The 56,513-nt window shown below is 62.5% G+C and carries 55 protein-coding genes and 1 tRNA gene (1 of these 56 cut by a window edge); 20 read left to right on the top strand and 36 right to left on the bottom strand.

Features of this window, described 5'->3' with window-relative positions; genetic code table 11:
• Positions 1-231: 231 nt before the first annotated feature.
• A complete protein-coding gene (locus AABE10_RS22260; protein ID WP_342935409.1) occupies positions 232-2,088 on the bottom strand; it encodes a phosphoenolpyruvate carboxykinase (GTP) in 1,857 nt (618 codons plus the stop codon).
• 349 nt (positions 2,089-2,437) lie between these two features.
• Here AABE10_RS22260 and AABE10_RS22255 point away from each other — a divergent pair, with 349 nt between their 5' ends.
• A complete protein-coding gene (locus tag AABE10_RS22255) occupies positions 2,438-3,451 on the top strand; it encodes a D-2-hydroxyacid dehydrogenase family protein (RefSeq protein WP_342935408.1) in 1,014 nt (337 codons plus the stop codon).
• A gap of 45 nt (positions 3,452-3,496) precedes the next feature.
• Here the strand turns inward: AABE10_RS22255 and AABE10_RS22250 are convergent, their stop codons facing one another.
• Both AABE10_RS22250 and AABE10_RS22245 read right to left on the bottom strand, forming a co-directional pair.
• Positions 3,497-4,363, bottom strand: coding sequence for a patatin-like phospholipase family protein (locus AABE10_RS22250; RefSeq protein ID WP_342935407.1), 867 nt, complete (start codon positions 4,361-4,363; stop codon positions 3,497-3,499).
• Between the two features lie 84 nt (positions 4,364-4,447).
• Complete coding sequence (locus tag AABE10_RS22245) at positions 4,448-4,852, bottom strand: PaaI family thioesterase (RefSeq protein WP_342935406.1); 405 nt, start codon at positions 4,850-4,852, stop codon at positions 4,448-4,450.
• A gap of 213 nt (positions 4,853-5,065) precedes the next feature.
• Here AABE10_RS22245 and AABE10_RS22240 point away from each other — a divergent pair.
• A tRNA-Lys gene (locus AABE10_RS22240) sits at positions 5,066-5,141 on the top strand.
• A 99-nt stretch (positions 5,142-5,240) separates the two neighbouring features.
• On the opposite strand, the gene AABE10_RS22235 is transcribed toward AABE10_RS22240, so the two are convergent.
• The 10 genes from AABE10_RS22235 to AABE10_RS22190 all read right to left on the bottom strand — a co-directional run bounded on the left by AABE10_RS22235 (position 5,241) and on the right by AABE10_RS22190 (position 14,118).
• Positions 5,241-5,510, bottom strand: a complete 270-nt coding sequence (locus tag AABE10_RS22235; RefSeq protein WP_342935405.1) for a DUF4148 domain-containing protein — start codon at positions 5,508-5,510, stop codon at positions 5,241-5,243.
• Positions 5,511-5,702: 192 nt separating this feature from the next.
• Positions 5,703-6,536 (bottom strand): anti-sigma factor, encoded by an 834-nt coding sequence (locus AABE10_RS22230; RefSeq protein ID WP_342935404.1) that lies wholly within the window; start codon positions 6,534-6,536, stop codon positions 5,703-5,705.
• Positions 6,533-7,051: an RNA polymerase sigma factor gene (locus tag AABE10_RS22225; protein WP_342935403.1), complete on the bottom strand. Its 519-nt coding sequence runs from the start codon at positions 7,049-7,051 to the stop codon at positions 6,533-6,535. Before AABE10_RS22225 ends, AABE10_RS22230 begins: the two co-directional genes overlap by 4 nt.
• Before the next feature lie 156 nt (positions 7,052-7,207).
• Positions 7,208-7,945: an anti-sigma factor gene (locus AABE10_RS22220; protein ID WP_342935402.1), complete on the bottom strand. Its 738-nt coding sequence runs from the start codon at positions 7,943-7,945 to the stop codon at positions 7,208-7,210.
• Positions 7,946-8,132: 187 nt separating this feature from the next.
• Positions 8,133-8,924 (bottom strand): ABC transporter substrate-binding protein, encoded by a 792-nt coding sequence (locus AABE10_RS22215; protein WP_342935401.1) that lies wholly within the window; start codon positions 8,922-8,924, stop codon positions 8,133-8,135.
• A 23-nt stretch (positions 8,925-8,947) separates the two neighbouring features.
• Positions 8,948-9,790 carry a carbon-nitrogen hydrolase family protein gene (locus tag AABE10_RS22210; RefSeq protein WP_342935400.1) on the bottom strand — a complete coding sequence of 281 codons (843 nt, stop codon included), beginning with the start codon at positions 9,788-9,790 and terminating at the stop codon, positions 8,948-8,950.
• 19 nt (positions 9,791-9,809) lie between these two features.
• Positions 9,810-10,964 carry a pyridoxal phosphate-dependent aminotransferase gene (locus AABE10_RS22205; protein WP_342935399.1) on the bottom strand — a complete coding sequence of 385 codons (1,155 nt, stop codon included), beginning with the start codon at positions 10,962-10,964 and terminating at the stop codon, positions 9,810-9,812.
• Between the two features lie 321 nt (positions 10,965-11,285).
• Positions 11,286-12,677, bottom strand: a complete 1,392-nt coding sequence (gene dbpA, locus AABE10_RS22200) for an ATP-dependent RNA helicase DbpA (protein WP_342935398.1) — start codon at positions 12,675-12,677, stop codon at positions 11,286-11,288.
• A 15-nt stretch (positions 12,678-12,692) separates the two neighbouring features.
• Entirely contained in the window at positions 12,693-12,878 is a 186-nt protein-coding gene (locus AABE10_RS22195) for a hypothetical protein (RefSeq protein WP_087732256.1), read from the bottom strand.
• A 223-nt stretch (positions 12,879-13,101) separates the two neighbouring features.
• On the bottom strand, positions 13,102-14,118 hold the full coding sequence (locus AABE10_RS22190) for a helix-turn-helix domain-containing protein (RefSeq protein ID WP_342935606.1): 1,017 nt from the start codon (positions 14,116-14,118) through the stop codon (positions 13,102-13,104).
• A gap of 355 nt (positions 14,119-14,473) precedes the next feature.
• Between AABE10_RS22190 and adh the strand changes: the two genes are divergently transcribed.
• Both adh and AABE10_RS22180 read left to right on the top strand, forming a co-directional pair.
• Entirely contained in the window at positions 14,474-15,994 is a 1,521-nt protein-coding gene (adh, locus tag AABE10_RS22185; RefSeq protein ID WP_342935397.1) for an aldehyde dehydrogenase, read from the top strand.
• Between the two features lie 87 nt (positions 15,995-16,081).
• Positions 16,082-16,477: a DUF779 domain-containing protein gene (locus tag AABE10_RS22180; protein WP_342935396.1), complete on the top strand. Its 396-nt coding sequence runs from the start codon at positions 16,082-16,084 to the stop codon at positions 16,475-16,477.
• Between the two features lie 61 nt (positions 16,478-16,538).
• On the opposite strand, the gene eutC is transcribed toward AABE10_RS22180, so the two are convergent.
• The 3 genes from eutC to eat form a co-directional block, all read right to left on the bottom strand.
• Positions 16,539-17,330, bottom strand: a complete 792-nt coding sequence (gene eutC / locus AABE10_RS22175; protein ID WP_342935395.1) for an ethanolamine ammonia-lyase subunit EutC — start codon at positions 17,328-17,330, stop codon at positions 16,539-16,541.
• Positions 17,327-18,721, bottom strand: a complete 1,395-nt coding sequence (locus AABE10_RS22170) for an ethanolamine ammonia-lyase subunit EutB (protein WP_342935394.1) — start codon at positions 18,719-18,721, stop codon at positions 17,327-17,329. The genes eutC and AABE10_RS22170 overlap by 4 nt, the downstream gene beginning before the upstream one ends.
• A gap of 81 nt (positions 18,722-18,802) precedes the next feature.
• On the bottom strand, positions 18,803-20,206 hold the full coding sequence (gene eat, locus AABE10_RS22165) for an ethanolamine permease (protein WP_342935393.1): 1,404 nt from the start codon (positions 20,204-20,206) through the stop codon (positions 18,803-18,805).
• Positions 20,207-20,594: 388 nt separating this feature from the next.
• Here eat and AABE10_RS22160 point away from each other — a divergent pair, with 388 nt between their 5' ends.
• Positions 20,595-21,149, top strand: a complete 555-nt coding sequence (locus AABE10_RS22160) for a GyrI-like domain-containing protein (protein ID WP_342935392.1) — start codon at positions 20,595-20,597, stop codon at positions 21,147-21,149.
• Positions 21,150-21,542: 393 nt separating this feature from the next.
• Here AABE10_RS22160 and gyrB read toward each other — a convergent pair whose 3' ends face one another.
• From gyrB to dnaA, 3 genes are all read right to left on the bottom strand, one after another.
• The gene (gyrB, locus tag AABE10_RS22155) at positions 21,543-24,014 is read right to left on the bottom strand and encodes a DNA topoisomerase (ATP-hydrolyzing) subunit B (RefSeq protein ID WP_342935391.1); all 2,472 of its coding nucleotides are present in this window, start codon (positions 24,012-24,014) and stop codon (positions 21,543-21,545) included.
• 113 nt (positions 24,015-24,127) lie between these two features.
• Positions 24,128-25,231, bottom strand: a complete 1,104-nt coding sequence (dnaN, locus tag AABE10_RS22150) for a DNA polymerase III subunit beta (protein ID WP_342935390.1) — start codon at positions 25,229-25,231, stop codon at positions 24,128-24,130.
• Between the two features lie 254 nt (positions 25,232-25,485).
• On the bottom strand, positions 25,486-27,042 hold the full coding sequence (gene dnaA, locus AABE10_RS22145; RefSeq protein WP_342935389.1) for a chromosomal replication initiator protein DnaA: 1,557 nt from the start codon (positions 27,040-27,042) through the stop codon (positions 25,486-25,488).
• 385 nt (positions 27,043-27,427) lie between these two features.
• Between dnaA and rpmH the strand changes: the two genes are divergently transcribed.
• The 4 genes from rpmH to yidC all read left to right on the top strand — a co-directional run bounded on the left by rpmH (position 27,428) and on the right by yidC (position 30,076).
• Positions 27,428-27,562 (top strand): 50S ribosomal protein L34, encoded by a 135-nt coding sequence (gene rpmH / locus AABE10_RS22140; RefSeq protein ID WP_004198824.1) that lies wholly within the window; start codon positions 27,428-27,430, stop codon positions 27,560-27,562.
• Between the two features lie 26 nt (positions 27,563-27,588).
• Positions 27,589-28,089 (top strand): ribonuclease P protein component, encoded by a 501-nt coding sequence (gene rnpA, locus AABE10_RS22135; protein ID WP_428983371.1) that lies wholly within the window; start codon positions 27,589-27,591, stop codon positions 28,087-28,089.
• Positions 28,090-28,162: 73 nt separating this feature from the next.
• A complete protein-coding gene (gene yidD / locus AABE10_RS22130; RefSeq protein ID WP_090873624.1) occupies positions 28,163-28,393 on the top strand; it encodes a membrane protein insertion efficiency factor YidD in 231 nt (76 codons plus the stop codon).
• 30 nt (positions 28,394-28,423) lie between these two features.
• Positions 28,424-30,076, top strand: a complete 1,653-nt coding sequence (yidC, locus tag AABE10_RS22125) for a membrane protein insertase YidC (protein ID WP_342935387.1) — start codon at positions 28,424-28,426, stop codon at positions 30,074-30,076.
• Between the two features lie 102 nt (positions 30,077-30,178).
• Here the strand turns inward: yidC and AABE10_RS22120 are convergent, their stop codons facing one another.
• The gene (locus AABE10_RS22120; RefSeq protein WP_342935386.1) at positions 30,179-30,601 is read right to left on the bottom strand and encodes a transcriptional regulator; all 423 of its coding nucleotides are present in this window, start codon (positions 30,599-30,601) and stop codon (positions 30,179-30,181) included.
• Positions 30,602-30,957: 356 nt separating this feature from the next.
• On the opposite strand from AABE10_RS22120, the gene mnmE reads away from it, so the two are divergent.
• Both mnmE and AABE10_RS22110 read left to right on the top strand, forming a co-directional pair.
• Entirely contained in the window at positions 30,958-32,358 is a 1,401-nt protein-coding gene (gene mnmE / locus AABE10_RS22115; RefSeq protein WP_342935385.1) for a tRNA uridine-5-carboxymethylaminomethyl(34) synthesis GTPase MnmE, read from the top strand.
• Positions 32,359-32,497: 139 nt separating this feature from the next.
• Positions 32,498-33,724, top strand: a complete 1,227-nt coding sequence (locus tag AABE10_RS22110; protein WP_342935384.1) for a tyrosine-type recombinase/integrase — start codon at positions 32,498-32,500, stop codon at positions 33,722-33,724.
• Between the two features lie 240 nt (positions 33,725-33,964).
• On the opposite strand, the gene AABE10_RS22105 is transcribed toward AABE10_RS22110, so the two are convergent.
• The 3 genes from AABE10_RS22105 to AABE10_RS22095 form a co-directional block, all read right to left on the bottom strand.
• Positions 33,965-34,258: a hypothetical protein gene (locus AABE10_RS22105; RefSeq protein WP_342935383.1), complete on the bottom strand. Its 294-nt coding sequence runs from the start codon at positions 34,256-34,258 to the stop codon at positions 33,965-33,967.
• A gap of 469 nt (positions 34,259-34,727) precedes the next feature.
• Positions 34,728-34,895 carry a hypothetical protein gene (locus tag AABE10_RS22100; protein WP_162849289.1) on the bottom strand — a complete coding sequence of 56 codons (168 nt, stop codon included), beginning with the start codon at positions 34,893-34,895 and terminating at the stop codon, positions 34,728-34,730.
• Between the two features lie 148 nt (positions 34,896-35,043).
• Positions 35,044-35,670 carry a LysE family translocator gene (locus AABE10_RS22095; protein WP_342935382.1) on the bottom strand — a complete coding sequence of 209 codons (627 nt, stop codon included), beginning with the start codon at positions 35,668-35,670 and terminating at the stop codon, positions 35,044-35,046.
• A gap of 495 nt (positions 35,671-36,165) precedes the next feature.
• On the opposite strand from AABE10_RS22095, the gene sap1 reads away from it, so the two are divergent.
• Positions 36,166-36,507, top strand: a complete 342-nt coding sequence (gene sap1 / locus AABE10_RS22090; RefSeq protein WP_342935381.1) for a surface attachment protein Sap1 — start codon at positions 36,166-36,168, stop codon at positions 36,505-36,507.
• A gap of 532 nt (positions 36,508-37,039) precedes the next feature.
• The gene (locus tag AABE10_RS22085) at positions 37,040-37,618 is read left to right on the top strand and encodes a YaeQ family protein (RefSeq protein WP_342935380.1); all 579 of its coding nucleotides are present in this window, start codon (positions 37,040-37,042) and stop codon (positions 37,616-37,618) included.
• A 42-nt stretch (positions 37,619-37,660) separates the two neighbouring features.
• Here AABE10_RS22085 and AABE10_RS22080 read toward each other — a convergent pair whose 3' ends face one another.
• On the bottom strand, positions 37,661-38,074 hold the full coding sequence (locus AABE10_RS22080) for a VOC family protein (RefSeq protein WP_342935379.1): 414 nt from the start codon (positions 38,072-38,074) through the stop codon (positions 37,661-37,663).
• A gap of 398 nt (positions 38,075-38,472) precedes the next feature.
• Between AABE10_RS22080 and ada the strand changes: the two genes are divergently transcribed.
• The 4 genes from ada to AABE10_RS22060 all read left to right on the top strand — a co-directional run bounded on the left by ada (position 38,473) and on the right by AABE10_RS22060 (position 43,267).
• A complete protein-coding gene (gene ada, locus AABE10_RS22075; RefSeq protein WP_342935378.1) occupies positions 38,473-39,618 on the top strand; it encodes a bifunctional DNA-binding transcriptional regulator/O6-methylguanine-DNA methyltransferase Ada in 1,146 nt (381 codons plus the stop codon).
• A complete protein-coding gene (locus AABE10_RS22070; RefSeq protein WP_342935377.1) occupies positions 39,615-40,556 on the top strand; it encodes a DNA-3-methyladenine glycosylase in 942 nt (313 codons plus the stop codon). The genes ada and AABE10_RS22070 overlap by 4 nt, the downstream gene beginning before the upstream one ends.
• Before the next feature lie 377 nt (positions 40,557-40,933).
• Positions 40,934-42,547 (top strand): glutamate--cysteine ligase, encoded by a 1,614-nt coding sequence (gene gshA, locus AABE10_RS22065; RefSeq protein WP_342935376.1) that lies wholly within the window; start codon positions 40,934-40,936, stop codon positions 42,545-42,547.
• Between the two features lie 243 nt (positions 42,548-42,790).
• Positions 42,791-43,267 (top strand): hypothetical protein, encoded by a 477-nt coding sequence (locus AABE10_RS22060; protein WP_342935375.1) that lies wholly within the window; start codon positions 42,791-42,793, stop codon positions 43,265-43,267.
• 20 nt (positions 43,268-43,287) lie between these two features.
• Here AABE10_RS22060 and AABE10_RS22055 read toward each other — a convergent pair whose 3' ends face one another.
• Positions 43,288-44,931, bottom strand: a complete 1,644-nt coding sequence (locus AABE10_RS22055) for a DHA2 family efflux MFS transporter permease subunit (RefSeq protein WP_342935374.1) — start codon at positions 44,929-44,931, stop codon at positions 43,288-43,290.
• 138 nt (positions 44,932-45,069) lie between these two features.
• Entirely contained in the window at positions 45,070-45,606 is a 537-nt protein-coding gene (locus tag AABE10_RS22050; RefSeq protein WP_342935373.1) for a MarR family transcriptional regulator, read from the bottom strand.
• 275 nt (positions 45,607-45,881) lie between these two features.
• Here AABE10_RS22050 and AABE10_RS22045 point away from each other — a divergent pair, with 275 nt between their 5' ends.
• Together AABE10_RS22045 and AABE10_RS22040 are read left to right on the top strand one after the other, a co-directional pair.
• Complete coding sequence (locus tag AABE10_RS22045) at positions 45,882-46,256, top strand: hypothetical protein (RefSeq protein WP_342935372.1); 375 nt, start codon at positions 45,882-45,884, stop codon at positions 46,254-46,256.
• 273 nt (positions 46,257-46,529) lie between these two features.
• Positions 46,530-48,140: an efflux transporter outer membrane subunit gene (locus AABE10_RS22040; protein WP_342935371.1), complete on the top strand. Its 1,611-nt coding sequence runs from the start codon at positions 46,530-46,532 to the stop codon at positions 48,138-48,140.
• Positions 48,141-48,258: 118 nt separating this feature from the next.
• Here AABE10_RS22040 and AABE10_RS22035 read toward each other — a convergent pair whose 3' ends face one another.
• The 8 genes from AABE10_RS22035 to gspG are packed head-to-tail and all read right to left on the bottom strand — an operon-like array spanning position 48,259 to position 54,320.
• On the bottom strand, positions 48,259-49,038 hold the full coding sequence (locus tag AABE10_RS22035) for a type II secretion system protein N (RefSeq protein WP_342935370.1): 780 nt from the start codon (positions 49,036-49,038) through the stop codon (positions 48,259-48,261).
• A 22-nt stretch (positions 49,039-49,060) separates the two neighbouring features.
• Complete coding sequence (locus AABE10_RS22030; RefSeq protein WP_342935369.1) at positions 49,061-49,564, bottom strand: type II secretion system protein M; 504 nt, start codon at positions 49,562-49,564, stop codon at positions 49,061-49,063.
• Positions 49,561-50,958: a type II secretion system protein GspL gene (gene gspL, locus AABE10_RS22025; RefSeq protein WP_342935368.1), complete on the bottom strand. Its 1,398-nt coding sequence runs from the start codon at positions 50,956-50,958 to the stop codon at positions 49,561-49,563. The genes AABE10_RS22030 and gspL overlap by 4 nt, the downstream gene beginning before the upstream one ends.
• Before the next feature lie 28 nt (positions 50,959-50,986).
• Positions 50,987-52,102, bottom strand: a complete 1,116-nt coding sequence (gspK, locus tag AABE10_RS22020) for a type II secretion system minor pseudopilin GspK (protein ID WP_342935367.1) — start codon at positions 52,100-52,102, stop codon at positions 50,987-50,989.
• A 1-nt stretch (position 52,103) separates the two neighbouring features.
• Positions 52,104-52,808 (bottom strand): PulJ/GspJ family protein, encoded by a 705-nt coding sequence (locus AABE10_RS22015; protein WP_342935366.1) that lies wholly within the window; start codon positions 52,806-52,808, stop codon positions 52,104-52,106.
• Entirely contained in the window at positions 52,786-53,208 is a 423-nt protein-coding gene (gene gspI / locus AABE10_RS22010; RefSeq protein WP_342935365.1) for a type II secretion system minor pseudopilin GspI, read from the bottom strand. The genes AABE10_RS22015 and gspI overlap by 23 nt, the downstream gene beginning before the upstream one ends.
• Complete coding sequence (locus AABE10_RS22005) at positions 53,208-53,798, bottom strand: GspH/FimT family pseudopilin (RefSeq protein WP_428983370.1); 591 nt, start codon at positions 53,796-53,798, stop codon at positions 53,208-53,210. Before AABE10_RS22005 ends, gspI begins: the two co-directional genes overlap by 1 nt.
• A gap of 45 nt (positions 53,799-53,843) precedes the next feature.
• Positions 53,844-54,320 carry a type II secretion system major pseudopilin GspG gene (gene gspG, locus AABE10_RS22000; protein WP_342935363.1) on the bottom strand — a complete coding sequence of 159 codons (477 nt, stop codon included), beginning with the start codon at positions 54,318-54,320 and terminating at the stop codon, positions 53,844-53,846.
• A gap of 166 nt (positions 54,321-54,486) precedes the next feature.
• On the opposite strand from gspG, the gene AABE10_RS21995 reads away from it, so the two are divergent.
• Positions 54,487-54,897, top strand: coding sequence for a type II secretion system protein N (locus AABE10_RS21995; protein WP_342935362.1), 411 nt, complete (start codon positions 54,487-54,489; stop codon positions 54,895-54,897).
• A gap of 47 nt (positions 54,898-54,944) precedes the next feature.
• Here the strand turns inward: AABE10_RS21995 and gspF are convergent, their stop codons facing one another.
• Together gspF and gspE are read right to left on the bottom strand one after the other, a co-directional pair.
• Positions 54,945-56,162: a type II secretion system inner membrane protein GspF gene (gene gspF / locus AABE10_RS21990; protein ID WP_342935361.1), complete on the bottom strand. Its 1,218-nt coding sequence runs from the start codon at positions 56,160-56,162 to the stop codon at positions 54,945-54,947.
• Between the two features lie 4 nt (positions 56,163-56,166).
• Positions 56,167-56,513: the 3' portion of a type II secretion system ATPase GspE gene (gene gspE, locus AABE10_RS21985; RefSeq protein ID WP_342935360.1), read on the bottom strand. It continues 1,195 nt past the right edge of the window; the window shows 347 of its 1,542 coding nt (coding positions 1,196-1,542); the start codon falls outside the window, past its right edge; the stop codon is at positions 56,167-56,169.

The raw sequence follows: 56,513 nt of genomic DNA, 5'->3' as shown, positions 1-56,513 counted from the left end.
TTTTATAAAAATTCGAGTCAATATCTTCGGGGACGGAATAGCGAGTAGTCGATTGTTCCTTTTCGAGAAACAATTTGCTGCGTTGCGTCGAAAACATCCAGGAAGCGTAAATAGCGAAAGCGCCCCGTCGGCGGCGCCGATCACGTTGAAAGCATCGTCGCGGTGTCCGACAAGGCCATGAAAAAGCCGCCCGAAGGCGGCTTGGCCGAATGTCAGTGAGCACTCACATGGCTACCCGACGAACTTTTTCTCCAGCGCGCTTCGCGTATCTTGCAGTGCGGCAGGCAGCCCGTGCTTCAGCTTGTCGAACAGTTCGGCGTGCAGTTCCAGTTCCTTGCGCCACGCCGCGTCATCGACGGAAATCACCTTTTCGAACTGCTGGCGGGTGAAATTCAGTCCGCTCCAGTCGATGTCCTCGTAGCGCGGCGAAATGCCGAACGCATGCTCCTCGCCCTGCGCCTTGTCTTCGATCCGGCCCACCATCCAGCGCAATACGCGCATGTTCTCGCCGAAGCCGGGCCACACGAACTTGCCGTCGTCGCCCTTGCGGAACCAGTTGACGCAGAAAATCTTCGGCGTGCGCACGCTCATCTGCTCGAGTTTTGCGCCCGTTCTCAGCCAGTGGTCGAAGTAATCGCTCATGTTGTAGCCGCAGAACGGCAGCATCGCGAACGGATCGCGCCGCACGACGCCCTGCTGGCCAGCCGCCGCAGCCGTCGTTTCGGAGCCCATCGTCGCGGCCATGTAGACGCCTTCCACCCAGTCGCGCGCTTCCGTGACGAGCGGCACCGTCGTCGAGCGGCGTCCGCCGAAGATGAACGCGTCGATCGCCACGCCCTCGGGGTTTTCCCAATCGGCGTCGATCGAAGGGCATTGCGAAGCCGACGCTGTAAAGCGCGCATTCGGATGCGCGGCCTTGCGGCCCGTTTCCTTCGCGATCGCCGGCGTCCAGTCCTTGCCCTGCCAGTCGATCAGGTGCGCTGGCGGTTCGTCAGTCATACCTTCCCACCAGACGTCGCCGTCATCGGTCAGCGCGACGTTCGTGAAGATCACGTTTTCCTTCAGCGTCGCCATTGCGTTGAAGTTCGTCTTCTCGCTCGTGCCCGGCGCGACACCGAAATAGCCGGCTTCCGGATTGATCGCGTAGAGACGCCCGTCCTTGCCCGGCTTGATCCACGCAATATCGTCGCCGATCGTCGTAATCTTCCAGCCGTTCATCCCTTCCGGCGGAATCAGCATCGCGAAATTGGTCTTGCCGCACGCCGACGGGAACGCGGCCGCGACGTGATGCTTCTTGCCTTCCGGCGACGTCACGCCGAGCACCAGCATGTGTTCCGCGAGCCAGCCCTGGTCGCGGCCCATCGTCGACGCGATGCGCAGCGCGAAGCACTTCTTGCCCAGCAGCGCGTTGCCGCCGTAGCCGGAGCCGTAGCTCCAGATTTCTCGCGCTTCCGGGAAATGAACGATGTACTTCGTGTCGTTGCAGGGCCAGGGCACGTCCTTCTGGCCGGCCGCGAGCGGCGCGCCGACGGAATGCACGCACGGCACGAATTCGCCGTCCGCGCCGAGCACGTCGTACACCTTGCGGCCCATGCGCGTCATGATCCGCATGTTCGTGACGACGTACGGGCTGTCCGTCAGTTCGACGCCGATGTGCGCGATCGGCGAACCGAGCGGACCCATCGAAAACGGCACGACATACATCGTGCGGCCGCGCATTGCACCGTCGAACAGGCCGTCGAGCGTCGTGCGCATTTCGGCGGGCTCGATCCAGTTGTTGGTCGGACCGGCGTCCTCGCGACGCTGCGAGCAGATGAACGTCCGGTCCTCGACACGCGCGACGTCGGATGGAGCGGAGCATGCGAGGTAGGAATTCGGCCGTTTGGCCGGGTTGAGCTTGATGAGGGTGCCGGCTGCGACCATCTGCGCAGACAGGCGGTCATATTCCTCCTGCGAACCGTCGCACCAGACAATCCGCTCCGGCTTCGCCAGCGCCGCGATGCGCTGCACCCATTCGATCAGTCTTTGGTGTTTGACCCAGGCGGGCGCTTCGACGGTTGGTTGGCCTGCAAATGCGGGATGATTCATCGAGCTGTCTCCGTTTTGGTAGAAGAAGAAAAACGGTGCTAGCCCAGCGACGCTGCAAGCGAGAGGCGGCAATCCGCGCACGAGATTTTTCTGTGCGCGATCGTGCAGGTCGTAAGGGCCTTTACAGCCTGTCGCAGGCACGTGAAACCGTGTGTAAAGCGGCTTGCGTGGACATGCAACAAACTGTTAAAAACTGGGGAACTTGCCCTACCGTCGTAGCTCCGTCATAGCGGGTCTTTGTACGGTACGGCATTCAATATAAGCATCATGTGGTCCAGGTCACATGATGGGACACCCAAACAGACACTCCGTTCCGCACCTGCGTGGTGCGCCGCAAAACACATACGCCATGAAGATTGCCATCCTTGACGACTATCAAGACGCCGTCCGCAAGCTCGACTGCTTTCAACTGCTCGCCGACCACGAGGTCAAGGTCTTCAACAATACCGTGCGCGGACTGGGTCAGCTCGCCAGTCGCCTGTCAGAAGTCGACGCGCTGGTCCTCATTCGCGAACGTACCCGCATCAGCTCGCAGCTGCTCGACAAACTTCCGCATCTGCGCATGATCAGCCAGACGGGGAAGGCCGGAAGCCACATCGACATGGCAGCCTGTACGGAACGCGGGATTGCCGTGCTCGAAGGCGTCGGGTCGCCGATCGCGCCCGCCGAGCTGACGTGGGCCCTCATCATGGCCGCGCAGAGACGGATTCCGCAATACGTGGCAAACCTTAAACAGGGGGCGTGGCAACAATCGGGCCTGAAAACGTCGGCGCTGCCGCCGAACTTCGGTCTGGGTCAAGTGTTGCGCGGACAGACGCTCGGCATCTGGGGTTATGGCAAGATCGGCCGGCTCGTCGCCGGATACGGCAAGGCGTTCGGGATGAATGTGCTGATCTGGGGCCGCGAGCATACGCGCGAAGCGGCAGTCGCCGATGGCTACACGGTCGCGGAAAGCCGTGAAGCGCTGTTCGAGCAGAGCGACGTGCTGTCGCTGCATTTGCGTCTGCACGACGACACGCGCGGCATCGTCAAACAGGACGATCTGTTGCGCATGAAACCGACTGCGCTCTTCGTCAACACGAGCCGTGCCGAGCTGCTGGAAGAAAACGCGCTGATCGGCGCGCTGTCGCACAACCGGCCGGGCATGGTTGCGATTGACGTCTACGAAAGCGAGCCGATCCTGCAAGGCTACAGCCTGCTGCGGATGGAAAACGTGATTTGCTCGCCGCATATCGGCTACGTCGAAAAGGAAAGCTACGAGCTGTACTTCAGCGCGGCGTTCGGGAACATTCTCGCGTTCGATCAAGGCGACACGTCGAGCGTCGCGAATCCGGAAGCGCTGCAGGGCGGCCGCCGGAAGTAAGTTGCGCGCGGCCCGTTTGCGGGCCGCGGCACTGATGCGCACGCGTCAGTCGTGCGCGGCGGCGTCGAGCAGTTCCGGAATCCATTGTAGAAAATGCTCACCGTCTGCGCGGCCGAGATTGTAGGCGTGCTGCATCTGTGACGGACTCGTGTAGTCCCAGCTCGAAATCGGCACCTTGCATGACGGCTGGACATACAGCCGCTGCTGCGCGCCGTGCGGCACGACGAACATCCGCGGACGCGGATAAATGCGCGTCACCATCACCAGCACGTTGCCCGGCGTCGGATCGAGTGCGCCGACGGGCACATTGTCGACCATCCCGCCGTCCAGCACGGGCCGCCCGTTGCGGCGCAGGACGGGCGTGAACGGCGGCGTGCAAGACGACTGAAGAATCAGGTCCGCGAGTTCGTCGACGCTCGCGCAATCCTGGGCGCGCACGAATTCCGGCTGGAAGCCGAGCGACTGACCGAGTGTCGGATGCAAGGTCTTGCGGATGTATTTCTCGATGTTGTACGCGATCAGTCCGGCGGCAACTGCGCTGCGCGCGCCCAGCCAGCGCGGCACATGCGACACGCCGATGCGTATTTCAGGCGCCTTCGCCAGTTGCGAAAACTTCTCGCCGTAGATGTCGAGCAGCGCCTGACGGTAGATCCGATAGTGCGGAAACACCGACTCGCCGCGCAGCAGATTGCCCCAATAGGCGTTCTTCGTGTTGTCGCGCAGCGCGTTTTCGTAATAGCGCATCACCCAGTCGGCGTCGCGCGTGTAAAGCATGCATGCGGTGGCCGCGCCCGCCGAGATGCCCGTGATCACGCGCGGTCTGATGTCGAGTTCCGGCTGGACGATGTCCCAGAAGCCTGCTTGCCACCAGCAGCGGTTGCCGCCGCCAGCGAATACGACCTGATCGAACATCCGTTGATTTCCTTCCATTGCCGAGACGCGTCGGCGCCGTCGGCGGGCGAGCTGTCGCTATCGAATGGTTTCAGTCGAGTGGTTTCAGTCGAGCAGCGCGTAAGTGGTGGTGGCATGGACGGCCATTTTGCCGGTCTCGTCGAACAGCTCGACTTCGCCGAACACAAGATTGCGGCCCATACGAAGCACGCGCGCCGTGATGACCACATCGCCTTTGCGGACGGCGCGCATGAAGCTGATGTTCAGCGAGACGGTCGTCATCGGCTTGAATCCGCCGAGGGCTGCCGAAATGGCCACGACCATCGCCGTATCGGCGGCGGCCATAAAGACCTGTCCGCAGATCACGCCGCCGCTGTGCCGGAGCTCGCCCGAAAACGGCAGCGTCAGCGTGGCGCTTTCGTCGTCCACTTTCACTGGGGTCATCGACAACGCCCGCACCCACGGCGCGAGCACTCGATCGAGCAACGCCCGGACTTCGTTTTCGTCCATCATGATTTCCCGTTCGGGCCACGCGGAACGCCGCGTGGCATGGTGTCGCGACATGATACCGGGACGAACGCCCGTGCGCTTCAATGGTGCGGTCGGTGGCTTTCGCGCGATCCGCTCGCTTCCGGCGAGCGTGAGACCGCGTATCCGTTTTAAGAAATTTGCGAGATAAACTTGCCAACCTAAAAAAACTCCTGCATAATCTCGCTTCTGTTGGGGGCGTTAGCTCAGTTGGTAGAGCAGCGGACTCTTAATCCGTAGGTCGAGTGTTCGAGTCACTCACGCCCCACCAAAGAATCTGAAAGGCCGGTCTAGCGAAAGCTGACCGGCCTTTTGCTTTTACAGCAGTATTCCAACCGCGTTTCCAACCGCTCCCCCGAACAACTTCAGTTCAATTCCCAGGTACCGCCGCATCCGAAGCCGCCTTCGCCATCCGGTTCGCGCTTTCGGCCTTCGCCATCGCCTGCTTCTTCAGATACTCGACTGTTCCTTGAAACGCCGGACTCACATCCGGATACGAAGCGTCCGTGACGAAGTTCAGCCCGTTCTGCTGCGCCTCGATCAATTCCTGATACACCTGCGCGCGCGTCTTGCCTTGCGCAAACACATTCGCCGAACCAAGGGCTGCGACGGATACGGCCAACATTGCGAGCATCTTCATTGCCAACTCCTTTGAAAAACGTGCGGTACGCACAGTGACAAACCACGCGTCACCGCGATCTATTCCCGTCGATCAAAAAGAATTGCCAACCATAACGCGCTCATTAGACTACTTATGGATAGCTAACTATCCGAGCAAAACAAAAACGGCTGCATTCAGCGATGCAGCCGTCAACGAAAAGCAGCCAAGCAATCAACCCGGTGTCGCGCCCGTCAATTGCGCATAGACGTCGTGCGCGATCTGCAGCATCACCTTGCGATCGATGCCACCCGACACCGCATATCCGAAATCGCCGTCGACCCAATAGAACACATTCACCGGCCCTTCCTGATACAGCTTGAACGCAGTCGTATTCGCACTCGCCTTGCGATGAGAAATGCAAAGCGTCACGCGCTCGCCTTTGGCGTTGTGATACATGAACTGCGCAACGGGGCCATCGTCGCCCGGCAATACGCGGCCGCCGGCGAGCTGGAATCCGCTCTTGGTGAGCATCGGCGGATGCACATCGGTATCCAGCTTGTTCGCGAGGTACTGGACGAAATCTTCTTCGTGACCTTCGCCGATATTCGTCGGACGATCGACGGCAGGCATATACACGACATGCGCCAACGCCGCCTTTTGCGCGAAGACTTCGGAAACATCGGCGCTAACTGGCCGCGTATGCGACGCCCCCTGCGAGGAACCCGCCGACGGCGCGAGCATGTCCTTGCCCATGTTCGTGCCGAAGCCAATGCCGATGCCCAACACAAGCGCCGCCGCCATTCCCGCGAATTGCGGCCAGTTCGCCGCGCTGATCCAGCGATGCTTCTCATGCACGCGCAAACGCGCAGGCACCGGCTCGTTCAGCACGCGGTCATAGCGCTCATGGAACATGTTGTTCAGCGAGAAGTAATCGCTGACGCGCGCGGCCAGTGCGGGATTCATTTCGAGCGCACGCTCCACTTCTTCACGGCGCTCATCGGACAGCGTGCCGTCCACATACGCGTGAATATCTTCTTCGCCGATTGGCGTCTGTTGATCGCTCATCGCACCACCTTCAGTTTTGCGCCGGGCTGAGCGCCCGCCATCAACGCACGCAAACGCTCGCGCCCGCGCGAAAGCCTCGACATCACCGTACCGACGGGGATGTCGAGCGCAATCGCCACTTCGGCGTAACTCATTTCCTCGAGCCCGACCAGCAACACGACTTCGCGCTGATCCGCAGGCAGCCGCTGCAACGCGTAATCGAGGTCGCGCACTTCGAGCGAGCGCGTCTGCTCGCCTGACACCGCGAATTCGCTCTCGACAATGCTCTCGTCATCGACGGAAACATGCACTGCGCGCGTCGACGACTTACGCACCTGATTGATGAACACGTTATGCATGATCGTGAAAAGCCACGCACGCAAATCCGTTCCGGCCTGGAACATTTTCGTGCGCGTCAGCGCGCGTTCGAGCGTGTCCTGCACGAGATCGTCCGCGAGATCGCGATTGCTGATCAGCGCCCTTGCATAACGGCGCAATCGCGGCACGTGATCCATCAACTCGTTACGGATGTCCATTTCCTCTACCCATCACGTATCGCTCGGCACGCATTCCGCCGCGCGCGTCGCCTCTTGATGCAGAGAACACAACCTGCTTCATTTTATTCCGCGCAGTTTTCAATGGCCTCACGCGCGCGTGCAAATCGACAAACCGTGCGTTTGCTCAGCACGTTGTTAACGCATCGTCAGCGCATCGGCGGCACGCATCAATCCGTGCGTCGTCGCGCGTCCTGCCAGCACATAGCGCTTGCCGTCGACGGTCCACATCAGAAGCCGCACATCGCCGACGCGTTGCGCGAACCAATGCGGCTTGTCGGCTGCGAACGGCGCCGGCGACGAAGCGAGGACGACGGCATCGCCATCCGCATTCCGGTAATCGAGTATGTCGATGCGGGCAAATGCGTTCGGCCGACGCGTCCTCGCATCGACGAGTTTGAGGCCAAGCGGCGCAAGATCTGCGGCATGCGGATCCTTGTGCACCGTCACCGCTGCACTCGCGTTTCGCTGACCCGACGCGCGCATCAGCGCCATCACGGCCGTCGCATCGAGCATTTCCGTCGATACGCGCGACGCAAAAAACCACCCGCTCGCCAACGACACGAGCAGCCCGATGCCGAGCAACGCCACGCCAATGCGCCGGAAAAAGAACCTGCGCGCCGCCGAACGGAAGTCGGCAGCCCTCGCGCGGTCGGCGTGCTGCGCGCGAATGCGCTGCGCAAACGCGCCCTCAAAGACGTCCCGCATCTGCATGTTCAGATGCCGGTAGAACGCGATCCGCTCGGCCTCGCGCGGCCGCGAGCCGAGGTATTTGCGCACGCGCGCCGCCCGCTCCGGCGGCAGACTGCCATCGGCGAACGCCTGCATGTCCGCTTCCGTGAGCGGCGTGTCGGTCGGCGAATGAGTGCGGGACATAGCGGTTCAGTCGTACAAAATGAGGCTCCTGTTGCGCTAACAGGACCATCGCGGACTTTATTCCAACCGCTTCCAACGATTCATTCGTCGGACGTTACGCAAAAAGAAACGCGCCGCATGACAAAGGCCATGCGGCGCGTGGCGTAGAACAATGCCGCAGAAAAATGCGGTGGAAAGCCGAAACAGCTTACTTCGCCGAAACGTCGATATTGCCGAAGTACTTCTGCGCGAGCGTCTTGACCGTGCCGTCCGCCTGCACCTTCGCGATTGCCGCGTTCAACTGGTTGCGCAGCGCGGTGTCGCCCTTACGGATGCCGAACGCGATGCCGCTTCCGAGAATCTTGTCGTCACGCACCGCCTGGCCGACGAATGCGAAGTCCTTGCCGTCGGGACGCGACAGAAAGCCCGTTTGCCCGGCGGGCGCAAGCACGAGCGTTGCATCGAGACGTCCCGCGACGAGATCCGTGTATACCTGGTTCTGGTCCTGATACGGCACGACCGTCACGCCGGCGCCTTCCCAGTGCGCCTTCGCATACGTTTCCTGAATCGACGCCTGCAACACGCCGACGCGCTTGCCCTTCAACGATTCGGGCGTCGGCAGCAGGCCGCTGTCCTTGCGCGCGATCAGTTGCGTCGGCACGCGGTAGATCACGTTGGTGAAGTCGATGGCCTGGCGGCGCTTTTCCGTCGCGTTCATCGCCGAGTTGATCGCGTCGAACTTGCGGCCTTGCAGCGCCGGAATCAAACCATCGAACGACGTTTCGACCCAGCTGCATTTCAGGTTCGCTGTCTTGCAGACCGCGTTGCCGATGTCGATATCGAAGCCCTGCAATTCGCCATTCGAACCCTTCGATTCGAACGGCGGATATTGCGCTTCGAGCCCATAACGCAGCGTCGTCGCATCGGCGGCCATCGCAGACGCCGTCGCAACCGACGCAAACGCGCACGCCAGCATCAGCAGATTCTTCACAAGCTTCATCGTTGATCTCCTTCCCTTTATGTTCAATGCACGTCAGACGGCGTAGCGATGCGCCGATGCGTGAGCACCGGCAGACGGTTGCGCGCTTCGTCGAGCGCGGTCTGGGTCAGCGTCGCGAGAGCGAGGCCGGGTTCGTCGTCGTGACGCGCGAGCACTTCGCCCCACGGCCCGACGATCATACTGTGGCCAAAAGTCCGCCACCCGTTCGAGTGCGTGCCGCACTGACCGGACGCGAGCACGAAAGCCTGATTTTCGACGGCCCGCGCGCGCAGCAGCAACTCCCAATGCGCGAGCCCCGTCGTGTGCGTGAAGGCAGCGGGCACGGCGATCACATCGGCATTGGGCTCTGCGCGATACAGCTCGGGAAAGCGCAAGTCATAACACACCGACAGACGCAGCGCGCCGAATGGCCCCTGAACAGTGCCGATGCTATCGCCGCCGACCATCGTATCGCCTTCCGCGTGCCGCTCGGCGCCCTGGTTGAAGCTGAACAGATGAATCTTGTCGTAGCGTGCCGCGCACTGCCCCGACGGATCGAACACGAGCGACGTGTTGTACGCATGCGTGCCGACCTCGGGACCCTGCGACGGCCGGACCGGCACCGTGCCGCCGATCAGCCACGCATTCGTCTCGCGCGCCAGTTCCGCTAGCGCATGTTGAATCGGACCATCGGCGAATGCTTCGGCGAGCGCGACGCGCTGCATTTCGTCATCGCCGATCCAGCAGAAGTATTCGGGCAAGCAGATCAGCGTTGCGCCTTCGCGTGCTGCCTCGTGTACCCAACGGCGCGCTTCGCCGAGATTCTGCTGGACGTCCGCGCTGCTGTTCATCTGCACGACGGCTGCCTTGATCGATTCCTGAATCATCGCTTGTTGCCCCTCGTCCTCAGATCGAGCGCAGACGGCGCGCGCCTTCAATCAGCGTGTCGTCGTCCTTCGAAAAACTCAGGCGAATGAGGCCGCCATCCGTGCCGTCCGTGTAGAACGCTGACAACGGAATGGTCGCGACCTTCGCATCGCGGATCAGGCGCAGCACGAAGTCGCTATCCTTTTCATCCGAGAAGCCGCGAAAACGCGCGAGCATGAAGAAGCTGCCTTCGCTCGGCAACAGTTCGAAGCGCGAGTCGCGTAGTTCGCGCGTCAACAGATCGCGCTTGTGCTGATAGAACTCGGAGAGGCCCAGATAGCTCTGCGGATTCGCGAGCGCTTCGACGAACGCATATTGCATCGGCGTATCGGCGGAAAACACCATGAACTGATGGACCTTGCGAATCTCGTCCATCAGCGCGGCGGGCGCGAGGCAATAGCCGACGCGCCAGCCCGTCACGTGATACGACTTGCCGAACGACGACACGATCACGCTGCGCTCCGCGAGCTCGCGATGACGCGCCATGCTGTGATGCTTCGCGCCATCGAACACGACGTGCTCATACACTTCGTCGGAAAGAATCACGATGTCCGTGTTGCGCGTGACGGCCTTCAGGCGTTCGATGTCGGCATCGCTGAAAATCGTCGCCGTCGGATTGTGCGGCGTGTTGACGATGATCATTCGCGTCCTCGGCGTGATGGCGGCGGACACTTCGTCCCAGTTCACGCGAAAGTCGCTCGACGAGAGCTTGATCGCGATCGGCGTTGCGCCTTGCAGACGCACAATGGGCGCATAGCTGTCGAACGACGGCTCGAAGTAGATCACTTCGTCACCGGGATGCACGAGCGCGCTGATCGTCGAGTACAGCCCCTCGCTCGCGCTTGCGATCACAGTCACTTCCGTCGACGGATCGTAATGGACGCCGTACAGCGTCTCCACTTTCGCCGAGAGCGCGGCGCGCAATGCGCCGATGCCCGCCATCGGCGCGTACTGGTTGTGACCAGCGCGCATCGCCTTGGTCACGCCATCGACCAGCGCTTCGTCGGGCGCGAAATTCGGCGCGCCTTGCGACAGGTTCAGCGCATTATGTTCGGCGGCCAGTTGACCGATCACCGTGAAGATCGTCGTGCCGACGTCCGGCAACTTCGAGCGGGCTTGCAAAGCGCTCTGCATGAGATTCCTCCTCCTCGCTGCAAATCGGCGGGCCGTGCGCGATGCGTCGGTCCCGTCCAGTTTGAACGATTAGGCAACAGCGCGCGCCAGAGAACAATCGAAAGTTTGTCATGCGCGGCATGCGTTTCGCTCATGCGGAGAATGCTGCGGCGCGATGCGCGAAAGCACGAAAGCACGCGAAGGTGCTTGCGTCGATGGGACAAAACGGAATGCGGATCACGGCAGGGTAATCCCGCAGGTATGAAGAGACGTGATGCGAGGGCGGGGTTTGCAGCAGCTTTATGCAGGAAAGGCAGCGCGCGCCACGCGCTGCCGTCACGTTCATTCGTCCATCAGGCGCACTTTCACTTTCTTGCCTTTGACCTTGCCCGCGCTCAGTTTGCGCAGCGCGTCACGCGCGATACCGCGATCGACGGCGACGTAAGTCGAAAACTCCGTCACGTTGATCTTGCCGATCTGCGAACCGTTGAAGCCCGCTTCGCCCGTCAGTGCGCCGAGCACGTCGCCGGGGCGGATCTTTTCCTTGCGGCCGCCGAGTATCTGCAGCGTCTCCATCGGCGGCAACAGCGGCTCGTCGCTTGCCGGCTTCAGTTCCGAAAGCGGATGCCATTCGACGTCGCGCCCTTGCGCCTCTTCGATGCCGCCCACGCGCCCCATTTCGTTCATGCTCGCGAGGCTCAGCGCCCAGCCGTCCTGATCGGCGCGCCCCGTGCGGCCGATGCGATGCACGTGCACTTCCGGATCGGGCGTCACGTCGACGTTGATCACCGCTTCAAGCTGCGCGATGTCGAGGCCGCGCGCGGCGACGTCGGTTGCGACGAGCACGGAACAACTGCGATTCGCGAACTGGATCAGCACCTGATCGCGCTCGCGCTGCTCGAGCTCGCCATGCAGCGCGAGCGCGTGAAAGCCTTGCGCGCGCAGCACGTCGAGCAGATCGCGGCACTGGTTCTTCGTGTTGCAGAACGCGATCGTACTCACAGGCCGGTAGTGATTCAGCAGCAGACCGACGGCATGCAGACGCTCATCCTCCGTCACTTCGTAGAAGCGCTGGCGAATCTTGCTGTCGTCGTGACGCTCTTCGAGCTTCACTTCCTTCGGGTTGCGCAGAAACTGCTGGCTCAGTTTCGCGATGCCCTCGGGGTATGTCGCGGAGAACAGCAGCGTCTGCCGCTCCTTCGGGCATTGACGCGCGACCTTCGCGATGTCATCGAAGAAGCCCATGTCGAGCATGCGGTCCGCTTCGTCGAGCACGAGCGTATTGAGCGCGTCGAGCGCAAGGTTGCCGCGCTCCAGGTGGTCCATGATGCGCCCCGGCGTGCCGACGATGATGTGGGCGCCGTGTTCGAGGCTCGCCGTCTGCGGACGCATCGGCGTGCCGCCGCACAGCGTCAGCACCTTGATGTTTTCTTCGGCGCGCGCGAGTCGGCGGATTTCCTGCGTGACCTGATCGGCGAGTTCGCGCGTCGGGCACAGCACCAGCGCCTGCACCGCGTAGCGGCGCGCATCGAGCCGCGCGAGCAACGCGAGCGAGAACGCCGCCGTCTTGCCGCTGCCCGTCTTCGCCTGCGCGATCAGATCGCCGCCGGCGAGCGCGATCGGCAGGCTCGCGGCCTGGATCGGCGTCATCTCGACATAGCCGAGTTGCGTGAGATTCGCGAGCGCTGCCTGCGAGAGCGGCAGTTCGCTGAAGGGACGTGCATTGTCTGTCATGTCGTTATGCCGGCTTCAGTTATACGGGCGGCCTTCGATCTGTTCGTAGACGATCGTGCCGTCGTCGGCGTCGAAACGCTCGACATAGTTGCGGGCGCCGCACATCGGGCAGCGAAACAGCAGACCCTGCCCTTCGTTCTTGATGACGACGTCGGACTGTTCCCACTGCGCGCCGCAGCTCTGGTTGATGCAAGTAAACACGTTGATTCTCCAGCTTGATCGGTTGAGCGCGTTCCGTCGCACGCGAAGAACGCGAATGCACGCAAGGCGCTGATCGATCGGTCCACGCAATTCGGCATGGAACGGATACAGCGCAGCCTGCGATGTCGTCGATGAGGATGCTTGATCGGGCCGCGAAGGAAATTCGCGCATTCCGCAATTTTAACGGAAGCGCGCAGACGAGCCCTGTGCGCGTTCGATGCGCCTAGTGAGTCAGTTGCGCGTTCGCGGGCGCATGGACCGTTTTGAGGGTATCGGAAGGAAGCAAGCCGAACAGCTTACGATAGTCGGTCGCGAACTGGCTCAGATGCCAGAAGCCCCACGCAGCCGCGACGTCCTGCACTGTGCGCTCGCCAGGCGCGGCATCGCACAGATCGCGGCGCGCGCCGTTCAGGCGAATCGCGCGCAGATAGTTCGCGGGCGCGAGACCCAGCACGTCCTGAAAGCAGTACTGCAACGTGCGGCGGCTGACGTGCAAATGCTCGCACAACTCGGGCACGCTGACGGGGCGCTCGCGATTCGCGAGCACATAGTCGCGCGCGGACGAGACGATCCATTGTCTGCGCGGACGCGCGGGGACCGCGGGAAGCGCTGCGGGTTCGACGGACGTGGCCGCGCACAGATCGAACAGCGAAGACAGCACCGACGTTTGCAGGTTGGATCGGGCGGGCGCCGAAAGCGCGGCGCTCGCCGTATCGTCGAGTGCGCTGCGCAACAACGCACAGAATTGCCCCTTGTTTTTCGCATCGATTGGAAGGACGCCTGTATGCGTAGCCTGATCGATCATGTCCGCGTGTTCGACGGCCGCCGCATGTCGATGCAGCACATCTCGGCACACGACGACGCCGAAGATCGCGTAGCCGCCCGGCGTCAGCAGTTCGAATTCGACGCCGCCGCGTTGAAACGCAAGCGCGTCGTCACCGATTGCGTGCGAGTCGATGCGGCCCGTGTTCGCGGGATCGGCGGGAATGCCGAACCAGTATGCGTCCTCCGGCACTTCACAGGTCTGCCGCAACGTCTGGCTCGTCGTCTCGCAGAACACGTGCATCGTGTCGAGATGCAAGCCCGTCAGCTTTCCGACGAAGCGCCCTGCCGTGAGCTGATCGTAAGTCTGCGTCCAGCCGCGAAGGTTGCGCGCCTGTTCGTCGGCGTCGTGCGCGACGCTCGTTTCGACGCGGCACATGGCCGCGCGCGAGAACGGAGGGGAAAGGTCGGTTGTCATATGGGCGTCGATGATGGACATGCACCTGCATGTGACATTGAACAAACAGGCGCACATCGACGCAAGTGCCATGCCGAAAGCACCTTCGGCCACTTTCCATTTCAACGCACGCGCGCTGTTCATTCGGTGAACACTCGCTGGTCCAGCTGCTCACGGATGCAACGCCCGCGCTGAGCAATCTCGCGCGCGTCGCGTGACATGCATCGCGACAGTGCTGCGTGCACCGGCATCGGCTGCATACGCGCGCTCGTTGGCACACTTCTGGCGATATGGACCCGCGGCAGCAGAAGACCGCTCAGCCGGGTGACAGCCCAAACGAATACATCGACTATCCGATCATGTGAGGAGCACGCAGATGAATCACGCAGAGATGAAGTTTCTGACCACCGAATTTCCGTACAAGAAGCAATACGAGAATTTCATCGGCGGGGAGTGGGTGAAGCCGGCGGGCGGCGAGTACTTCGATAACGTCTCGCCGATTACGGGCGAGCCGTTCACGTCGATTCCGCGTTCACGCGAAGCCGACATCGAACTCGCGCTGGACGCCGCGCATCGTGCTAAAGCGGCTTGGGGCAAGACCTCGACCACGGAGCGCGCGAACATCCTCAACAGAATCGCCGATCGTCTGGAAGCGCACCTGCAACGTCTCGCCGTCGCCGAGACGATCGACAACGGCAAGCCGCTGCGCGAAACGATGGCCGCCGACATTCCTCTCGCAATCGATCACTTCCGCTATTTCGCCGGCGCGGTCCGCGCGCAGGAAGGCGGCATTTCGGAGATCGATCACGACACCGTCGCCTATCACTTTCATGAGCCCCTCGGCGTGGTCGGCCAGATCATTCCGTGGAATTTCCCGATCCTGATGGCTACGTGGAAACTCGCGCCCGCGCTCGCGGCAGGCAATTGCGTCGTGCTGAAACCGGCCGAGCAAACGCCTGCGTCGATACTCGTGCTCGTTGAACTGATTCAGGATCTGTTGCCTGCGGGCGTGCTGAACGTGGTCAACGGCTTCGGCCTCGAAGCGGGCAAGCCGCTCGCGTCGAGCAAGCGCATCGCAAAGATCGCGTTCACGGGCGAAACGACGACGGGCCGCCTGATCATGCAGTACGCGAGCCAGAACATCATCCCCGTGACGCTGGAACTGGGCGGCAAGAGCCCGAACATCTTCTTCGCCGACGTGCTCGACAAGGACGACAGCTTCTTCGACAAGGCACTCGAAGGCTTCGCGATGTTCGCGTTGAATCAGGGTGAAGTGTGCACGTGCCCATCGCGCGTGCTGATCGAAGAATCGATTTACGACCGCTTCATGGAACGCGCGTTGAAGCGCGTCGCCGCCATTCAGCAGGGGCATCCGCTCGACGCGAAGACGATGATCGGCGCGCAGGCATCGAAGGAACAGCTTGAAAAGATCCTGTCGTATATCGATCTCGGCAAGCAGGAAGGCGCGCAATGCCTGATCGGCGGCGAGCAGAACAAGCTCGACGGCGAACTCGCGAAAGGCTACTACGTGAAGCCGACGGTATTCCGCGGTCACAATAAGATGCGCATTTTCCAGGAAGAAATCTTCGGGCCTGTCGTCTCCGTGACGACGTTCAAGAACGAAGAAGAAGCACTCGAAATCGCCAACGATACGCTCTATGGCCTCGGCGCGGGCGTCTGGACGCGCGACGGCTCGCGCGCGTATCGCTTCGGCCGCGAGATTCAGGCGGGCCGCGTGTGGACCAACTGCTATCACGCGTATCCGGCGCACGCCGCGTTTGGCGGCTACAAGCAGTCCGGCATCGGGCGCGAGAATCACAAGATGATGCTGGACCATTACCAGCAAACGAAGAACTTGCTCGTCAGCTATAGCGACAAGCCGTTAGGCTTCTTCTGAGCGTCGTGCTCCTGTTGGGCGAATCGCGCGATGCGGTTCGCCCGCTTTTTCAGCGGATCAAATGGATCAAATGAAAGAGGAAGCGCGATGAACGAAGAAGGCGTTGCGCGCGTCGTGGCAACCGATGCGGCCATCAAACTGATCCAGCAGTTGAGCGCCGAACACGGGCCGGTCATTTTTCATCAATCGGGCGGATGCTGCGACGGCAGCGCGCCGATGTGTTTTCCGTCGAACGAGTTCATGGTCGGCGCATCGGATGTATGGCTCGGCACGATTGCTGGTGTGCCGTTCTATATGAGCGAATCGCAATTCGAGTACTGGCAGCACACGCAGTTGATCATCGATGTCGTGCCGGGCAACGGCGGCATGTTTTCATTGGAGCGGCCGACAGGGCTGCGATTCCTGACGCGCTCGCGTCTTTTCGATGACGAAGAAAACGCATGGCTCGACAAGCATCCCGTGAGCCGCGCCGATGCGCTCTGACGTGCCTTGGCGAAGTTAACGCAGTAAGCGCCCGGCCGTGATATGACGGCTGGGCGCTTTGCTATTTTCTCGAAGCGTCCGCGATCGCCGATGCCGCTTCGGCCGTTTGAAGCAGCGCATCGCTATCGTCCTTCAGACCGACACCCGTCAGCCCCAAACGGCGCGCATGCGTCAGCAGATAGTGCAGCTTATGGGCGGCGGCTTCGTAGGTGAGCCCTTCCGGTCGCACGTTCGAAATGCAGTTGCGTTGCGCGTCGCTGCAACCGACTTTCGGCGCATACGTCAGATAGATGCCCAAGCTGTCCGGCGAACTGAGCCCAGGCCGCTCGCCGATCAGCATCACGACGAGCCTGGTCTTCAGCAACCCGCCGATCTCATCGCCCAACGCGACGCGCGATTGACGCGCGACCACAACAGGGCCGATCTTCCAGTCAGTCAGTCGCTTCGTGATGGCCTGCAACAGAGGCATCGACTGCTTTGAAGCCGCAAACGCGGATAGTCCATCGGCGATGACGAAAATCACTTCGGGCGGATCGTCGCTCGCGGCGTTATTCAAGAGATCGCGGCTCTCGCCCGAAAGACGCCGCCCCATATCCGGACGCCGCAAATAGTGCTCGCGATCCGGCGCAGCGCTATGCACGTCGAGAGACGTGAAGCCCTGGGCGCGCAACTGTTCGTGCAACGCGTCGGCGTCGAGCGGATGGTGAACGGCGTCGCGCGCCTGCGCGTGCGAAAGATTGAACGCCAGCAACGGTGCGGTCGGCAGAGAGTTGCCCGCGCGGCCCAACGCAATGCGCGCGTTTGTGAAGGCACGCAGCGCCTGCCACGCGTTCTTTTCGATCGGATCGCTCATGCGATGCCCATCCATTCGCTCGCGCCTTCGAGCAACGGCTGACGCGCCGGCGCATTGAGCAAGGCACCGCGCGCATCGGTGATCTGCATCGACTCCAGCCACTCTTCGAACTCTGGCGCACGGCGCAAACCCAGTACCTCGCGCACATACAGCGCATCGTGAAACGACGTGCTCTGGTAATTGAGCATTACATCGTCCGCGCCGGGAATGCCCATGATGAAGTTGATGCCCGCGACGCCGAGCAGCGTCAACAGATTGTCCATGTCGTCCTGATCGGCTTCCGCGTGATTCGTGTAGCAGATATCGCAGCCCATCGGCACGCCGAGCAGCTTGCCGCAGAAGTGATCTTCGAGACCAGCGCGCATGATCTGCTTGCCGTCGTACAGATACTCGGGGCCGATAAAGCCCACTACCGTATTCGTCAGAAACGGATTGAACTGGCGTGCGACGGCATACGCGCGCACTTCGCATGTCTGCTGATCGACGCCATGATGCGCATTCGCGGACAGCGCGCTGCCCTGCCCCGTTTCGAAGTACATCACGTTGTCGCCGACGGTGCCGCGCTTGAGCGACAGCGCCGCTTCATACGCCTCCTGCAACAGCGCGAGCGAAATGCCGAAGCTCGCATTCGCTTTCTCGGTGCCGGCGATCGACTGGAACACGAGATCGACAGGCGCGCCTTTTTCAATTGCCGAAATCGTATTGGTCACGTGCGTGAGCACGCACGATTGCGTCGGCACCTGATAGCGCGTGCGGAAATCGTCGATCATCACGAGCAGATTCGTGATCGCCGACAAACTGTCCGATGCGGGATTGATGCCGATCATCGCGTCTCCGCAACCGTACATCAGGCCATCGATCATCGATGCGGCGATGCCTTTCACGTCATCCGTCGGATGATTCGGTTGCAGGCGCACCGACATATGGCCCGTCAAGCCGACTGTGTTGCGAAAGCGCGTGACCACAGGCCGTTTGCGCGCCGCCAGGATCAGATCCTGATTGCGCATCAGCTTCGACACGGCCGCAACCATTTCGGGCGTGAGGCCTTTCGTGATACGCGTGAGCGCAGCGGTATCCGTTGAAGTGGACAACAGCCAGTTGCGAAACTCGCCCACGGTCAGATGCGCAATCTCCGCGAATGCTTCGGGCGAATGCGTATCGATGACGAGGCGCGTGACTTCGTCGCTCTCGTATGGAATCAACGCTTCGTTGAGGAACGTGCGTAACGGCACGTCAGCGAGCGCCATCTTCGCCGCGACGCGCTCCTCCTCGCTCGCCGCCGCGATGCCGGCGAGCTGATCGCCGGAACGCAACGGGCTCGCCTTCGCCATCAGCGTCTTCAGATCGGCAAAGCGATACGTGCGGTTGCCGATTGTCTCCGTGTAGCTCATATCGTGTACTCCGTCGCTTCAGCTACTGCGCGGCCTGTTGCGTGTACGTCAGCGTGTCGGTCGCAGTCGATACGCACGCGTTCATTCTTCGAGCAGTGCATCAGCCGGCGCGATTTCTCGTTGCTGACGCGTCATCAGGAAATAGCCGTAACCGAGCGCGACGAACGCAGCGAACACGAGCGCGACGAGCAGATTGAAGTAAATCATCGTCGCGAGCGAAATGACGGCTGCCACCAGCGCGAACGCCGGGAAATACGGAAACAGCGGCGCGCGGAACGGACGCTCCATGTCAGGCTCGGTGCGGCGCAACCTGAACAGCGCGAGCATGCTGACGATGTACATCACGATAGCGCCAAACACCGACATCGTCACGATATTCGCCGTGAGCGTCTGCCCGCCGAACTGGATCAGCTCGTCGCTGTAGATCGCCGCAATGCCGATCACGCCGCCCGCCAGGATCGCGCGATGCGGAGTTTTGAAACGCGGATGCACTTTGGACAGCCATTCCGGCAGATAGCCCGCGCGCGCGAGCGCGAAGATCTGTCGCGAGTAGCCGAGAATGATGCCGTGAAACGACGCGACGAGGCCGAACAGTCCGAGCCAGACGAGCATGTGCATCCAGCCGCTGTTCTCGCCGACGATGTATTTCATCGCTTGCGGCAGCGGGTCGTTGATGTTCGCGAGCTTCGACCAGTCGCCCGCCGCGCCCGCGAATACCATCACGCCGACCGCGAGCACGACGAGCGTCAGAATGCCCGTGACGTAGGCGATGGGAATCGAGCGCTTTGGGTTCTTCGCTTCCTCGGCGGCCATCGCGACGCCTTCGATCGCGAGGAAGAACCAGATCGCGAACGGAATCGCGGCAAACATGCCGTGGAACGAGCCCATGCTGAAGGTATTGGAGCCGGCCCAGCCGCCTTTCGTGAAGTTCGCCCATTGAAAGCCCGGCGAGACGACGCCCATGAACACCAGCAGTTCGAAAATCGCGAGCAGCGTCACGCACAGTTCGAACGCCGCCGCGATCTGCACGCCGACGATGTTCAACGCCATGAACACGAGATACGCGCCCATCGCCGCGTGCTTCGGCTCGAGCCCGGGAAACTGGACATGCAGATACGCGCCGATCGCGAGGGCGATTGCGGGTGGTGCGAACACGAATTCGACGAGCGTCGCGGCGCCCGCTATGTAACCGCCCGTGGGCCCGAACGCGTGGCGCGCGTAGGCGAACGGGCCGCCCGCGTGCGGAATCGACGTCGTCAGCTCGGTGAAACTGAAGATGAACGTCGTGTACATCGCGGCGATGAAAAACGCGGTGATCACGAAGCCAAGCGTGCCCGCGCTCGCCCAGCCATAGCTCCAGCCGAAATATTCGCCGGAGATCACAAGACCGACAGCGATGCCCCAAAGCTGCCAGGTGCCGAGTGTCTGCTTCAACTCGTGATGCGTGACAATGCCTTTGTGCTGGGTTGACGACTCTGCTTTCATCGGAGGCTCCCTTTTCGAAGTTGCCAGTTGATGGACCCGCGTCGTTGGCGTTCGCAGCGGGCCTGTTACCGGCGGCATCTGGCGATGGTAGGAAGCCATAAATCGAGGTGTTATCGAAAATCGGCAAAGATGGCTGCCGTTGAGTGCGCGCATGCGGGCTGCGTTAAGTCGTCGCTGAATAACGCGTGGTCTTGTGGGGTCGGCACGCCGTCTGTGCCGAGGATGTGGAAAATCGCTGCATGCTGTCGTGAACTTTGCCGCGCCTTCTTCTACGATTGATTGCCATGAGCAACCTCGATCATCGTGCGCGACATGCCGCGCGGCGTGGTAGGAGTTTGCAGTCGTTCTCGCGGGCGATTAGCGCCGTCTTATGCACGCCGTCTTTTGCATGCCGCCCGCGCAGTATCGGAATGCCGGGACGCTTCGCCAGTTCCGGCCGTCTCTTGCGGATTCAGGAGGTAATCAAATGACGATGAGAGATGTGGTGATTCGGGATATCGCGGGCTTCGATGTGCTGACTATCGATCACGTCGGGCCGTATATGCAGATCGGCAAGGCGTTCGAAACGCTGCTAGGTTGGCTGGCATCGCGCGGACTGCTGTCTGGCGAGATGCGGATGATCGGGATCTTCTACGACGATCCGACTGCCGTCGCCGAAAATGAATTGCGGTCGAAGGCCGGCGTGTGGCTGCCTCGCGCCGTCGATGTTTCAGGCGGCGGACCTGTCAGCGTCACGTCGATTGCCGGCGGGAAGTACGCCGTGTTGCGGCACAAAGGGCCTTACGAGGATATGGCGGCGGCTTATCAGTGGCTCTATGGCGAGTGGCTGGTGAACTCGGAACACGAGGCCGCGGACGCGCCTGTGTTCGAAGAGTATTTGAACAATCCGAAAGAAACCGCGCCGGCAAACCTGCTGACGGACATCTGTTTGCCGCTGGTTTAGGAATGGTTCGTGCTGTGTTGCATCGCGTCTGAAGTCGGATGCGTCGAGGGAGGCGAAATGCCACGGTATCGGGATCTGAGCGGCCGATCGGGCGTGGTCGCCTATGAAACCTGTCCGGACGCTATTGTTGTGGGATTCAGGGACGGCAAGATTTATCTGTATAACTACGCGACCCCGGGGCAGCAAGACGTCGAGAAAATGAAACGTCTTGCTGCCCGCGGTCGCGGGCTGTCGACGTACATTTCGCAAGTGGTTCGCGATCGCTATGCGAAAAGGTTGCGGTGAATTCTAAGCGCATAAAAAAAACTCCAACCGTTGTCGGTCGGAGTTTTGGGAAGCTAGCACGCGACGTTGTGATGTTCGCGACGGGCGGCGCGGCGGCGGCCGGAAAACTCAAACGTCAATATTCCCCGCCCGCAACGCATTGCTTTCGATAAACGCCCGACGCGGCTCCACCTCATCGCCCATCAGCGTCGTAAAGATCCCATCCGCCGCAATTGCGTCTTCGATTTGCACGCGCAACAGACGTCGCACGTTAGGATCCATCGTCGTTTCCCAGAGCTGTTCGGGATTCATCTCACCGAGTCCCTTGTAGCGCTGCTTCGACACGTTCCGTTCGGCATCTGCGATCAGCCACTTCATCGCGCTCTTGAAGTCGCCCACGGCCATGCTGCGCTCGCCGCGCTTGATGACTGCGCCCTCGCCGATCAACCCCTTGAACGTGTTCGCGGTATTGACCAGTTGCTGATAGTCGGCCGTCAGCTGGAATTCTTCGTCGATGACAGTGACCTTCACATTGCCATGATGACGGCGCTCGACGCGCAGCGAACGCAGTTCGCGCACCGGGTCGTACATCGCGATCACGTTGATCTCCGGCTTCAGCGGATCGTCGCGCAATTTGGCTTCGAGCGCGCGCGCCGAAGCTTCCGTCGATTCCTCGTTCGACAGATCGATCGTCGCGCCATCCATCACCGCCTCGAGCGCAGCTTCGTCGTAAAGCCTGCTCAGACGATCTACGACAGCCTGCGCCAGCAGATAAGAACGCGCCAGTTCGCCCAACGCATCGCCCGCAATCGGCGTCGCGCCTTCGGCCGCTATCAGTTCAGAACCGTTCAGAGCCAGACGCAGCATATGCGCGTTCAACTCCGCGGTGTCCTTAAGATAACGCTCGTCCTTGCCCGCCTTCACCTTGTACAGCGGCGGCTGCGCGATGTAGATGTAGCCGCGCTCGATCATCTCCGGCATCTGACGATAGAAGAACGTCAGCAGCAGCGTACGGATGTGCGCGCCGTCGACGTCGGCATCGGTCATGATGATGATGCGGTGATAACGCAGCTTGTCGAGATTGTAGTCGTCCTTGCCGATGCCGCAACCGAGCGCGGTAATCAGCGTAACGATCTGCTCCGACGACAGCAGCTTGTCGTAACGCGCCTTCTCGACGTTCAGCACCTTGCCGCGCAACGGCAGAATGGCTTGGAATTTTCTGTCGCGGCCCTGCTTTGCCGAACCGCCCGCCGAGTCACCCTCGACGATATAAATCTCAGACTTGGCAGGATCTTTCTCTTGGCAGTCTGCGAGCTTGCCCGGCAGACCGACGCCGTCCAGCACGCCCTTGCGCCGCGTCATCTCGCGCGCCTTGCGTGCGGCGTCGCGAGCGCGTGCCGCATCGACGATCTTGCCGCAGATGATCTTCGCGTCGATCGGCGTTTCCAGCAGGAATTCTTCGAGCGCCTTCGCGACCACTTCTTCCACGGGCGCGCGCACTTCCGACGAGACGAGCTTGTCCTTCGTCTGCGAACTGAACTTCGGCTCGGGCACCTTCACCGACAGCACGCACGACAGCCCTTCGCGCATGTCGTCGCCGGACGTCTCGACCTTCGCCTTCTTCGCGATTTCGTGATCGGCGATGTACTTGTTGATCACGCGCGTCATCGCCGCGCGCAGGCCCGTCAGGTGCGTGCCGCCGTCGCGCTGCGGAATGTTGTTCGTGAAGCACAGCACGTTTTCGTTGTAGCTGTCGTTCCACTGCATCGCCACTTCGACGCCCACGCCGTCCTTCTCGCCGACGATATGGAAAATCGTCGGATGCAGCACGGTCTTCGTCTTGTTGATGAACTCGACGAAGCCCTTCACGCCGCCGACGAACGCGAAATCGTCTTCCTTGCCCGAGCGCTGATCGGTGAGACGAATCCGCACGCCGTTGTTCAGGAACGAGAGCTCGCGGATACGCTTCGCCAGAATGTCGTAGTGGTATTCAACGTTGCCGAAGATCTTCTCATCGGCCATGAAGTGCACTTCGGTGCCGCGGTTTTCCGTGTCGCCGACAACGGGAATCGGCGACAGACGCTCGCCATCCACTTCTTCGATCACACGGTTCTGCGGCACGCCACGGTGGAATTCCATGAAGTGCTTCTTGCCGTCGCGGCGCACGGTGAGGCGCAGCCACGACGACAGCGCGTTCACGCACGACACGCCCACGCCGTGCAGGCCGCCCGACACCTTGTAGCTGTTCTGGTCGAACTTGCCGCCCGCGTGCAGCTCGGTCATCACGATTTCGGCCGCGCTCCGCTTCGGATCGTGCTTGTCGTCGCGCTTGATGCCCGTCGGGATGCCGCGGCCGTTGTCGGTCACGGAAATCGAGTTGTCGGCGTGGATGATGACCTGGATGTCGTCGCAATGACCGGCGAGCGCTTCGTCGATCGAATTGTCGAGCACCTCGAACACGAGGTGATGCAGACCGGTCCCGTCCGACGTATCGCCGATATACATACCCGGCCGCTTGCGCACGGCCTCCAGACCTTCGAGGATCTGAATGGAAGAGGCGCCGTAGCTGTTATCGGGTTGCGAATTGTTCAGTTCAGTCATGGATTTCTTCCGGTTCTGCGTTACTGCTTCGTTGCTGCTCGAGGCTTTTCAAAACACCATAAAAACACCAAAGGGGCGCTGCGCCCCTTGGTGTGTTCTTCGTGTTGGACGGGTCAGATGCGCATCGGCATCACCACGTATTTGAACTGGTCGTTCTCGGGAATCGTGATCAGCGCGCTCGAGCTGGCGTCGCCGAGGCTCACTTCCAGCATATCGACCTTCAGGTTCGCGAGCACGTCGAGCAGATACGTGACGTTGAAACCGATGTCGATGCTGTCGCCCTGGTAGGCGATTTCGAGTTCTTCCTGCGCTTCTTCCTGGTCCGCGTTGGTGGACATGATCTTGAGCTGGCCCGGCTCGACGATGCAGCGCACGCCCTTGAACTTGTCCGAGGTCAGAATGGCCGCTCGCTGCAGCGAGCGCTGCAGTTCTTCGCGGCCGATCACGAACGTGTTCTTGTGCGACTTCGGAATCACGCGCTGGAAGTCCGGGAACTTGCCTTCGACCAGCTTCGACACTAGCTCGACGCCGCCGAACGTGAACTTGACCTGCGTCGGCGCAATATCGATCTTGAGTACGTCGTCGATGTCTTCCAGCAAGCGTTGCAGTTCGAGAATCGTCTTACGCGGAATGATCACTTCCTGGCGCGCGAAAGAACCTTCGATCTTCATCGACGAATACGCGAGACGGTGACCGTCCGTCGCGACGGCCATCAACTGATCGCCATCGACCACCAGCAGCATGCCATTCAGGTAATAACGGATGTCCTGCTGCGCCATCGCGAAGTGAACCATGCCGAGCAGCTGGCGGAAGGTCTTTTGGGGAACCGCGAGGTTCGCGCCGAAGTCTTTAGCTTGAGCGACCGTCGGGAACTCGTCCGCCGCGAGCGTTTGCAGCGCGAAACGGCTCTTGCCGGACTGCACCGTCAGACGCTTGTCATTCAAGGTGAGCGTGACCTGCCCGTCGGGCATTGCGCGCAGAATATCGAGGAGCTTTCGCGCCGCAACCGTCGTAGCCACCGACTCGCCGCCGACGCCGAAATCGGCATGCGTGGTGATTTGCAGTTCGAGGTCGGTGGACAGGAACGAGACGTCCGGGCCGTTCTTGGTAATCAGCAAATTGGCGAGGATCGGCAACGTATGACGGCGTTCGACAATGCCGCTCACGGTTTGCAGCGGCCTGAGGAGGTTATCGCGTTCGGTCTTGACCAGTTGCATAGAGTTCCTTCGTTGATGTGTCGGCCTGCGCGCCTTACCCGGCAATGTTGAAGCGCGCGGCCCCGGCCCCCCGCCGGCGCCGTACTGCGCCAGTCACGGCGTGAAATCCCGCCCGCTTTTGCCGGGCGGTTAAACCTGTATTGTGCCTGAAAATGGAAGCACTTCCCTAAATTGGGGGTGACTCGCGCAATAAACAGATCAAATTTTCCGAGAGGTTCGAGAGACCCTTCGGTCAGATCCGGCCCTCAACCCGTTCAGCCCTTCAGCGTCTGCTCCAGCACGTGCAACTCGTGGTTCAGCTGCGCGTCCTTGCCCCGTTCGTCTGCGATCTTGCGCACCGCGTGCAGCACCGTCGTATGATCGCGCCCGCCGAACAGCTCGCCGATTTCCGGCAGGCTCTTCTGCGTCAGTTCCTTCGCCAGATACATCGCGATCTGGCGCGGTCGCGCGATGTTGGCCGGCCGCTTCTTCGAATACATGTCGGCGACCTTGATGCTGTAAAAGTCAGCGACCGTCTTCTGGATGTTTTCCACCGAAATCTGCCGGTTCTGCACCGTCAGCAGGTCTTTCAGCGCTTCCTTGGTCAGCTCGATCGTGATTTCGCGGCCGTGGAACTTCGAGTACGCGAGGATCTTGCGCAGCGCGCCTTCCAGTTCTCGGACATTCGAACGCAGATGTTTCGCGACGAAGAACGCGACGTCCTCGTTCAGACTCACGCCCTCCGACTGCGCCTTGCGCATCAGAATCGCGACGCGCATCTCAAGTTCTGGTGGCTCGATTGCGACGGTCAGCCCGGAATCGAAGCGCGAGATCAGACGGTCGTCGATACCTGAGATTTCCTTCGGATACGTATCGCTGGTGATGATCACCTGCGCCTTATTCGCAACGAGCGCTTCGAACGCGTAGAAAAACTCCTCCTGCGTGCGAGATTTGCCCGAGAAGAACTGAATATCGTCGATCAGCAGCAGATCGAGCGAGTGGTAGTAGCGCTTGAAATCGTCAAATGCCTTGCGCTGGTACGCCTTCACCACGTCCGACACATACTGCTCCGCGTGGATGTAGCGGATGCGCGCGCCGGGCTTGTCCATCAGCAACTGGTTGCCGATCGCGTGAATCAGGTGCGTCTTGCCGAGACCCACGCCGCCGTAGAGAAACAGCGGGTTGTACGAGATGCCCGGGTTGTCGGCGACCTGGATCGCGGCCGCGCGGGCCAGCTGGTTCGCCTTGCCGGTCACGAAATTGTCGAAGGTGAGTACGGGGTTCAGCTTCGAGCGCTCATACATCGAGTCGCTTTCCCCGCTCGCCGCCGGCGCGGCCGCACCCGGACGCCACGTTCGGCGCCCGGCCGCGGCCTCGTTGGCGTCGAGGCTGGGCAGATCGAGGTCGGCGGCATCGTCGGTCAGTTGCGCTGCGTTCGTGGGCGCGCCGAGGCCGCCCATGCCACCCGCACGGGCCGACTGGGCCGCTTGCACGGCGCCGACGGCGGCATCGACAGCCGCGGCGGCACTGTTCGCGCCGACCGTCGACGGCCGCGGCGGCGCGACAGGCGCCGTGCGCACGCCCGCTTTCGGATCGAGGACGAACTGGACGTCGACGGGGGAATGCCAGAAGTCACGCGCAAGGTCGGTGATGCGACCGGAAAACTGGCTCTTGACCCAATCCAGCTTGAAACGGTTCGGCGCGGCGATGCTCAGGGTATTTGCATCGGCGTCGAAGGCGACCGGGGCCAACGGTTTGATCCACGTCACGTACTGCTGGGGCGTCAATTCGCGCTCCAGCAATGCGGAACAGTGTTGCCAGAATTCGTTCATCAAGTTGCTATCGTTATGTTTGCGACGCTTTTTCGCTGGCGCTCTGGTCGCGGGATACGCGACGAGGCCCGAAGCTGCCAGGCGGAAAAGCCCCAGACGCTTGTGCCACAAAGGTTTGCGGGGTCAAGCGGGCCGGGGCGGCGTGCAGGATTCTTGGGAAGTAAGGCGAGATTCTACCGCCAAAACGGCAGGCCAAGTGAGTTATCCACAGGGACCGATCAAACAACGCGAAATGACGCCGCCTGTGGATCATCGGCCTAAGCTATTGACGAGTCAGAGAAAAGCGGTTTAAATAGCGGGTTCCGCGAAAACCTATTTTCGAACCTCCGGCCATTGCACTTTCAGCGATGCTCGCGCGGTTATTTCTCAAACAAGTGAGAGCAACATGAAACGTACTTACCAACCTTCTGTGACGCGCCGTAAGCGCACCCATGGCTTCCGCGTTCGCATGAAGACCGCTGGCGGCCGCAAGGTCATCAACGCACGCCGCGCGAAGGGCCGCAAGCGCCTCGCCATCTAAGGCAGGCGGAAACGCGGTCAAGCCGAGTGCGCGCTGTGTCCGACACCCGCGACGCTGCGGGAACGGCAGACGCGCCGCATCAGAACGTCGTTCCGGTGCAGGCGTCCGCAGCCTTTCCCAAAGCCGCAAGGCTGCTGAAAACGGATGAATTTTCATCCGTTTTTCGTTTGCGCCCGTGGCGCCGCACCGCCCACTTCGTCGTGTACGCGCGGCCGACAGGCAATGAAGCACGCCTCGGCCTCGTGATCGGCAAGAAGTACGCGCCGCGCGCGGTCACGCGTAATCTGGTGAAGCGTCTCGCGCGCGAAGCATTTCGCGCGCGCCGCGCGGAATTTGGCGGCTGGGACGTGCTGCTGCGTCTACATACGAAGTTCGACCGGAAGGCGATGCCCAGCGGATCGTCGCCGCCGTTGAAAGCGTTGTGCCGCAGTGAAATCGACGTGCTGCTCGACAAGGTGGCGCGCGAAATCGCTCGGCGCGAAGGGTCGACAACGGAACGTGCGCACACTCCGCCCACTACGCCATGACATCCGCAGAGCCTCGAAGCGCCGCCGCCGTCCAGCGCTTCACAATGGGCGGTGCAGTCCCGCCGCACTGGTCATGCAAACGGTACTGATCGCTTTACTGCGTTTCTACAAGATTGCCGTGAGTCCCATGCTCGGCAATCGGTGCCGCTTTTATCCCTCCTGTTCGGATTACGCGCGCGAAGCAATCCAGTATCATGGCGCCGCGCGTGGTACTTACCTCGCCGCAAGGCGCCTGTGCCGCTGTCACCCGTTTTCGGCGGGCGGCATCGATCTTGTCCCGCCTCCAACTCCTAAGAAGCGCTGACGCGCTGTGCCATCGACACTGAGACAACGCATGGATATCAAACGCACCGTCCTATGGGTCATCTTCTTCATGTCAGCGGTCATGCTGTTCGACAACTGGCAGCGCGACCATGGACGCCAGTCGATGTTCTTCCCGAGCGCGACGCAGACCAAGACGGCGAGCACCGCTGCGCCGGGCTCGTCGACGACGGGGACCCAACCCGCTGAGCTGCCGCACGCGAATGCCGCAGCACCGGAATCGACGGCATCCGCCGCGCAGCAGGCGCAGCTGGTTTCGTTCACCACTGACGTTTACCGCGGCCAGATCGACACGCGTGGCGGCACGCTGTCGAAGCTCACGCTGTTCAAGCCGGGCGAGGGCAAGCAGCCCGATCAGGTGATCACCCTGTTCGACCATACCGCCGATCACACGTATCTGGCGCGTACAGGCCTGCTCGGCGGCGACTTCCCGAACCACACCGATGTGTTCACGCCTGTTGCCGGTCAGCCGACCGACATGACGGGCAACACGCTGAAGCTGTCGTTCGAATCGCCGGTAAAGGGCGGCGTGAAGGTCGTGAAGACGTACACGTTCACGCGCGGCAGCTATGTGATCAACGTCGACACGAAGATCCAGAACGTCGGCTCGACACCCGTCACGCCGACCGCCTACATGGAACTCGTGCGCGACAGCCAGCCCGTCGAGACGCCGCGCTTCTCGCACACGTTCATCGGACCGGCTGTGTACACGGAGCAGCATCACTTCCAGAAGCTGACTTTCGAAGACATCGACAAGCACAAGCAGGACTACGCGAACTCCGCCGACAACGGCTGGATCGCGATGGTGCAGCACTATTTCGCGTCGGCGTGGATTCCGCAGCAGGGCGTGAAGCGTGACATCTACGTCGAGAAGATCGATCCGTCGCTGTATCGCGTAGGCGTCAAGCAGCCGCTGCAGACCATCGCGCCGGGACAGTCGATCGACGTGTCGGCCCGCCTGTTCGCCGGTCCGGAAGAAGAGCGCATGCTCGAAGGCATCGCGCCGGGTCTGGAACTGGTGAAGGACTACGGATGGGTGACGATCATCGCGAAGCCGCTCTTCTGGCTGCTTGAAAAGATCCACAGCTATGTCGGTAACTGGGGCTGGGCGATCGTCCTGTTGACGCTGCTGATCAAGGCCGTGTTCTTCCCGCTGTCGGCGGCAAGCTACAAGTCGATGGCGCGCATGAAGGAAATCACGCCGCGCATGCAGGCGCTGCGCGAACGCTTCAAGGGCGATCCGCAGAAAATGAACGCGGCTCTGATGGAGCTGTACAAGACTGAGAAGGTGAATCCGTTCGGTGGCTGTCTGCCCGTCGTGATTCAGATTCCGGTGTTCATCTCGCTGTACTGGGTGCTGCTGTCGTCGGTGGAAATGCGCGGTGCACCGTGGATTCTGTGGATTCACGATCTGTCGCAACAAGATCCGTACTTCATCCTGCCGGTGCTGATGGCCGTCTCGATGTTCGTTCAGACGAAGCTCAACCCCACGCCGCCGGATCCGGTCCAGGCCAAGATGATGATGTTCATGCCGATCGCGTTCTCGGTGATGTTCTTCTTCTTCCCGGCAGGTCTCGTGCTGTACTACGTCGTGAATAACGTGCTGTCGATTGCCCAGCAGTACTACATCACGCGCATGATGGGGCAGAAGAAAAAGGTTGCCTGATCTGAAGTTGGGATCGGACGGCGCACAGTCCGATCCGAAATTTGCGGAAAAAAGAAAACCGCCCGGTTAGCGCCGGGCGGTTTTTTTATGTCTGCGTCTTTCTTATGAATTGTCGGCGTCGCCGTATAGTTGCGCGATCAATTCCTGTACGAGATAGCGATGATGCGGCGTCAGCGATTCGATCTTTGACGCCAGTTCAAGCGTCTCCGGAGAAAGCGGATATTTCTCGCCGCGAATCAGAGGCTTTGGAACGGTTCGCGTCGATCCGCTCGGCGAAGGTCCATAGTGCAGCCAATGGATATCCACTTCGAACCATTCGGCGAGCGTCCGAAGCTTGTCGTCGGTTGGAATCGTACGGCCGCTCAGCCACTTGTGTACCGTCTGCGGTGAGACGGGCTGGTCGCCGTGATGGCGCAGATTGAAATGCAGCGCGAGATCGGTCCCGCCCTTGAGCTTTTCCGGGGCGCGTCTCATCGCGAACTTCAGTCGCTCGGCAAAGGCCGCTTTTTCTTCGAGGGTTGGCATCCACAAATTGTGCAGTCCGACGCGGCACAGGTAGACAACCGTACACGCTACATTTAGCGTGTCCTAGATTTGCCTATCTCGTGGCGGACACGATCGGATTCGTCCCTTCGAAGATTCACAGACCCGAAAATCCTTAACCTGTAAGGATGAGACTACATCAACAGTCGGAATTTTTCTATATTGGTGCTGAACGCAGCTTATCTCGCATAAGATAAGCCCCGATTCGTGGCATGAGGCAGCGCCGCGCAATGTCTGCTCAAGGCTATTTCAGGCGCGCGTTACAATGCCAGGCGTTCGGCGCACGGTTCGCAGGCGTTTTTCCGGCCGATTTCTCCCGCTTTCTCCCAGTTTCCACCATGCTCGCCACCGATTCCGATCCCATCGTCGCCATTGCTACTGCCCCCGGCCGAGGCGGGATAGGCGTTGTGCGGATTTCGTTTGGCCGCGCAGGAGAAGCGGCCGCGCAACCGATGATGCAGGCGCTGACGGGGCAAACGCTCGCGCCGCGTCATGCCAGCTATGTGCCGTTTCTCGATGACAGCGGCAACGCGCTCGATCGCGGCATCGCGCTGTATTTCCCTGCGCCGCATTCGTACACGGGCGAACACGTGCTCGAACTGCAGGGGCACGGTGGTCCCATCGTGCTTCAGCTGGTTCTGCAGCGATGCATCGACGCCGGTCGCGCGTTCGGCCTGCGTCTCGCGGAGCCGGGCGAATTTACGCGGCGCGCGTTCCTCAACGACAAACTGGACCTGGCGCAGGCTGAGGCTGTCGCCGATCTGATCGAGGCAAGCACGGAAGCGGCCGCGCGCTCGGCGGGGCGTTCGCTGGAAGGCGCGTTCTCGCGCGACATTCACGCGCTCGTCGAGGAGGTGATCACGCTGCGAATGCTTGTTGAGGCGACCCTCGATTTTCCCGAAGAGGAAATCGACTTTCTCGAAGCGGCCGATGCGCGCGGCAAGCTCGCGCGCATCCGCGATCGTCTCGCGCTCGTGCTGAGCGAAGCGCGGCAAGGGGCGCTGTTGCGCGAGGGGTTGTCGGTTGTGCTGGCCGGGCAACCGAACGTCGGCAAATCGTCGCTGCTCAATGCGCTCGCGGGCGCGGAGCTGGCCATCGTCACGCCGATCGCGGGCACCACGCGTGACAAGGTCGCGCAGACGATTCAGGTCGAAGGCATTCCGCTGCATGTGATCGACACGGCTGGGCTGCGCGAGACGGAAGACGAAGTGGAAAAAATCGGCATCGAGCGCACCTGGGGCGAGATCGAGCGCGCCGATGTCGTGCTGCATTTGCTCGACGCGCGCGCGGGCGTGACACCCGACGACGAATCGATCGCCGCGCGCTTTCCGTCGAGCGTGCCGGTTGTGCGCGTGCTCAATAAAACGGATCTCACGGGTGTCGCGCCGGGCGTGGTTGGCCTGAACGGCATCGGCGATGCCGACTTGTGCGAGGTTCGGCTGTCGGCGAAGACAGGGAATGGCATCCACCTGCTGCGCGGCGAACTGCTGCGTATCGCGGGTTGGCAGGCTGGCGCCGAGAGTGTCTATCTGGCACGCGAGCGGCATCTGATTGCGCTTCGAGCGGCGCAGGAACATTTGGGACTGGCCGCTGAACATGCCGACCAGAACTCGCAGGCGCTCGATCTTTTCGCAGAAGAGCTGCGGCTGACCCAAGAGCAGTTGAACTCGATTACCGGAGAATTCACGTCGGATGATTTGCTCGGCGTGATTTTCAGCAGGTTCTGTATCGGCAAGTAGGCGGCGGGCGCGAGCACCCCGTCATAGCTGGCGTATGCCGATAGATGTCGCCCGCCAGATACAGCCTCCGCACACGCATTTTGGGTACACAAGGAGGTAAACTACCGTTTCGACGCGCCCTGTGTACCAAATCCACCCGATGCCGAAACTCGCGACACCGCTCAGCGAATCCCAGATTCGTGCCTTACAGCCACGCGACACCCGCTACAGCGTGGCCGACGGCAAAGGACTCATCCTTGAAGTCATGCCGACCGGAAAGAAGGTCTGGCGCTTTCGCTACACGCTGAACGGGCGCCGGCAACCGATGGTGACGATCGGCGACTACCAGTTGATGTCGCTGCGCGTCGCCCGGGCGCGAGCGCAGAAGTACGCGGAGATGGTTGCCAAAGGTCTTTCGCCCATATCGATAGCGCGACAGGATCGAGGCGCCGAAAAGCGCGTCGACATACTGCGCGATGCTGCCGAGCTTTACGTGGCTTCGGAAATCGCCCGCAAGTCTGAAGAGTATCGGCGAACCACGCAACGCGCGCTCGACAAGGACATTCTGCCCGCGATCGGGCACAAAGCGATCGCGCAGGTCACGACCGAGGACATCCAGTCGATCTGCGACGCCATCAAGCGCCGGGGCGCACCTCAGATGGCGCTGCACACACGCAACGTCGTCAAGCGGCTGTACGCGTTCCTGATCGCGCGGCACCTCGCCGACGCCAATCCCGCCGCGTCCATTCCGGCCCGAACGATCGCCAACCAGGACGGCCGCACTCGCGTGCTTTCCGCCGACGAGATCGGCACCGTGCTGCACGCCATTTACACCTCGGACACCCGACGGCCGCTAAAGCTAGCCCTGCATCTGCTCGTACTGACAATGGCCAGCAAATCGGAATTGATCGAAGCGACGTGGCGCGAAATCGATCTCGACGCGGGTATTTGGACGATTCCTGCCACGCGCGCCAGCAACGGTTGCGAGCGCCGCGTTTATCTATCGGCGCAGGCACTGACAATGCTGCAGGAACTGCGCCAATCGAAGGCAAGCCGCACTTACCTCTTCCCGTCGACCCGCGGAAACGAAGATCGCCCGATTGCAAAGGGGACGTTGAATCAGACGGTCAAGACGCTGGGACTGCAGGGCGAACCTTTCGTGCTGCACGACTTTCGTCGCACCGCAGTGAGCCATCTTTGCGCCCTGGTGCAATCGACTGTGCGCGAGAACGACCGAGGCCAAACGGTTGACGTTTCAACGGACGAGCGTAGTGGGAGCGATCCGAGTCAATACGAGATGCAACTTTGGGCGGATTTCGTCGCGCGACAGTTCACCGAGGAAACGCATGCGTCGGTGGGATTGCTTCGGGCGGCGGGCGCCGAATAGTTGGCGCAATGCTATTGGTACACGATACGCGCGGCCACATTCAGAGGCCCTTTGGACAGGGGGAGGTGACAAGCTATGCGAGGTTCCAATTTCGAAGTTGAAGCATCCCCAGCGTTGGCCGACCCTTTAGGTACACAGGAAAATGATTGTGCGGCCAAGCGTCTCGGTTCGTAAGGGTTTCCGCGCTACAAGCGAGGTTCACTAATCGACAAAGAGCCTCGCAAAAACAAGCCGTGCTTGTCATTCCTGAACGGCGATCGACTCCGGACTCAACTCCTCGCAGGTAGCCGTGGACTGATCGGTGACTGGCGCGGAATAGGCGCGAATGTCGCGCCGTTCGTAGTCGTCAAGCTGGAGCAGCAGGCTGTCAAGGGCGCAAAGCTGGGCCTTCGTGACCGCGGGCGCGTCGAGCAGTGCGTGCAGACGCTTGCGCCAGTAGTCAGAAGAAAGGATGGGGCCGCCTAGATCGCCCAGCAGCGCCGGCCACATGACGCGCGAAATATGTGCAATTTCCTGATCGATCAGTCGGTTCATGTGTCCCCCGGCAAAGTCCGGACAAGGCGAGAATTTCTTACATCTGATTATTTACTCTAGCCGCATTTTAGCTAGTCAGTGCCTACGAAAACAAATAGGGTTTGACGCGATGGCGAGCGCAAAAAGCGGCATCGAATGAATCCGAGCGTACGCGTGCGCGTCGACTGAGAATCGGGCGAACAGAAGGATGTTGGGCGCCCTTTGACGACGCGCGAAGAATGGAACAGACCGCGCCGCGAATCGACGGCACGCTTATGCAGCCACGAACGAAGAAGGGGAGGTGCGCGCGCTCAGGAGACGAGACTAAGCGTCGTCATGATGCGGTTCTGGCGCGCGGCACGGAACCGCACAGGAAAGTCAGCACGACGCTGATCAGAATCAGCGCGAGCATAAACAGCCAATACTCCGTCCACGAAAAGGTGAAGGCCAGCACTGTAGCCTCCTTCCGCGCCTGTCATCAGTGATCCGATCAATGGTGAAGCAGGCTACGTATCGGATGTCGCCAGTCCATCCGCCTGTGGTGTTCCTCGTCGTGCAGCGCCTGGCGATGCTCCTGCCAAAGCTCGTCGGAAAACAGAAACGCGGCGATGAGAAGCGGCACGATGAGGAACGCGCCCAGAATCAGATGCTCGATCACAGTGTCCTCCAGATCGATGGAACAGCGACGATTTCATTGTAGGCGTGTTGCGCGCCGCTGCGTGTGATCCACCGCGCACACCATGTGCGCGCTTCTCGGCGCGCAAAACGCGCGCCCGCTCATCGCTTTCGCGCCACCAGGCCCCGGCTCAGGCCGTCGCCTTTTTCCACGCGGCGGCCAAAAAGCCGGCGCCGATCAGTAGCGTTCCGCCTGTGCAGTTGACGCCGCGTTGCACCCGCGGGCTGCGAATCGCGCGCCGCGCCGCCGACGCGAGCAGCGCGTACCCAAGCGCATTCAATGTCGCAATCGCCACGAAGGTAGCTTCGAAAATTACGATCTGCGACCACGTTGCAACCTGCGTATCGATGAACTGCGGAACGAAGGCCACGAAGAATACGATGCTCTTTGGGTTGAGCGCCGTCACCGCGTATGCGTGCGCGAATATGCGGCTCGTGCGCGCTTTTCCGGCGGCCGAAGCATCGCCCGTCGAGACGGGCGCGCGCCACAGCTTGATGCCGAGGTAAATCAGATAAGCAGCGCCAATCCACTTGAGCGCCGTAAAGAGCGTCGCCGACGCAGCGAGAACGACGCCAAGTCCGAGCATCGACGCCGTCATCGACGTCAGATCGCCCAGCGCGACGCCCGCCGTCGTGACCAACGCGTAACGCCGGCCGTGGCCGAGCGCGTACGAAATGACAAGCAGCACGGTAGGGCCAGGAATCGCGACGAGGATCGCGGACGCGATGGCGAACGGAAGCCAGTGAGCGAGTGTCATGAAAAGTCTCCGGTGAGGCGGTCGATTTATCCACGAACATCGCGTCTGTGCAAGCCACCTTTTCGCGTTTGCATGCATGCGCGTCGAAGGGGGAAACGCACTCAGGCATCCTTTTTATTCTGCATTCGCTTCAATCCGATACCGCATTTGATGAGTTAGACGAATGACTTTGTGTGCAATGCATCAACGTGCAAACGCCTTATCGCGAGCCACATTAAACCGGTTTAAGCGTAAACGCGAATGCTGCCGCCAAACGGTTATCCAGAGACGCTTTGCGCTCGCCACTCCAATATGCAAACCACCGAATATGTGTCTCATAGCGGCATTGGTGCGGCGCTCAAACAGCCGCGCGATCGCTGCGACAATTCGCCGCTGTTGCGAGCGCACACAAAATGTGCTTGCCGTTCAAAACAGTTCTCCTAGATTTTGAGCTGTGCGTCTTTTCCGGCAGTTAAACACATAGCTAACCGAGCAATAACCCGCACGGAGGTAACCATGAAAAAGCGAGTCGCCATTCTTTTCGCATTGACGGGTTTGGTCGCAGCAGCCAGTGCACAGGCACAGGATGTCGTGATCAAGCCCCAGCAAACGGTGCAATTCAAGGCGAATGCGTATGGCTGCCTGTCGAAGGATAAGCTCGACGCCGTCAACCAGCACGCACAGGCGGGCGAGCAACAGAAAATGCAGGAGTTTTTCTCCGGCTATCAATGCATTTCGACGCCGGAAAATTCTGAGTTCCGCGTCGTTCGGGTAGTCGGCCATGACGTCGAATTCGTGAATGCGGGCAATAGCGACACTCAGGGCCTTTGGACTAACGACCGCTTTATCAAGCAATAGGCCTTTAAAGTTGGGTTTCACCCGACGTTGATTGTCGGTCGATAACAGACATCTGAACGAAAAAACGTCTTTCGGGGTTTAGCATGGCCAGACTTCTTGTCTGGCCATTTGCATTTCTCGCCGCTTCAAGCCGGTTTTTAATTCTCCACCCGTCGCGCCCATTCGACGCTACGCCGCCTGGGTTCTTCGCTGCAAGGCATCGCGACGCCCACCTGGCGCGCCTCATCAGGCTGTCATGCTGCCCCGGCATATTCGGTATCATCACGCTCCCACCTTGCGCTAGCACGCATTGCCCGCGCGACGGCCCAAAGGCACGCCGGTCCGGCACACATGTTGCTGCTTTCGATGTGAAGCGAAAGCAGCGCGGTTGACGCGACAAGGGCTAGCAGCCCTGCCCAGCGGCAACGGCAGTGTGTTCAACGGCGAGACGCGCGACCGAGGCGTGACCGCTGCAAGGCAGGGAACGATCATGGCAAGGTACGCAGACTCTCTATTCACTATCCGGTCCGCTTTCGCTGGACCAGGTTGCAGCATGGCTCTGAAATCGACAATTTATAAAGCTGAACTCCAGATCGCCGACATGGACCGGCACTATTACGCCGATCATTCGCTGACGATCGCGCTACACCCGTCCGAAACCAACGAGCGGATGATGGTTCGCGTGGCCGCGTTCGCGCTGTTCGCACAGGAACGCCTCGAATTCTGCAAGGGCCTGTCTGATATCGACGAACCCGATCTGTGGGCCAAAGACCTGACGGGCGCGATCGACACCTGGATCGAAGTCGGTCAGCCGGACGAGCGCCGGATCGCCAAGGCGAGCAGCCGCGCAAACGAAGTGATCGTGATCGCCTACGGCGGCAAGACCTCCGACATCTGGTGGCAGGGCGTGCGCAACAAGGTCGAACGTCTGCGGAACGTGACCGTGTGGTCGCTGGGCGAAGACGTCGCGCCCCAGCTTGCGGCACTGGCCGAACGGACGATGCGCCTGCAATGCACGGTGCAGGACCACGCCGCATGGCTCGGCAGCGAAACCGCCGATGCCGTGCCGATCGACTGGACGGTTCTCAAGGCCGCCGCTGACGCGCGACCCGCCACGCACGGTGGACGCTGAGCCAATCAGCGGCTCTGTGTACCTAAAAATTGCATCGTTGGCTCATGCTGTTATGTCCGGCGGCCCTTTGAGTTCAACCATGTTGCCCTCGGGATCGAATAGATACAGCGACGGGCCGTAACCATCCGCGCCGTAGCGCGTCGCCTGTTCACCGATCCGGACGCCTTGCCCGGTCAGCCAGGCCTTCAGCGCATCTGCGTCGAACGGTTCCACGCGCAAGCAGACGTGATCCATGTTCCTTCCCGCGCCCGGCACGCCGCTTTCCGGCCGATCGATCGTCCCGCCGACCTGCAACAGGTCGATCAGCGAGCGTCCCGCCCGAAGCTGGATCAAGCCGAGATCGCGCTGTTCCTTCTCGAGCGCGCAGCCCAGCACCTCGCGGTAGAAGCGCGTCATCTCGTCCAGATTGGCAGCGCGGATGACGACGTGGTCAATATCGAGAATCTGGAATTTCATCGCCCGGCGCCCCGTTCCTGAGTTCGTACTGAAGAATCCAGTTTAGAAGGAAACGTGTGGAAGAGCTGAGGCTGGAGCGCTTCTTCGGCCCAACAAGGAGAGGAGCGAAAAAAAACGTTGGACGAAAAAAAGCCCGCTCGATTGGAGCGGGCTGAATCCATATCAGGAGGAGACATGGAGGAGACAGGAATCACTATACACGCCGGCTTGATGCGACGCAATAAATTTTTAAGGGAAAACCCCAACTTTTTTACGGCCTGCTTTGTCCCGAAATTTGGGAATTCGACCGCCGACCGCCGCGGACGACGCGAGCCAAATGACAGAGCAAGAACCGGAGCGTAGTGTGTGAGCTTGCTCGCTAAAGTGGTAAGCATCGAAACCGTCCCTCGGGGCAAACGATGAACACAGCCTTCTCCAAAGCCGCTCCCGCCGCGTTCGCCACTGACGACGCTCGCTGGGCGGCCGTTCTGAACCGCGACGTATCCGCCGACGGCGCCTTCTTCTACGGCGTCCGGACGACGGGCGTATTCTGCCGTCCGTCGTGCGCGTCGCGGCTGCCGCAGCGGGGCAATGTCGATTTTTTCGGCTCGCCCGACGAAGCGCGCGCCGCTGGCTATCGCGAGTGCAAGCGCTGTCAGCCGGGCGGCTTGCCGCGTGAACTCGACATCGTCAATCGCGCGTGTGCCGCGCTCGACGCCGATCCGCAGCAGCGCATCACGCTCGCGCAGCTGAGCGAGGCCGTGCACGTCAGCCCGTTTCACTTGCAACGGCTCTTCAAGCGCGTGGTCGGCGTGTCGCCGCGCCAGTATCAGGCGGCGCAACGCGGCGCCGCGTTGCGCGACGCGTTGCAGAGCGGCGCGGACGTCACGCGCGCGACCGTCGACGCGGGTTTCGGCTCGCCATCGCGCATGTACGACACGGCGGCCGCCGAGCTCGGCATGGCGCCTTCCGAGTACCGGCGCAAGGGTGCCGGGCTGCGCGTCCACTACGCCAGCGCGCGGACTTCGCTCGGCCTCGTGCTGGTCGCGACGACCGACAAGGGCATCTGCAAGATTGCCTTTGGCGACGATGAATTGCCGCTCGTCGAAGGCCTGCGTAAGGAGTTCGCGAGCGCCGAACTGATCGCGGATCCAGCGCGGCTCGCGCCGTTCATCGAGCAGATCGATGCGTATTTGCGCGGCAAGCGACAGCGCTTCGAACTCCCGCTCGACATCGCCGCGACCGCCTTCCAGCAGCGCGTGTGGGAAGCGTTGCGACGCATCCCGTACGGCGAGACGCGCAGCTACTCGCAGATCGCGGAAGCGGTCGGCTCGCCGCGCGCAGTGCGTGCCGTCGCGAGCGCCTGCGCGTCGAATCCCGTCGCGCTCGCGATACCATGCCATCGCGTCGTGCAGAAAGGCGGCGCGCTGGCGGGCTATCGCTGGGGCGTCGCTCGCAAGGCGATGCTGCTCGACGCGGAAGCGCACCGCGAAGCGAAGGCCGACGTCGAAACGAAAGCCGACGAAGTCACCCAACCCATCGCCGACATGGATCACGCCGCTTGAGCACCACGCCGACCGCAACGCTTGAACTGCCGTTCAAGGCGCCGTACGACTGGCCGCGCGTTCTGCGCTTTTTCGCGGGCCGCGCGACGCCTGGCGTCGAAGCCGTCGAAGACGGTGTATGGCGTCGCGCGATCGACTGGAACGGCGACAGCGGGACGCTTGCCGTGCGCAAGCATCCGACGCGGCGCTGCATCGTCGCCACGGTCGACGGCGTTGCGAGCCGTCACGCGGACGCGCTCGCCGCGCCCATCGCGCGCATGTTCGACCTGCATGCCGATCCGAAAGCGATCGGCGCAAGCCTGGCCGCCGATCCCTGGCTTGCGCCGCTCGTCGATGCGGTGCCGGGTCTACGCGTACCCGGCGCGTGGTCCGCGTTCGAGCTGGTCGTGCGGGCGATCGTCGGCCAGCAGGTCAGCGTAAAAGCCGCGACGACGATCATCGGACGAATCGTTCAGCGCGCCGGCGAACGCATCGAAGATCACCCGCACGAAACGACCGCATGGCGCTTTCCGACACCCGCCGCGCTCGCCGCCGTCGATCTTTCGCAGATCGGCATGCCAGGCAAGCGCATCGAGGCGCTGCAGGGCTTTGCGCGCGCCGTCGCGTCGGGCGACGTGCCAGTCGACAGCGTCGCCAGTGTCGATAAGGTCGGCAATGCATCGGTCGATGTCGCGCAACTGCGCGCATCGCTGCTCGCGCTGCCGGGCATCGGTCCGTGGACGGTCGAGTACGTCGCGATGCGTGCATGGCGTGACGCCGACGCGTGGCCCGCGTGGGATCTCGTGCTGATGCAGGCCATCGCCGCGCGCGACCCGGCGCTCGTCCGCCCGAACCAGCAACGCGCGCGCACCGACGCATGGCGGCCGTGGCGCTCGTATGCGGCGATGCATCTGTGGAATGAGGTTGCCGATCGCGCGGGCGCGGCACGCGGCGGCTAGCGGCCTCCCGCACGCTTGTGCAGATAGCGTTCATCGACTTCACGCCTCTGCTCGGCGTAGAGTAAAGGACGCGGACCGGACATCGCAGAGAAGTGCATTCACGAGTGGCTTGCGAGCGCGGTCATGTGCCGCACGTGAGCGGCGTCATATGTCGCGCGTGAGCGCCGCCACGAGTCGCGCGTGAGCGCCGCCATGAGTCGCGCGTGAGCGCCGCCATGAGTCGCGCGTGAGCGCGACAGGCCGCTCGAAATGGCCGGCAAGCAGCCGTTCTGACGAGATGTTAAAGTGCCCGCTACCGAAAATTCCGCCGAACGTTGTCGACCGCGCCGAGCAGCATCGTGCGGCGCATGGCGGCCGACGATGTTCGACCCGCATCAATGCCAAACACGACACTCTCCCGCACGACCGACGCGCTGTTGCACCGCCTGTCCGTGCTGACATCCGGCCCGCAGCGCGACGCGCTGACGACCGGTTTGCGCGGCATCGAAAAGGAAAGCCTGCGCGTGACGGTGGACGGCCATCTTGCGATGACGCCGCATCCACGCACGCTCGGCTCGGCACTCACGCACCCTTCGCTGACCACCGACTATTCGGAAGCGCTGCTCGAGCTCATCACGCCAGCCGAGCACGATGCTTCGACCACGCTCGAACGTCTCGATACGCTGCATCGCTTCGTCTATTCGGCGATCGGCGACGAACTGCTGTGGAACAACTCGATGCCGGGCCTGCTGCCCGAGGACGACGAGATTCCCATCGCGGACTACGGCACGTCGAACATCGGCAGGTTGAAGTACGTGTACCGCGTCGGCCTCGCGCTGCGCTACGGACGCACGATGCAGTGCATCGCGGGTGTCCACTACAACTATTCGTTGAACGAAGAAGTGTGGCGGCTTCTTCGCGCCGACCAGCAATCGACTGCAAACGCCGTCGACTTCCAGTCCGAGCGCTATCTCGCGCTGATCCGAAATTTCCGGCGCACGAGCTGGCTCTTGATGTATCTGTTTGGCGCGTCGCCGGCGCTCGATGCGCGCTTTCTGCGCGGCCGTCCGCACACGCTCGAAACATTCGACGCCGACACGCTCTATCGTCCGTATGCGACGAGCCTGCGCATGAGCGACCTCGGCTATTCGAACACGACCGCGCAAGCCGCGCTGCACGCCGACTACGACACGTTACAGGGCTACCTCGACGCGCTCGCGAAAGCCGTCAGCCAGCCGTATCCGCCGTACGAGGCAATCGGCACGCAGCGCAACGGCGAATGGGTGCAGATCAACACCAACGTGCTGCAGATCGAAAACGAGTTCTACTCGACGATCCGCCCGAAGCGCGTCACGTATTCGGGTGAGCGTCCGCTGCATGCGCTCGCCGCGCGCGGCGTGCAGTACGTCGAAGTGCGCTGCATGGATATTGACCCGTTCGAGCCGACGGGCATCTCGCTCGAGACGGCGCGTTTTCTCGACGCCTATCTGCTCGTCTGCGCGCTCGACGACAGCGCGCCGCTGCCGCCGCCGGCCTACACGGAAGCGAATCAGAACTTCGGCCGCGTGACGATGGAAGGGCGCAAGCCCGGTCTCGAACTGATCCGCGATGGGCAACGCGTCAAGATGCTCGACTGGGCCAATGAACTGCTCGCGAAGATCGATCACGCCGCCGCCGCGCTCGATCAGATTCGCGGCGACGACAGCCACGCGCGCTCGGTCGCCGTGCAACGCGCGAAGCTCGCGGACGCGTCGCTGACGCCATCGGCCCGCGTGCTGCAAATCATGCGCGACAAACAGCAAAGCTTTCTCGCATTCGGCCTCGCTCAAAGCGTCGCGCATGCGGAGCATTTCCGGGCCCGTCCGCTGGACCCGGCACAAGTGCAGGAATTTTCCGCGCTGGCAGTCGAATCGCTAACCCAACAGCAGAAGCTGGAGCGCGAAGAAATCGGTTCGTTCGACGCGTTCGTCGCGGCGTATCGCGCTTATACGCTGAACCGCTTCAGCGTGTAGCGCGAAAGACGTCGAACGTCCGAGTCCGAGCCGCGCAGCAAAAAGGGCAGCCCCGTGCTGCCTTTTTTACGACTGCATCAAATCCCGTCTGGGCCGGAAATTGCTGGGTCGATGTTGCGCTGCCTCAATGCCGACCGGCTCGCATGCGGCATGCTCGCTGATGAAACATGCCGCTACGACCGCGGTCCAACTTTGATAACGCAGCGCTTTAGCGCGCCCATACAAATGGGAGGAAGTCCGGTTATGAAAAGCAATCTGATGGTCGTGCTCTGCGTGCTGGCCGCTGGTTGTTCGACGCAAGGGCAGGTCAATCCCGATGTGATGCAGATCGCGACCGCGCCGCTAACCTGCACGAGCAAGGCGCAGTGCGACGGCTGGTGGCAGCGCGCGCACTCGTGGGTCACGACGCATTCCCGCTATCAGGTCGCGACCGCAACGGATTCGCTGATCCAGACGACTGGCCCCGAAGGTGGCAAGCGCGCGCTCGCGTTCGAGATCACGAAGACGCCGAACAACGACGGCACGTCGACGATCGGTTTCGCCGCGCATTGCGACAGTTCGCTCGGATGCAAGCCGAATCCTTGGGAAGCCGGCGCCGATTTCAAGCAGTTCGTACGGGGAAGCTCGCCGAATCTGGCGTCGCCGTCGACGTCCGGTCAATCGGCCGGAACGAACGGGCAATCGACATCGTCGCCAACAGGGGAGCCTGTCTCCCAGTAAGAACATTCTCAACGGCGGTGTCAATGTCCCATTGACGCCGCCGCGCCTTTTTGGGGCTTTGTAATCCACACCAGACACGCAAGCACGATGAAACAGGCAAACGAAATGCGGAAGAAATCGTTGGTCGCCATCATGTAGCCCTGCTGCGTGACGATCTCGTTCAGTTGCGCCGTCACAGCCTGTCCCTTAAGACCCAACGAACTCAGCAGGTCGCTATAGGAAGTCGTATTCGCCGAATAGGCGCTCACCGATTCCGACAGCACCGCATGGTGATAGATCGCGTCGTTTTCCCAATACGTCGTGCTGATCGCCGTACCGATTGCGCCCGACAAGGTCCGCAGAAAATTCGACAAACCTGAAGCGCTCGCCAGACGCTCGTCGGTGATGCTGGACAGCGTGATCGTCGTCATCGGCACAAAGAAGCACGCAACGCCGATGCCCTGCACGAGGCGCGGCAGGATCACCTGATTGAACGGAGCATCGAGCGTGAACGTCGAGTTCCACAGCGACACGAACGCGAACACGACGAACGCGAAGCTCGCAATGACGCGCAGATTCAGCCGATGCATGTTGCGCCCGATCATCGGCGACAACACGAGCGCAAGCAGACCGACGGGCGCCGTCGCGAGTCCGGCGAGCCCCGCCGTGTACCCCATCACCGTCTGTAGCCAGAGCGGAAAGATCACCACCGAGCCGAAAAACGCCATGAAGCCGAACGAGATGATCAGCGCGCCGAGTGCGAAATTGCGGTCCTTGAAGAGCGTCAGGTCGATGACCGGCTCTTTCTCGGTCATCTCCCACACGAGCATGAAGGCCAGCGACGTCACCGCGATGATCGCGAGCGCCACGATGAACGTCGAGTTGAACCAGTCGCGATCCTTGCCGAGGTCGAGCATCATCTGCAAACACGCGACGCCCATCACGAGCAGGCCGAGGCCGATGCCGTCGATGCGCTGTTTCGTCGTCGGCGTTTCGCGCCCGCGCAGCAGCAGGTACGCGCACGCCGCCGAAAACAGACCGATCGGCAGATTGATGTAGAAGATCCACGGCCATGTGTAGTTGTCGGTGATCCAGCCGCCCATCACAGGGCCGAAGATCGGCGCGACGATCACCGTCATCGCCCACAAGCCGAGTGCGAGACCGCGCTTTTCGAGCGGGTACGAACGCATGAGAATCGTCTGCGACAGCGGCACCATTGGCCCAGATACGAGCCCTTGGATCAGACGGAATGCGATCAGCGATTCAAAGTTCTGAGCGAAACCACAGGCGGCGGACGCCAGCGTAAATAGCAGCACCGACAGCGTGAACAGCCGCACTTCGCCGACGCGCCGCGCGAGCCAGCCCGTCAGCGGCACGGCGATCGCCGAGGCCACCGAATACGACGAAATGACCCACGTGCCTTCGCTGGTCGCGACACCGAGGCTGCCGGAAATCGTCGGCACGGCGACGTTGGCGATCGACGTGTCGAGCACTTCCATGAACGTGCCCAATGCGAGGCCCACGGTGAGCAGCGCCAGCGTCCCGCCCGCAAGCGGGGCGGGAGCTAGCGCGGCGAGGTTGCCAGGCACGGACGCGCCGGGTGGCGCGGCATCGGACGCGGGCGCGTCGGATGATGCCGGCCGTTCAGCCGTTGTGTCGTCGGAAGCGGAAGCCGATGCGCTCATTCGCTATTCTCCCTGTCTCGGCAGAAGAACTTGCCGCGGCATGGAAATACGGTCCGCATGCGGCCGCACTTTCATGTCCCGACACTCTCTGCCCAGACAGCTATATTTTCAAAACGAAGCCGCGCTTGGCGCGGCCGCTCACACGTCGTCGCTCGACGCGGACGATCCGTGTTCTTCTTGCTCATGTTCGCCGCCGGCGCAACATCCGCCAGCGCCGCTTCCGCCATCGACGCCGTTGGCAATGAACCGGCTCAACAGGTCGATCAACGCCGCCAGATCCGTTTCGGAGAAACCGCGCAGTTGCTCATTGAGCACGGCTGCGCCGATTCCCGGCAATTGCGACGCGGCGTCAAGGCCTTGCGACGTGAGTTCCAGCTTCACGATGCGCCGGTCCTTGTCGCTGCGCGAGCGCGCGATCAGCCCTTTCTTTTCGAGGCGATCGAGCATCCGCGTCATCGACCCGCTGTCGTACGACATGGCCCGTGACAGCTCGAACGGCGTCGTCGCGCGGCCGCACGAAAGCAGCAGAATCACGCCGATCTGCTGCGTCGTCAGCCCGAGGTGCGCGACCGCCCGATCGGTGCGGTCGACCAGCACATTCCGCGCTTTGGTCAAGTAATAACCGAGGCTCGACTCGAGGTGAATCGACTCCGGCTGATACGGGCCGTCTGTCATGAGAATTCCGATGAAAATCGTCGGGCGAATAAGCACCGCGTGGACTTCGGGGACTCTATCTGCCCACGCAGCGAAGCCAAACACGTTCGCGGCCGACGAGAAATGCCATCCCAAAAAACAACACAAGACCATGCTGCGGAGCACAGTATCTTGAAAATTAATTGCATGGTCAATATTATTACAGGCAACGAGTTACGCGATCCGCGTCATCGGAGACCATGTTCTGACCGCACTTGCGTGCGCCTTCCTTTGCCGGCGCACAGAGGATTCCCGCGATGCTGTACCTGAAAAACACCCTCGGCGGCTGGAGCCGCTCATTGACCGAGTCCGCGCTACAAACACTTCAAGGGGCCAACGGCTGGTGGAAAGTGGCCCTGTATGCGGTGATCTTCGTCCTGCCGGGTGGGTCTCTTGGGGTATTGCTCTTCGCGTGGATCGAACGCAGGCGCTCGCGCAAGGCCAGAACGCAAGCTGCGCAGGCCGTCAGATCCGTCGCGCTGCTGGCCGCTCCGCTCAAAGCCCGTTCTGCGGGAAACCGTCAGACGATCGCGCCCGCAGCAACAATCTGCCAGGCGCGTCCCGATGCGCCGCCGTGCCGCGCCGCCGCAGGCAAACAGGCGCGGCAGACGACGGCCGATCCGCGCGTCTAAAGAATCTGCTGTTCCTCCGCCAGGGCCGCCGCAACAGGCGGCCTTCGATTCGTCGCCACGCCCCGGCGCACCGTCCCGTAACGGCGCGTAACCGTCGGCTCACCGTCGGTAACACACGTTAAGCGCGTGCCGCATTACTCTTCTGTTTTCGTCGCAGGCGCCGCGTAAGCTACCATTCGAGCCATCGCGCAGACGTGCCGGTTGTCGCGCGGGCGGCCGCTCGGCGACAGCGTCGGCGCGTTGCGCCATCCGAATCGACAGGAATTCATTTGCATGCAGTTTGATCGAACTTCGCGCGCCCGCGCCGCAGTCGGGAACGTCGCGCGGCCACGCGTGCTGAGCGTGGCCGTCGCCGCCGCCGCGCTGACGGTCGCGCTTGCCGGCTGCGCCGTCGGTCCCGACTACAAACGGCCGTCCGTCGACGTTCCGGCTTCGTACAAGGAAGCCGCCGACGGCTGGAAAGTCGCGCAGCCCGCCGACCAGCAAGACCGTGGCACCTGGTGGAGCATCTACAACGATCCGCAGCTGAACGCGCTCGAAGACAAGCTCGACGCGTCGAACCAGAGCATCGCGCAATTCGCCGCCGCATACAGGCAGGCGCGCGCGCTCGTCGGCGAAGCACGCGCCGCGTATTTCCCCGTGATCAGCGCGTCGGGCGACGCGACGCGTTCGCGCTCGCCGAGCCGCAACTTTAGCGGCTCCGTGACGGGCGGGGGCGGTGGTACGACTTCATCGCTGAGCAGTTCGGGCACGATCAGCAACAGCTACAACCTGTCGCTCGACGCGACCTGGGAACCGGACCTGTGGGGCAAGGTCAGCCGCACAGTCGCCGCACAAAAGGCCGGCCAGCAAAGCGCGGCCGCCGATCTGGCGAATGCGCGCCTGTCCGCGCAGGCCACGCTCGCGCAAACCTACTTCAACATCCGTTCGCTCGACGCGCAGCAAAAGCTGCTCGACGACACGGTCGCGGCTTACCAACGCTCGCTCACGCTCACGCAGAACCGCTATGCGCAAGGCGTCGCCGCGCGCTCGGACGTAATTCAGGCGCAAACGCAGCTGCAATCGGCGCAAGCGGCGGCCATCGACAACGGCGTCGCGCGCGCGCAGAACGAGCATGCGATCGCCGTGCTGGTCGGCGAACCGGCTTCGACCTTTGCGCTGCCGCCCGCGCCCCTCGATGCCGTGCCGCCCGCCGTGCCCGCGCAGTTGCCGTCCGCGCTGCTCGAACGGCGGCCGGATATCGCGTCGGCCGAACGCAAGGCCGCGGCGGCGAACGAGCAGATCGGCGTCGCAATTTCCGCGTTCTTCCCGACGCTGACGCTATCCGCGAGCGGCGGCTTCGAAAGCTCGGTGTTCTCGCAACTGCTGATGGCGCCGTCGCGCTTCTGGACGCTCGGCCCGCAACTGGCGGCGACGATTTTCGACGCAGGCCTGCGCAGCGCCCAAACGCAAGCGGCGCGCGCCGCGTATGACCAGGACGTCGCCACGTATCGGCTGACGGTGCTGACGGCCTTCCAGGACGTCGAGGACAACCTCGCGTCGCTGCGTATCCTCGAGCGGGAAATCACGGTTCAGCAGGCAGCCGTGCAGTCCGCGCAACAGGCGCTCGACATCGTCACGAACCAGTACAAGTCTGGCACCGTCGACTATCTGAACGTGCTAAGCGCGCAAACCACCGCGTTCACGGCCGAGCAGAAGCTCGCGAGTATCGGGGGCCAGCGGATGGTGTCGTCGGTGGGTCTCGTCAAGGCGCTGGGCGGCGGCTGGGATGCATCGCAGATGGACCGCGAGACGGGCGGCGTCGCTGCACCCGCGCCGGCATCGACGCCGGCAGCACCCGCTGCGCCCGCCACGCCTGTTGCCAAAGCGGCCGCAGCCGGTTGAACGTCAACCGACGCCTCACTCACGCACGACCCAAATGCAACGCAAACGGCCGCCATGCGCAAACATGGCGGCCGTTGTGTTTGTGATCGTCCGTGACCCGCTATGACCCTTGCGAAGGTCAGTGGTTGAAAGTCAGCGCAACCTGTCCGGGCCCCGTCGGGCGCCCGAGCACATTCAGCAATCCGGCGAGATTGTCGGCGGCATCGGGCGTCGCGCTCGCCTGGCCGTTGAACGACGTCGACGCTTCGCTCAACGTGCCATGGCCCGTGAGCAGCAGCGGTCCCTTCGACGTCGTCAGGTCGAGCGTACCCGCCGCGCCTTGTGCCTGAAACACCACGCGATACGACCCGAGCGGCTTCACCCGCGAGACGCGCGAACTCATGTCGTTGAGCGTGATGATCAGCTGGCCGTACGCCTGCCGGTTGAAGCTGCGCCAGTCGGTCCACGTGAGACGCACGTCGCCTTGCAGATCGAGCGTGTTGAACGGCGCGCCGAGGCCCGCTAGCAGCGAGGCCGGCACGGCGATCGTGCCGCCCGAAAGCGTCGCGCTGCGCAGCGTCGCGTCGACAGTGACAGGATCGGGCATCGCTTCGCTTTGCCGCATCTGCATGCGCACGCGGCCGGTGAAGAGTGGCCAGAACGACGTATGCCATTCGATGCGCCCCGGCAGCAGCGTCGCCGCTTCCGCGCCGGGCCCGGCTGCGAGCATCAGCGAAGCCGAGCCATGCCACAACGACCCCGACGGATCGATGAGATTCACATGCCCTTGCGTGGCCTTCGAGAACTGCGGCGTGATCCACGCGGCAGGCGCCATCACCACCAGCACAACCAGATTCGCGATAAACGCGACGACGATCCAGGGCAGCGCGACGCGCAATCGCCGCATCCAGACGTTCATGCGTGGTCCCGTGGCAGCGCCGTCATTTGATGGTCGCGGGTTGCAGCGACGCCGTCAGGTCCACCTGGCCGTCCGCCTTCAACCCCGTCACGTGCGCTTCGGACACCTGCACCTTGAACTGCCGGCGCGCGTCGTCAAGCCATTGCGTCCATGCCGGAAACGACGCGTTCTTCAACTGGATCTGCACCGCGTTGCCGAGCACCTGCACCTGCGTCGGCGCGAGACCGTGATCGTTCAGCGAGGCCGTCAGCGCATCCTTGAGCGCGCCGCCCGTCGGCGCAGCGCCTTGGGCCGACGCCGACAGCGTGCGCGCCTCGTTCGCCTGCGCCATCATCTGCGAGAGCTGGCGCTGCAGGCCCGGAATCGATTCGCGCAGCCGCGCGCGGCCTTCCTGCGCGGGCGCCCACAGCACCGACCACACGATCACGACGGCCAGCACCGCGCTGCCCCAGGTCAGCAGCGCCTTCTCGCGCGCCGTGCGTCCTTCCCAGAAACCGGCCCACGCGTTCAAGAGTTCAGCTTTCATTGTCCGTTCCTGATGGTCCACTTGCCGGTGTTGCTGTCGATCGCGCCGTTCAGGCCATTGCGCATCAGACGCTGCGGGAAGTCGGCATCGACTTTCACTTCGGGCTTGAACGTCACTTCGAGCCGCCGGTCGTGATACTCGAGCGCGGCAAGCCCGTTGACAGGCACGGGCCCGAGCGAGCGCGCGAGGCCGTCCGCGAGCGAGAGGAAATCATCCGGCGACAGCTCGCCCGCCGCCACCCGCAACTGCTGCAACTGGCGCGCCATCTGGTCCGGCGCGTCGAGCACGACCGTCGTCTTCGGAAATGTGTTGAGCAGCAGTTCCGCCATCTGCGCGTTGATCGCGTCGCGCTGGCGCGAGAGCATCAGCCACTGCACATTCGCGCCGATGATCGCGACGAGCACGGTCCCTGCCAGCAGCCACAGCGGCAGGCGCAGACGGCGCAGCGTCGCGCGATCGAGCCGCCACGGCTGCACCGCAAACTCGAACTGGCAGAGATCGAAACGGCATTGGATCGCGTTGCGCGCGAGCATCTCGAACGACAAGGGCAGCGCGCCCGTGATGGGCGAGCCGCGTCCGGGCTGCGAGGTCGACGACAGGCGCGGCTCGCTGCCGGGCAGGTCGACGAGCGTGTAGAGCGTGACGGGCGCGTTGCCGGCGAGCGCCGCGACCGTCGCGTTGACGGCCGGTTCGGGCACGGCGAGCCCTTCGCCGAGTGCGCCGCGCGTGAGCGCAAGTTCGACGCGCGGCGGCGCCGCATCGACGATGGCTTCCTCGCCGAGCACCACGGCCGTCGACGACACCACGTTGCCCAGCACCGCCGCGACGACGGGCGTCATGTCCTCTGACACAGCTTCCTCACGCGTAGGCGGCGAATCAGCGCCGTCGGCGCCCGCCGCGACGGCTCGTTCCGCATGCGCTTCCGGCGCGGGCGCAGCGGCCGTCGCCGCGGCAGGCTGTGGCAGACAGCGCGCGACGGGCACAGCCTTCACATTGCGATGGCCCGCCGCCATAAAGCCTTCGACGATAAAGCGGAACCAGCCGCGATCGACGATCGCGAGCACGTGGCGATTGCCGTCGAGCGCCTGCGGGTCGATTGCGATATGCGTGGTCTGCGGGTCCTGGATCAATTGGTCCTCGACGACGTTGGGCAACGCCTGACGCAGGCGCGGGCCCTTCAGCGGCGGGACCGTGGCGGCGAGCATCAGGCAGTCGCGCGCGCTGATCATCAGCACGGTCGACGACGCGCGCGGCAGCAGCCCCGGCGCCGTGCGGCCAGCGCGCTGGATGCGGCCCGACTTGTCCAGCAGCAGGAACGGCAGGTCGGGCAGTTGCCATTCCTGCGACGGCACCGCCGGATCACGCGGCGGCAAAAGAACGATCAGCGTGCTCAAAGGCCACTCTCTCGGAAAATTGCAATGTTCATAGCTGGTCTCGTCCCCATACGATACGCGTCGTGTGCGTAAGCGCGTCGCGGTAGATGAGGGTAGTGCGGTCGACCTCGGCCCGCTCGTGCTCGACGCGGCCGTGGACGAGGAAGTAGCTGGTATTCACGTCCATCTGGTTCGGATCGAACACCAGTTGCTGCGCGCCCGAGCCCCGCAGCGCAAGCTGCACATCGCCGACGTTGCGAAAGAATACGGTCTCGCGCCGCGCGACCAGAGCCTGCGCGGTCGACAGATTCATTCCCGGCACGATGGCCGCGATCACTTCTGCGGGCGCCGTATTCATGTTGACGGCCGTGGCCGTCGGCAGCACGGTCACGAACGGGCGCAGCCGCGCGATCATGTCGGGCGTGAATCCCGGCACGTCGAGCAGCGAGTCGACGCCCGTCATCTGGATCGGCGCGACGGGCGCGTTCTCGTCGGTATCTTCGAGGCCGGGCTGATCGGTGTAGTTGCCGCCGCCGACCGCGCCGCCCTGAAGCGCCGTCTGCGGGCTCTGTTGCGAGGCGCCCGTCAGCGGATTGGTCGGCGTCTGGAACCGCGTCGCCGACATCCGCAGCCCGGCGCGCAACTGGAGCGCCGTGGTCTTCGCGAGCTGGCCGTTGATGCCGAGCAGTTGCAGCAGCCGCTGGAACGCCTGGACCTGCTGGATGTTCAGCGTGAGCGCGCCGGGCACCGCCGTCGACACGAGATTGCGCAGATTGAATTTGGCCTGCGCGTCCTCGATCGAGCCGGAGACGTACGTAGCCGCGCCTTCCTGCGCGCGCACCTCGCCGATCTGCCCGAGGAAGTCGGACAGGCGCGTGCGCGCAATCGGCACGCCCCACACGCCGCCGAGGTATGTGATGCCCGCCGACGTATCGCCTTCGGAGCGCAGAATGAGGCGCGTCCAGTCGAGCGCGCCACGCGACACCCATTGCGCCTGCGCGAGCAGCCGCTGGTTTTCGATTCGCCGGATCTGCACCTGCTGCCGCCACAGCATGCCGGCGACGAGAATCGCCGACAGCGCGACAACCAGCAGCGCGCTGATGATAGCCGCGCCCCGCTGGCCGCTGCGTTGACGAGAGGGCAAGACGACACGGCGAGCACGCATATCACTCCCCTACAAGAAAAACCCGGACGACAGGCCGCGCCAGCGAACTGGCCCCGACACTCACCTCGAGTCCCGTCACGGAGCGGGGCAACGGCGCATTGCCCAACTGCGGAACCTTGAGATTATTGTCGTTCTCGGTGATCGCCGACTGCACGTCTTTCATCTGCATCGTCCAGCCGACTTTCGGCACATACAGCCTGGCCGTAATCGCGCCGACGCCGCCCATCAGCGGCACGGAACTCCAGTTTTCATTCTCGCCGCCGCCCAGCGCGCGACGCACCTCGCCGATATTCGACAGCGGCGGCGACGCATAGCGGACGATGCGTCCGCTGGTGATCCGGTAGCGCACGACCACGAGCCGCGGCGCCGTGCCCGGCGTGTGCATGTAGCGCACGATCTGCAGCGCATTGCCGTTCACGGCGACGGCCGGCTCGCCGGCTTCGTCGTCCGATGCGGCGTTGCGCGCATCGATGCGCATCTGGTCGAACAACTGCGCGAACACGCGCTCGTCTTCCATCGCGTTGGTGATCGTCTGCCGTCCGCGGATGATCTGGTCGAGTCCGCGCCACGACAGCACCGCGATCACCGCGAGAATCGCAATCGCGACGAGCAGTTCGATCAGCGTGAAGCCGCCGACCGTCTTGGCAAGCAGCGGCGAACGGCGCACACGCGCGACGCCGGATTTAGAGCGAACGGTTCGTTTCATTCCCGATCACCGTGACCAGCTGTGCGAGATTGCCGGGATGTCCGGGCGTCGTCACCGAAAGCTCGACGCGCCTGAATATCGGGTTCGGCGTCGCGCTCACGCGTTCCGTGCAGATCAGTTGCAGGTTGCCCTGCGAGCAGTCGAAGCTCTGCGTGCCGACATCGGGCCACGTATGCGCCAGATGCAACTGCGCGAGCGCGTTGTCCGCGCTCCAGCCGGCCAGCAGACGCCGGTGCAGGTCCGCTTCGCCCGTCGCGAGACTGCCGACTGCGCGCAGCGATGCCGCCAGCGCCACCGCGATGATCGCCAGCGCGACCAGCACTTCGATCATCGTGAAGCCTTCCACCAAGGCGTTATTCACAGCGCCGCGCGAACGGCGCACACGAAGCGCGCGCATCATCAGCGCACCTCGTAACGGCCGTTGCCGGTGCCGACGATCGTCGCGCGGCCGACGGGGGAAAACAGCGTGACCTGCACGGGCGTATCGATGCTCTCGGTGCCGAATACGATGCGCTCCGAATGGGTGTCGGAACCCGGATAGTCGATCGCCACGCCCGTCACGCCGCCTTCCCATTGGCGCGGCCCGAGCAAATCGTCGTCGCGCAGCGGACGCCAGCCGTCGTTCGTGTGGATGTCGAAACGAAAACCGCCTTCGACGGGCAGCCACGCAATCGGCCGCGCGCGCACCTGCGCCTCGTCACCCGCCGATTCAAACAGCAGCGCCAGACGCTGCGCCTCTTCGTTCAGATCGGTGCGCGGATTGCGGGTCATCGTCAGCGCCGCGAGCGATACGAGCAGCCCCGCGATCACCAGCACGACGAGCATTTCGAGCAGCGTAAACCCGCGCTGCCGCCCGTGCGAAATGGCGCGCGACGCATGGCCGCGAGCGATGGCGCCCAATGCATGCGCGCGCGTGCCGTCGGCGCATTCAGCGCGCGTGCTAGCCGCACGTGATGACGATGCGTGAAGCGTGCAGTCGGACGGTCGCATGGTGCCGGTAACGATCAACGTCAATATCAGGGAAACAAACGACACCTACTGCCACGAGCCGACATCGGCATCATTGCCTTCGCCGCCTGGCTTGCCATCCGCGCCGTAGCTGAACACATCGACCTCGCCGTGCACGCCCGGATTCAGGTACTGGTACGTATTGCCCCACGGATCGTTCGGCAGGCGCTCGAGATAGCCGCCGTCCTTCCAGTTGTTCGGGATCGGGTCGGTGGTCGGCTTTTCGATCAGCGCGCGCAGGCCCTGCTCCTGCGTCGGATAGCGGCCGTTGTCGAGCCGGTACAGCTTGAGCGACTGCATGATGGTGCCGATGTCCTGCTTCGCGGCCACGCGACGCGCTTCGTCCGGACGGCTCATGATCTTCGGCACGATCAGCGCGGCCAGAATGCCGAGGATCGCAATCACGACCATGATCTCGATCAGCGTGAACCCGCGTTGACGACGCGCACGCGGGTTCGCATGCATGTTCGCGATCTCGTTGTGGCGACTGGTCCACATTTGCATAGCTTGCTACCTCTTTGGAAAAATTATCGGTCGACCGGATGTCATGCATGTCATGCGATACATCGAGAATGCAGTACCTTGCACGTCCGGCCGGTCATTTTAATGTCACGCTGCTGAACGCCTTCGACACGCCGCAACATTCGCGAGAGTCCGTACAATGACACGCATGAACGCACTCCAGATCCGCCTCATATCGCTCGCGCTGTTCGCGGTGTTCTGCGCGACGCTCACCTACTGGGTCGTCACGCTCACGTCGCATGCGCCGCCCGTGCCCGCGGCCGCCGTGCGCGCGCCCGTTTCGACGGAGCAGGCGGCGACGCTGTTCGGCGGCCAGCTCACGCGCACCGCGAATCAGGACATTCACCTGTCCGGCATTCTCGCGCTGGGCGAGGGCGCCGCGGCGATCATCAGCACGGGCGGCGAGCCGCCGCATGCCGTCTCGCTCGGCAGCACGATCATGCAGGGCGCGAAGCTCGCCGAAGTGCGCGCGCGCTCGATCGTCATCGATCGCAACGGCGCGCGCACCGAAGTGTTCCTGCCTGCGAACGCGCCCGGTCCGACGATTTACGTGCGCTGAATTCGTTCTCTGCGGCGCTGGTGCGATGCAGAGAATGACACCCGCCGTCACTGCACCAGGTTGTTCAGCTCGATGATCGGCAGCATCACGGCCAGCACGATCACCAGCACCACGCCACCCATCGCCAGAATCAGCAACGGCTCAAGCAGACTCGTCAGGAACATCGTGCGCCGTTCGAGTTCGCGTGCTTCGCCTTCGGCGGCGCGGTCGAGCATCGTCGTGACGTCGCCCGTCGCTTCGCCCGAGCGGATCAGGTGCACGAGCACGGGCGGAAACGTCTTCGTGTTGCCGAGCGCGCGCGACAGCGACGTGCCTTCGCGCACGCGCACGATCGCATCGTCGATGTTGCCGCGCATCGCGCGGTTGCTGAGCGTTTCGCTTGCGGCCTGCAACGCGCGCAGGATCGGCACGCCCGCCGCCGTCAGGATGCCGAGCGTGCTCGCGAAGCGCACTGTGTTATAGCCGCGCACGAGCTTGCCGAAGAGCGGGGCTGTCAGCGTCCAGCGGTCGAACGCGAGGCGCGGCGCCGGCTGCGCGAGTATCGAGCGCACCACATAGACGACGACCACGACTGCGATCAGCACGGCCCACCACCAGTTCCGCACGAAGCTCGAGAGCGCCATCATCATGATCGTGAGGAACGGCAGCTGCTGCTTCGTGCTCGCGAACACGTTGACGACCTGCGGCACCACGTAGCTCAGCAGAAACGTGACGATACCGAACGCGATGATCGTGACGATGGTCGGATACGTGAACGCGAGGATGATCTTCTGCTTGAGCGCGTTGCGCTGCTCGATGTAATCGGCGAGGCGCGACAACACGAGACCCAGCTTGCCCGTATGTTCACCGGCCGCGACGAGCGCGCGATAGATCTCGGGAAAATCCTTCGGATGCTGCGACAGCGCATTGGCGAGCGAATGGCCGCCGAGCACTTCGGCGCGAATCGCCGCCATCAGCTCGCGGATGTAGTCGCGCTCCGACTGCTCGGTCAGCACGGCGAGCGCTTCGTCGAGCGGCAGGCCCGCGATCAGCAGGCTCGCGAGTTGCCGCGTGAGAATCGCCTGTTCGCGCTGCGAGAGCTTGCGCCCAAGCGACAGCCGCTGGCTGCGCTCGCCGCGCGTGCGCGTCGCGGCCGGCTCGACGACGAGCGGCGTGAGCCCTTGCGTGCGCAACTGCGTGCGCGCGCCGCGTGCGCTGTCGGCGTCGAGCACGCCTTTTTGCGCCTTGCCTGCGGCGTCGATTGCTTCGAAGCGAAATGCGGGCATGGGCTCAGACTCCGCCCGTCACGCGTATCACTTCCTCGAGCGACGTCATGCCCGACGCCAGCCAGCGCTCGCCATCCTCGCGCAACGTGCGCATGCCCTGCGCGCGGCCCGCTTCCGCAATTTCGGCGTCGGCGGCATTGCGGTGGACCAGCGTGCGGATCGATTCGTCGATGTTGAGCAGTTCATACACGCCGCGACGCCCGGCGTACCCCGAATGCCCGCACTTGTCACAGCCGACGGGGTGCCACACCTTGCGGCCGCCTTCTTCTTCGCGCTCTTCCTTGCACACGGGACACAGCCGCCGCACGAGACGCTGCGCGAGCACGCCGAGCAGCGACGACGCGAGCAGAT

Source organism: Paraburkholderia diazotrophica (genome assembly GCF_038900755.1).
Classification (GTDB): domain Bacteria; phylum Pseudomonadota; class Gammaproteobacteria; order Burkholderiales; family Burkholderiaceae; genus Paraburkholderia; species Paraburkholderia diazotrophica_A.
This window is presented reverse-complemented; position numbering and strand designations above follow the sequence as displayed.

Coding starts and splice junctions, on each gene's coding strand:
- AABE10_RS22260 (WP_342935409.1), bottom strand. CDS start 2,088: ATGAATCATCCCGCATTTGCAGGCCAACCAACCGTCGAAGCGCCCGCC.
- AABE10_RS22255 (WP_342935408.1), top strand. CDS start 2,438: ATGAAGATTGCCATCCTTGACGACTATCAAGACGCCGTCCGCAAGCTC.
- AABE10_RS22250 (WP_342935407.1), bottom strand. CDS start 4,363: ATGTTCGATCAGGTCGTATTCGCTGGCGGCGGCAACCGCTGCTGGTGG.
- AABE10_RS22245 (WP_342935406.1), bottom strand. CDS start 4,852: ATGGACGAAAACGAAGTCCGGGCGTTGCTCGATCGAGTGCTCGCGCCG.
- AABE10_RS22235 (WP_342935405.1), bottom strand. CDS start 5,510: ATGAAGATGCTCGCAATGTTGGCCGTATCCGTCGCAGCCCTTGGTTCG.
- AABE10_RS22230 (WP_342935404.1), bottom strand. CDS start 6,536: ATGAGCGATCAACAGACGCCAATCGGCGAAGAAGATATTCACGCGTAT.
- AABE10_RS22225 (WP_342935403.1), bottom strand. CDS start 7,051: ATGGACATCCGTAACGAGTTGATGGATCACGTGCCGCGATTGCGCCGT.
- AABE10_RS22220 (WP_342935402.1), bottom strand. CDS start 7,945: ATGTCCCGCACTCATTCGCCGACCGACACGCCGCTCACGGAAGCGGAC.
- AABE10_RS22215 (WP_342935401.1), bottom strand. CDS start 8,924: ATGAAGCTTGTGAAGAATCTGCTGATGCTGGCGTGCGCGTTTGCGTCG.
- AABE10_RS22210 (WP_342935400.1), bottom strand. CDS start 9,790: ATGATTCAGGAATCGATCAAGGCAGCCGTCGTGCAGATGAACAGCAGC.
- AABE10_RS22205 (WP_342935399.1), bottom strand. CDS start 10,964: ATGCAGAGCGCTTTGCAAGCCCGCTCGAAGTTGCCGGACGTCGGCACG.
- dbpA (WP_342935398.1), bottom strand. CDS start 12,677: ATGACAGACAATGCACGTCCCTTCAGCGAACTGCCGCTCTCGCAGGCA.
- AABE10_RS22190 (WP_342935606.1), bottom strand. CDS start 14,118: ATGACAACCGACCTTTCCCCTCCGTTCTCGCGCGCGGCCATGTGCCGC.
- adh (WP_342935397.1), top strand. CDS start 14,474: ATGAATCACGCAGAGATGAAGTTTCTGACCACCGAATTTCCGTACAAG.
- AABE10_RS22180 (WP_342935396.1), top strand. CDS start 16,082: ATGAACGAAGAAGGCGTTGCGCGCGTCGTGGCAACCGATGCGGCCATC.
- eutC (WP_342935395.1), bottom strand. CDS start 17,330: ATGAGCGATCCGATCGAAAAGAACGCGTGGCAGGCGCTGCGTGCCTTC.
- AABE10_RS22170 (WP_342935394.1), bottom strand. CDS start 18,721: ATGAGCTACACGGAGACAATCGGCAACCGCACGTATCGCTTTGCCGAT.
- eat (WP_342935393.1), bottom strand. CDS start 20,206: ATGAAAGCAGAGTCGTCAACCCAGCACAAAGGCATTGTCACGCATCAC.
- AABE10_RS22160 (WP_342935392.1), top strand. CDS start 20,595: ATGCCGCCCGCGCAGTATCGGAATGCCGGGACGCTTCGCCAGTTCCGG.
- gyrB (WP_342935391.1), bottom strand. CDS start 24,014: ATGACTGAACTGAACAATTCGCAACCCGATAACAGCTACGGCGCCTCT.
- dnaN (WP_342935390.1), bottom strand. CDS start 25,231: ATGCAACTGGTCAAGACCGAACGCGATAACCTCCTCAGGCCGCTGCAA.
- dnaA (WP_342935389.1), bottom strand. CDS start 27,042: ATGAACGAATTCTGGCAACACTGTTCCGCATTGCTGGAGCGCGAATTG.
- rpmH (WP_004198824.1), top strand. CDS start 27,428: ATGAAACGTACTTACCAACCTTCTGTGACGCGCCGTAAGCGCACCCAT.
- yidD (WP_090873624.1), top strand. CDS start 28,163: ATGCAAACGGTACTGATCGCTTTACTGCGTTTCTACAAGATTGCCGTG.
- yidC (WP_342935387.1), top strand. CDS start 28,424: ATGGATATCAAACGCACCGTCCTATGGGTCATCTTCTTCATGTCAGCG.
- AABE10_RS22120 (WP_342935386.1), bottom strand. CDS start 30,601: ATGCCAACCCTCGAAGAAAAAGCGGCCTTTGCCGAGCGACTGAAGTTC.
- mnmE (WP_342935385.1), top strand. CDS start 30,958: ATGCTCGCCACCGATTCCGATCCCATCGTCGCCATTGCTACTGCCCCC.
- AABE10_RS22110 (WP_342935384.1), top strand. CDS start 32,498: ATGCCGAAACTCGCGACACCGCTCAGCGAATCCCAGATTCGTGCCTTA.
- AABE10_RS22105 (WP_342935383.1), bottom strand. CDS start 34,258: ATGAACCGACTGATCGATCAGGAAATTGCACATATTTCGCGCGTCATG.
- AABE10_RS22095 (WP_342935382.1), bottom strand. CDS start 35,670: ATGACACTCGCTCACTGGCTTCCGTTCGCCATCGCGTCCGCGATCCTC.
- sap1 (WP_342935381.1), top strand. CDS start 36,166: ATGAAAAAGCGAGTCGCCATTCTTTTCGCATTGACGGGTTTGGTCGCA.
- AABE10_RS22085 (WP_342935380.1), top strand. CDS start 37,040: ATGGCTCTGAAATCGACAATTTATAAAGCTGAACTCCAGATCGCCGAC.
- AABE10_RS22080 (WP_342935379.1), bottom strand. CDS start 38,074: ATGAAATTCCAGATTCTCGATATTGACCACGTCGTCATCCGCGCTGCC.
- ada (WP_342935378.1), top strand. CDS start 38,473: ATGAACACAGCCTTCTCCAAAGCCGCTCCCGCCGCGTTCGCCACTGAC.
- gshA (WP_342935376.1), top strand. CDS start 40,934: ATGCCAAACACGACACTCTCCCGCACGACCGACGCGCTGTTGCACCGC.
- AABE10_RS22060 (WP_342935375.1), top strand. CDS start 42,791: ATGAAAAGCAATCTGATGGTCGTGCTCTGCGTGCTGGCCGCTGGTTGT.
- AABE10_RS22055 (WP_342935374.1), bottom strand. CDS start 44,931: ATGAGCGCATCGGCTTCCGCTTCCGACGACACAACGGCTGAACGGCCG.
- AABE10_RS22050 (WP_342935373.1), bottom strand. CDS start 45,606: ATGACAGACGGCCCGTATCAGCCGGAGTCGATTCACCTCGAGTCGAGC.
- AABE10_RS22045 (WP_342935372.1), top strand. CDS start 45,882: ATGCTGTACCTGAAAAACACCCTCGGCGGCTGGAGCCGCTCATTGACC.
- AABE10_RS22040 (WP_342935371.1), top strand. CDS start 46,530: ATGCAGTTTGATCGAACTTCGCGCGCCCGCGCCGCAGTCGGGAACGTC.
- AABE10_RS22035 (WP_342935370.1), bottom strand. CDS start 49,038: ATGAACGTCTGGATGCGGCGATTGCGCGTCGCGCTGCCCTGGATCGTC.
- AABE10_RS22030 (WP_342935369.1), bottom strand. CDS start 49,564: ATGAAAGCTGAACTCTTGAACGCGTGGGCCGGTTTCTGGGAAGGACGC.
- gspK (WP_342935367.1), bottom strand. CDS start 52,102: ATGCGTGCTCGCCGTGTCGTCTTGCCCTCTCGTCAACGCAGCGGCCAG.
- AABE10_RS22015 (WP_342935366.1), bottom strand. CDS start 52,808: ATGAAACGAACCGTTCGCTCTAAATCCGGCGTCGCGCGTGTGCGCCGT.
- gspI (WP_342935365.1), bottom strand. CDS start 53,208: ATGATGCGCGCGCTTCGTGTGCGCCGTTCGCGCGGCGCTGTGAATAAC.
- AABE10_RS22005 (WP_428983370.1), bottom strand. CDS start 53,798: ATGCGACCGTCCGACTGCACGCTTCACGCATCGTCATCACGTGCGGCT.
- gspG (WP_342935363.1), bottom strand. CDS start 54,320: ATGCAAATGTGGACCAGTCGCCACAACGAGATCGCGAACATGCATGCG.
- AABE10_RS21995 (WP_342935362.1), top strand. CDS start 54,487: ATGAACGCACTCCAGATCCGCCTCATATCGCTCGCGCTGTTCGCGGTG.
- gspF (WP_342935361.1), bottom strand. CDS start 56,162: ATGCCCGCATTTCGCTTCGAAGCAATCGACGCCGCAGGCAAGGCGCAA.